The following is a 56,988-nucleotide window of genomic DNA, read 5'->3' as shown; positions in this document are numbered from 1 at the left end:
GACCAAGCCACGTCCGACTTACGTGAAACGCTTGAGCAGTTAGAAATTCAGAACGTTGAGCTGGATATCGCGAAGAAACGCGCGCAAGAAGCGGCCAGGGTTAAGTCAGAGTTCTTGGCGAACATGTCGCACGAGCTGCGTACTCCGCTCAATGGGGTGATTGGCTTTACTCGTCAAATGCTTAAAACGCAGCTTTCTAACAGCCAAATGGATTACCTACAGACGATTGAGAAATCGGCGAACAACTTGCTGAATATCATCAATGACATTCTCGACTTCTCGAAACTTGAAGCGGGTAAGCTGGCGCTGGAAAACATTCCTTTTGATTTCCGAGAAAGTTTAGAAGAGGTAATTAACCTACAAGCCACAAGTGCACATGAGAAAGGGTTAGAAATCACCCTAAAAGTGGACCCTAAAATTCCACCAGGTTTAGTTGGGGATCCACTACGTATCCAGCAAATTTTGACGAACTTAGTCGGTAACTCAATCAAGTTTACCGAGCGAGGCAACATTGATGTTAGCGTAGAAATGCGCTCTCAATCAGGAGACTCCGTCGAACTGCAATTCATGGTGCGTGATACCGGTATTGGTATCTCTGAGCGTCAGCAAGCGCAGTTGTTCCAAGCCTTTAGCCAAGCGGATGCCAGTATTTCACGTCGTTACGGTGGTACTGGCCTTGGTCTGGTTATCACTCAGAAACTGGTGAGCCAGATGGGCGGCGAAATCAGTTTAACCAGCCGTCTACACCAAGGTTCAACCTTCTGGTTTACGGTGCGCTTGCACTCAACCGAGATGCCAATGAGCGAACTGATTGAAGTGGAACTTCTGACTGGGAAGCAGTTACTGCTGATTGAACCAAACATGCAAGCCGCATCCGTAACCCAACAGATTCTAAGTCAGGAGGGTATTTTAGTAACCTACCGCTCTTCGCTACCAAACAACGAAGAACAATATGATTATGTACTGTTGAATTTAGCGGCCAACCAGACTCACGATGCGGAAGTTATTACACCTTGGATAGAACAAGCGAAACGCATGGCTCCGAGTGTTCTCCTAGGGACACCGAGTACCGAATTGGCGCTTGCGGACCAAATAATGACAGAGCATCACGTCCAGTGCCTGACGAAACCATTGTCTCGCCGTAAGTTGCTACAAAGCCTGATTAGCGAACATGTAGAATCACCACCGGTATTAAGCGCTCCAATTACGCCAAGCGAAGGGGACCGTTTACCTCTCACTGTACTAGCAGTGGATGACAACCCTGCAAACTTGAAGCTGATCTCTGCACTACTCCGCGAACGAGTAGAAACCGTCACCGCCTGTAGCAATGGCCAGCAAGCGGTGAACCTGGCGACAGAGAAAAAGTACGATTTAATCTTCATGGATATCCAAATGCCACAAATGGATGGTGTGACCGCTTGTAAGCACATTAAAGAGTTGGAGCTAAATAAAGACACGCCAGTGATTGCGGTAACGGCGCATGCCATGGCAGGGGAACGAGACCGCTTGCTCTCGGCAGGAATGGATGACTACTTGACCAAACCTATTGAAGAGCATGTGCTACAACAGGTTTTGGTTCACTGGAACCCAAATGCTTGTACAGAGAGCATTGGCAAAGTCGCCCCTTCATACGTTGATGAACCTGAAGGAAGCGCACCACAATCCGTCTCTTCACCTCAACAGGATGTGATTATTGATTGGCAAGCGGCCTTGAAACAGAGCGCGAATAAAGAGGATCTCGCCAAAGATATGCTGCGCATGTTGATTGAGTTCATCCCTGAAGTAGAAGCAGTCGTTGACCAAGCTCTGGAGCAAGAAGATATCTCTCGTGATGACCTAATTCATGTCATCCATAAGCTGCACGGCAGTAGTTCATATTGTGGCGTTCCAAGGCTGAAGTCACTCTGTGCGACGCTTGAGCAAGCACTGCGCTCAGGGATCAGTCTTGAGGAGGTTGAGCCTGAAATGTTCGAACTGCAAGATGAAATGATTAAAGTAACAACAACCGCAAAGTTATACCTTGAACAGTGATCTATTGAAGAGAAACAAAAGCCAGAGCAAATGCTCTGGCTTTTTAGTATTTTGTTTAAGACTTACAAGCTAGGATTCAAAAATGACCGTCGCCACAGCGTAATGACGCTCATCGGAAATGGACAGGTGAATGTGGTTAACACCCATCGCATCCGCTATTTGCTTGGCTGTGCCCGTCAATGCGAGTACTGGTTTTCCAAGCTCATCGTTCGAGATGGAAAAGTCGTGAAACGTGACCCCTTTTGCGATCCCTGTCCCCAATGCTTTTGAGGCAGCTTCTTTAACAGCAAAGCGCTTAGCAAGATAACGACCTTGCAGCTTAAGCTGTGAGAATTTGGCCATTTCTTCTTCTGAAAGAATCCGCTGAGCAAAAGGTTCACCACTACGAGCTAACGCTTTTTCAATACGCTCAATTTCTGCAATGTCGGTCCCTAACCCTATAATCGCCATCTAGATAGCCCTATGACTGGCGAGCCTCAATCATCAGTGCTTTCATGTCAGCAACCGCTTTATTTAAACCATCAAATACCGCGCGACCAATGATTGAGTGACCAATGTTGAGTTCGTAAATTTCTGGTAATGCAGCAATTGGTGCGACATTGTGATAAGTCAGGCCATGCCCGGCATTAACAATAATACCTAGATCATGTGCATAACTCGCACCAGCGGCAATCTTCTTCAGTTCAGCTTGTTGTTCGTCTTCTGTCGTCGCATCTGCATAGTGGCCAGTATGTAGCTCAATAAACGGAGCACCACACTTTTTCGCAGCTTCAATCTGTTGACGGTCAGCATCAATAAAGAGCGAAACTTTAATTCCCGCATCTGTCAGCTTTTTCGTCGCAGCTTTAATTTTTTCAAGCTGCCCTACTACATCTAAGCCACCTTCCGTCGTCAGTTCTTCACGCTTTTCAGGCACTAGACACACAAACTCTGGTTTAGTTTGCAGCGCAATCTCAATCATTTCGTCAGTCACTGCCATCTCTAGATTCATACGCGTTTGAATGGTTTCACGCAGAATACGTACATCACGATCCAAAATATGGCGACGGTCTTCACGTAAGTGGATAGTGATACCGTCCGCGCCTGCACGCTCTGCAATTTCAGCAGCGTGAACAGGATCCGGGTATTTTGTACCACGTGCATTACGTAGAGTGGCAATATGGTCGATATTGACGCCTAAATAAATTGAGCTCATTTTCCGTTACTCCGTGCTCTGGGGGTCTGAATGAAAAATTCACGACTTTTTAAAGGTTTGCCGCCAAGATACGGCTTTAAGGCTATACGTGTAAAGCGTTTTGCCGCTTTTAGCTGCTCTTTAGTGACGAACCGCCGCTCACTGATAGCAATCAGTTCATTCCCTAAAAACGTGAGGTTATCGCGCCTAACCGAAGCAATAAACCCTTTCTGTTCCCGGTAACGATAGGTCATTTCTGGATCGACGGGCTCGCCGGTACCTGCACAATGCAAAAAATCCACGCCATACCCCATCGCAGACAGCAAGGCTAACTCAAAACGACGCAGTGCAGGCTCAGGGTTCTCGTTGTGCGCCAACTCGGTTAACGCATGCAAATAATCATGAAATAGTGCTGGCATCGGCACTTCAGCCATCAAAATACGGCCAATCAGTTCATTGACGTACATGGCTGAGTAGAGATTAATGCCCGTTAACGGCAAACCTAGACTTATCGGCTCGGCTTGACGCAAAGTTTTCATTGAGCCTTTCCCCGACCATTTAAGTAATAGCGGGGTAAAAGGTTGCAATGCGCCTTTTAAGTTCGAACGCTTACTGCGCGCGCCTTTGGCCATTAAAGTCATTCGGCCATATTCCTCACTAAATACATCAAGGATTAAGCTCGATTCACTGTAAGGGCGTCGGTGCAATACAAAACAGCGCTGTAAACCTTCGGAAGACAGATTACTCATCTAAGTCATTGTGCCTAAAAAGTGTGAAATAAAAAATAAGGAGCCGAGCGGCTCCTTATTTTAATCGATACTGATTTTTCATCGATGTTGGAGCGAAGCACCTTCGCAGCCAAGATTATAAATCGTCTATATAACCCAACGAACGCAACGCTCGTTCGTCGTCTGCCCAGCCAGATTTCACTTTTACCCAGGTTTCTAGGTAAACTTTACGACCGAACAATTCTTCCATATCCAAACGCGCTTCGCGACCAATGGTTTTAATCTTCTCGCCGCCTTTGCCAATCACCATTTTCTTCTGACCATTACGCTCAACAAGAATCAAGGCATTGATGTGGAAACCGTCGGTTTCGGGGTTGTAATCAAAACGTTCAATTTCAACCGTTACTGAGTATGGCAGCTCTTCACCAGTAAAGCGCATCAGCTTTTCACGCACAATCTCAGACGCCATAAAACGCTGAGAACGGTCAGTCACGTATTCTTCTGGGAAGTGATGCGTTGCTTTAGGTAAGTGATTACGCACGTGCTTACGCAGTACGTCAATGTTCTTACCTTGCTTGGCAGAGATTGGCACAACATCCACGAAGTCCATCTTCTTCGACATCTCCGCCATGTGTAGCATCACGTCGTTACGATCTTGTACGTTGTCGACCTTGTTTACACAAAGCACAACTGGGAAGTTCGATTTTTGAAGTTTGGTCAGCACCATCTCATCGTCTTTAGTCCAATGCGTACCATCGACTAAGAAGAACACAAGGTTTACATCACTCAATGACGAGTTAGCTGCACGGTTCATCAAACGGTTGATCGCACGCTTTTCTTCAATGTGAAGTCCAGGCGTGTCGACGTAAATCGCTTGGTAATCGCCGTCCGTATCCACACCCATAATACGGTGGCGTGTCGTTTGCGGCTTACGAGAGGTGATCGAAATCTTCTGACCCAAAATCTTGTTCAAAAGTGTCGACTTACCTACGTTTGGACGACCAACAATAGCAATAAAGCCACAGTGTTGGTTTTCTGGCGAGCTTGGCTCACCCTGTGATGCGAAAAACGCATCGATATCGAATTCGTTATCAGCCATTTGTTAATTGCTCAAGTGCTGTTTCAGCAGCCGCTTGTTCTGCCTTGCGGCGGCTGGTGCCTTTACCGATTACAGGCTTATCCACACCTGCTACTTCGCACTCAACCGTGAACTCTTGGTTGTGCGCTTCACCTTTAATATTAGTCACTGTGTAGACAGGCAGCGGTTTTCTTCTGCCTTGTAGGAACTCTTGTAGGCGAGTTTTCGGATCTTTCTGTGAAACGCCTGGTTTAATGGCTTCAAGGCGTGACTGATACCAACTCAGTACAATGCCTCGCACAACTTCAAGATCACTGTCTAGGTAAATTGCGCCAATAATGGCTTCAACCGCATCGGCTAAAATAGAGTCTCGGCGAAAACCGCCACTCTTCAATTCACCTGGACCTAATTTTAAATAATCTCCTAGATCGAATTCACGACCCAGTTCCGCCAATGTATGTCCGCGAACCAAAGTAGCACGCATGCGGCTCATGTCACCTTCGTTCACTTTTGGGAAACGATGGTACAGATCATCAGCGATGACAAAACTTAAAATTGAATCGCCCAGAAACTCAAGACGTTCATTGTGCTTACTGTTGGCGCTGCGGTGCGTCAGCGCCAAATTGATAAGCCCGGCATCTTGAAACTGGTAGCCGAGCTTTCTCTCTAGTTTATCAATTGGAGAATTCATACTCTCTCGATATTTGAATGGTTAGTGAATGCCACCGATGCGGTTAAAACGCACACCAGTTGGAATCCATGAAGGTAGAACACTATCTGCGCCACGATCAAACTCGAAGCTGATCCAGATCGCGACAGCTTTACCGACTAAGTTTGCTTCTGGAACAAAGCCCCAGTAACGGCTGTCAGCACTGTTGTCACGGTTATCACCCATCACAAAATACTGACCTTGTGGTACAACCCACTCTGTCGTTCCGCTGCGTGGGAAATATTGCTCCACGCGGTTACGCACAAGAGGGTTAACCAAAATATTGTGCTCAACGTTACCCAATTTTTCATCCAGTTGGATCATTGGAATACCGTTCGAGCTAAACTGACTTTCTTCAACATTGCTCAGTTTAACTGGCTTACATGCCGATTCGCCTTGGCTTTGCACGCAAAGCTGCTTATCACTTGAATAACGCACGATATCACCAGGTAAACCAACTACACGCTTAATGTAGTCCACACTTGGTTGTGGTGGGTATTTGAATACCACGATATCACCACGCTCAGGCTTACCAGTTTCCACTAGCTGAGTACGCCATACTGGGTCTTTTAGACCGTACGCGTACTTCTCAACTAAAATGAAATCGCCAACCAGCAAGGTAGGCATCATTGAGCCTGATGGGATTTGAAATGGTTCGTAGATAAAAGAACGTAATACTAAAACGAACGCGATCACAGGGAAAATAGAGACGCTATTTTCAACCCACCAAGGCTGACGCTCAACTTTTTGCAAGGTCACTGCATCCAAACCATTAGACGTCTGAGCTTGAATCTCAGCCAGTTTTTCCTGACGCTTTTTCGCGAAAACCAGCTTTTCCAATAGCCAAACCACGCCAGTTACCAAAGTCGCAATAACCAACATCAGTGAGAATGTATTCGCCATTAAATTCCCTTATCTAAAAATACGAAAGTGAAAGAGCCGAAACCCTTTCACTTATTTTAATATCTAACGTCTTAAGACCGACAAGTGTGAGACAAAGTTCAACTTTAGTCTTTACCTACGTGAAGGATGGCTAGGAACGCTTCTTGAGGCAGCTCAACGTTACCGATCTGCTTCATGCGTTTCTTACCTTCTTTCTGTTTCTTCAGAAGTTTCTTCTTACGACTTACGTCACCGCCGTAACATTTCGCAATAACATTCTTACGCAACTGTTTTACCGTTGAACGAGCGATAATGTGGTTACCAATTGCCGCTTGGATTGCGATATCAAACATTTGGCGAGGGATGAATTCTTTCATCTTCTCTACCAACTGACGACCGCGAGTCTGAGACTGATCTTTGTGTGTGATCATCGCCAATGCATCAACAGTGTCACCGTTAAGAAGAACGTCTACACGTACCATGTTCGAAGCTTCAAAACGCTGGAAGTTGTAATCCAAAGATGCGTAACCGCGTGATGTTGATTTCAGACGATCGAAGAAATCCAGTACCACTTCAGCCATTGGAATATCGTAAGTCACAGCGACTTGGTTACCGTGGTAAACCATATCAACTTGACTGCCTCGCTTTTCAACACACAGTGTGATTACGTTACCTAGGTACTCTGAAGGCACAAGGATGTTACAACGCGCAATCGGTTCACGAATTTCTTCAATGTCATTGATCGCTGGTAGTTTTGCTGGGCTATCAACATACAGCAGATCGCCATCCGTCTTCTCAACTTCGTAAACTACCGTTGGTGCTGTGGTAATAAGATCCAAGTCGTATTCACGCTCTAGACGCTCTTGGATGATTTCCATGTGCAACATGCCAAGGAAACCACAACGGAAACCAAAGCCAAGTGCCGCAGAGTTTTCTGGCTCGTAGAATAGCGATGCGTCGTTAAGGCTTAGTTTGCCTAGTGCGTCACGGAAGTTTTCGTAATCGTCGGAAGATACAGGGAACAGACCTGCGTAAACCTGAGGTTTAACTTTCTTAAAGCCAGGTAGCGGTTTATCACAACCATTCTTCGCTAGAGTCAGCGTATCACCAACAGGGGCACCAAGAATGTCTTTGATACCACAAACAACCCAACCTACTTCACCAGTACGAAGGGTATCGGTATCTACTTGTTTTGGCGTAAAGATACCAAGGCGGTCTACACCCCAAACTTGGCCCGTACTCATCACTTTGATCTTATCGTTCTTCTTCAGTTCGCCGTTTTTAATACGCACTAGAGAAACAACGCCAAGGTAGTTATCAAACCATGAGTCAATGATCAGCGCTTGTAGTGGCGCATCTGGATCACCTTCCGGAGCAGGGATCGCTGACACAATGTTCTCTAGAACGTCATCAACACCGATGCCTGTCTTCGCAGAACAGCGGGTTGCTTCCATTGCATCGATACCAACGATTTCTTCAATTTCTTCCGCTACACGCTCAGGATCGGCTGCTGGTAGGTCAATCTTGTTCAAGATTGGCACAACCTCTAGATCCATTTCGATCGCGGTGTAACAGTTAGCCAGTGTTTGAGCTTCAACACCTTGACCCGCATCCACAACCAATAGCGCACCTTCACAAGCCGCTAGAGAACGTGATACTTCATATGCAAAGTCAACGTGCCCCGGAGTATCGATGAAGTTCAGCTGATACGTCTCACCGTCTTTAGCGGTGTAGTTTAGCGTCACACTCTGAGATTTGATGGTGATGCCACGCTCACGTTCAAGATCCATAGAATCCAGAACCTGTGCGGCCATTTCACGATCGGTTAACCCGCCACAAACTTGGATTAGACGGTCTGATAGGGTCGACTTACCATGGTCGATGTGGGCGATAATCGAAAAGTTACGAATGTGCTTCATAGATTTAGGGTGACTAACTCTTTACAAATAGGGACAGTAAGAAACGCCATCTACTGACGGCATTTCAATCAAGTTGGCAGATTCTACCGAATTTCGTTAACGGGCGCACGTAATTTAAAGTACATACCCAAATAACCTTTAGTGGAGGGGGACAGCACTTACTGGATTGGCTCTCCAAGTACCCGAACGAGGGTAACTTGGCGCTTGGATTCATCTTCTAACGGACGAGAAACACGTTTTGCGATCCACATTCCACCAGCGGCAAACAATACCGATGCCAATATGATGATGCCTTCCCCGCCGGCTGTCAGCGGCGCTAATAGGAAGTGACCAAACATCGCACCGATAATCAAACCAAACAATGGCAGTAAATAAACCGCCATTGCTGATTTTATTAGGCTTGACTCAGGAAAACCAATCTCGACGACTTGACCTATTTTCACCGATTTATCCGTGCGCAGGTGCCAAGATAAACTCTTGTTACCAATGGCTTTAGTAACAACGCCCGTTCCACAGCTTTTCTGTGAAGAGCAACTACTGCAACTGGTCTGCTGTTCGCAACTTAAATCAATTTCGAATTGCTTGCCGCGACGATGCACGTCTGTCACGGTAGCCAACGCGGTCATCATTGTTATTTACTCTTTGTTACATTAAATGTGACAGATTGGGCGATACGCTGTGCTGTGGTCGGTGGAATGTCTCCTACAACAGAGATTTCATGTTGACCGCTCACAAAACTGTGTAGCGTTCTTCTGCCTTGGCGAACCAACTGCCCTTTTAACGAATGCTCATCTTTGTTTGCTACGTAAACAGAGAAGCTAAACAGACCATCAGAATACAGCTGGCTCTCCACCATTTGGTTAGTAACGGCCATACGATAGCGGTTGAGCTCGTTCGGTTCGAAACCCTCAGGGATCCAACCAACCTGCCAATTACTGGTCCCAATATCGCCTTTTGGCATGGTGAGAACAGCAGGTAATTGAACATCTTGCAGGCCACTCATTAACTCTGCGATTTTTGGGTTTACCGTGTAAGAAATAGTGCGATATTGTTCAAGCATCTCACCATCGCGGTCCACAAGGTCGGCACGTAACGGCAATTTACTCTTCTCATCGATCCATAGTACGTATGAATAGCGCAGACCGTCTTTAGGAACAATACGCAGCACTTGTGTTGCCACACCAGCTTCACGAGCTCTACCCACTTTTACATAGTCGTAATACAAGTTTAGCTCATCGATATTGGTGTTGAGCATAGGCATAGTCGGAGCGACCATTTTACCTGACTCGATGGTGAACGGTTCTAAACCCGTTTCGATATAACTTACTTCAGTTCCGCGACGAATCACTTCACGCACAGGGCCACTTAAGTAGACAAGATGAGCATATTGATCGTCACCATGCGTGGCATGACGATACAGCAACGGCTCAATGCTGTTCTTTTTGATAAGGATATAAGAGAGTTCGTAACTTAAATTCTTACTCGCCTCGCTCATTTGATGCAATAAAGCCTCCGCTGGCTTATCACCAGCAAAGGCTTGAGAAGACATCATACTGAACAGAGCGCAAGCGCTGATCAGAAATTTTTTCATTCAATATCCGGATTCAGATTTGCATCTTGTTGAGATGCATCACTGTTAATTCGTAACTGCAATTCGTAGTCTCGCAGCATAGCATGAACACGCTTGCGCTGCTCTTGCATATTTGCCTCGCCTACAGAACGTTCTACAGACTCACGAGTCAAACTCACTGGTTCTGCGCTGCCAGCAAACGGAACCGTCTGCAATACAGGTAATTGATCTGTTTGCGGCGACATTGAATCGCTACCACCGTACTGCTGTACACCTAAAATAACAACAAGCGATACACATGCAGCAACAGCAACTTGACCAAACTGCGTCAACCAACCTGGCAACTGACGTTTTGCTTTTTGCGGTTCTGGTTGCGACTCTTTTGGCGTATCCGCAATTGAGATAACATTTGCACTGTGCGAATCAAACGCACGGTGTGCAGGTTCATCTTCTAACGCTAACGCCACGCTTTCAGCAATATTCCACTCAGGTTTTGCTGGCGCTTCGCCTCGCATCACATCACCAATCAGGTGATAGTTCTGCCAAGCATCACGGCTCTCTTGGTCTTGCTCTAACTCTTGAATTAAAGCCTTATCGACCAATTCTCCATCCATGAGAGCTGAAAGTTTTTCTTTGTCAGCCATTATTTTCACCATAGTTATTACTTGTACTAGCGTTGCAAAAGAGGTCTGATTTTCTTTTCCACCGCCTCACGAGCACGGAAGATACGCGATCGTACCGTTCCTACCGGGCAATCCATCACTTCTGCAATTTCTTCATAACTCAAGCCATCGAGCTCTCGTAATGTCATTGCGGTTTTTAAATCTTCAGGTAAAGCTTCGATTGCACTGAACACCACCCGTTGCAATTCTTTGGACAACGTTAAGTTCTCAGGGTTCGATATTTCTTTAAGTGCACTACCTGTTTCGTAAAATTCAGCATCTTCAGCATCGACATCTGTCGCTGGAGGTCTACGCCCTTGAGCAACAATGTGATTTTTCGCAGTATTCACTGCAATGCGATACAGCCACGTATAAAACGCACTTTCCCCACGAAAGCTAGGGATAGCTCGGTAAGCTTTAATAAACGCTTCTTGTGCTACATCTGGTACATCGCCAGGATTACTAACGTATCTGGAAATAAGATTACATACCTTATTCTGGTACTTTGTTACCAACAGGTTGAATGCTTGCTTATCGCCATTCTGAACTCGCTCAATCAATACTTGATCGGTCAGCTGCTCGTTCATTCGAGCGGATACTCCTATTTGTTATGCCCCTACTCTTCTCAGATATGGGTACTAATTATGCAAAACGTAGTATTGACACCACTGCTTACTTGAGCACTATTGTGACCCTAACGTGAATGAGAAAGTTCCATGGTTTCTCAAGTTTTTTGTCATTGTTTTTTCACAGTGTGATGTCTGTACCCAAATGACCACCGCTGCCTGACTTTAGTCTAAGTTTGACAAGCGAGCATCTTGGAGGGAAATGGGTATAATGAATGATCTCTGTCCCAGATTGTGCTGGGTCGAGCATGGAAAAGCAATGGCATTGACAAACTATTACTTTTCATTTGCATGGCTAATGGCTATCTGAACACCGCGTTACAAATTATTACTTAGGAAGCATGCTCATGCTCTGCATGAAAAAGAAGAGTGGCTCAGTCACCGCCGTAACACGGACGTCGATAGGTCTCCCAACTTAGCCCTTAGCGACAGATGTCGCGATAATGGAATGCACATGGTGTGCAAATAATACACAAGGTAACTTTGTTACCTTAGCTTGGGATTATAAAAGTTATATGAACACAAATCGTGAACATGAGTGTGATGTATTAGTGGTAGGGAGTGGCGCGGCAGGTTTGTCGTTGGCTTTGCGCGTTGCTAACCACTGTAAGGTGATGGTGCTGAGTAAAGGACCACGCAGCGAAGGGGCAACCTACTATGCTCAAGGCGGTATCGCTGCCGTATTTGATGAGTCAGACACCATTGATTCACACGTTGAAGACACGCAAATCGCCGGGGATGGTATTTGCGATGAGGAGACCGTAAGGTTCATTGCTGAGCATTCAAAAGAGTGTGTACAGTGGTTGATTGACGGTGGTGTCCCATTTGATCGTGAAGAAGATGACTCTGACGATGAACCTCGCTACCACTTAACTCGTGAAGGTGGTCATAGCCGTCGTCGTATTCTTCACGCGGCAGATGCGACAGGTATGGCGATGCAAACCTCCCTGCAAGATAACGCTCATAACCATCCAAACATTCATGTTCTCGAACGTCACAATGCTCTGGACTTAATCACCGAAGACAAAATTGGCGGTGATAAAAACAAAGTTATCGGTGCTTATATTTGGAACCGCAACGAAGAGCATGTCGAAACCGTGCGAGCCAAATTTGTGGTTCTCGCTACAGGTGGTGCTTCAAAGGTTTATCAATACACCTCTAACCCAGATGTGTCGTCTGGTGATGGTATTGCGATTGCTTGGCGTGCAGGGTGTCGTGTGGCGAATATGGAATTTAACCAGTTCCACCCTACGTGTTTATATCACCCAGAAGCACGTAACTTCTTGCTGACTGAAGCGTTGCGTGGCGAAGGTGCTTACCTGCGTCGTCCAGATGGCTCTCGCTTTATGCCGGATTTCGATGAACGTAAAGAGCTTGCTCCGCGTGACGTCGTGGCTCGTGCTATCGACTTCGAAATGAAGCGTTTAGGTGCCGACTGTATGTATCTCGACATCAGCCATAAGCCTGCTGACTTTATTACGAAACACTTCCCAACCATTTATTCACGTTTGATGGACTTGGGCATTGACATGACTAATGAGCCAATCCCAATCGTACCTGCTGCACACTACACTTGTGGCGGTGTCATGGTGGATAGAAATGGCTGCACCGATCTGAAAAATTTGTATGCGATTGGTGAAGTTAGCTACACCGGGCTGCATGGTGCTAACCGCATGGCATCAAACTCACTTCTCGAATGTGTGGTTTATGCTTGGTCTGCGGCAAAAGATATTCTAAAACATCACACTAACGTTGAGCTACCCTCACAGGTGCCATGTTGGGATGAAAGTAAAGTAACCAATAGTGATGAAGAAGTGATCATTCAGCACAACTGGCACGAGCTTCGTCTGTTTATGTGGGACTACATGGGCATTGTGCGAACTGACAAGCGTTTAGAGCGCGCCTTACGCCGTATCCAACTGTTGCAACAAGAAACACACGAGTACTACAGCAATTTCCGAGTGTCGAACAACTTATTAGAACTGCGTAACCTTTTACAAGTAGCAGAGTTGATGGTTCGTTGTGCGATGCAGCGTAAAGAGAGTCGAGGTTTGCACTACACGCTTGACTATCCGAACCAACTGGAAAACAGCGGACCAACGATTTTGGTTCCAGCTAAACAGCTTTAACTTTACCAATTAAACTATTACATCAGCAGGGAGCATTAGCTCCCTGTTTCATTTCCCATTGGCGTAATACCAAAGATAGTTGACGATACTGCTCATCGTCACAGCTATCACGCCAAATCGTAACACTACGGCCAGATTGCAATTGGAATGTTATCTTGAATGGTGATGCCGATGTATCGACTCGCTGTAAATGACCCTTTTCGGACTCAATATCTTCCGAGTATTCGCCATACTCAAGGGCATCAAACCTAACCGAGCCATCGCAGTGCACATACCAATGCCCATGACTTGTAGGTTGAACAAGGCCTTGGCTTGAGAGAGCCTTAACAATCAGTAATAACAAATAAGTCGATAATACGAGCGGAATGCTAGAGAAGATAACAGCCCAAGTCATCAATAAGAAAAGTACAACATTGAGGACTCGGGCAGTCAGAGAGGGAGAAGCAGTAAAATTAACGAACTTTGCTGAGGTTATGGGCGACAATTTTATCAACCATTGCTGCATGACCTAAATTTTCGCTACGGCCATGCCCCATTACCCAAGTAAACAGATCAGGATCATCGCATTCAAGTAAAGAAACAAAGTCACGCTGCTCTTGTTCACTCAGAGTATCAAAGCACTCTTCAAAAAACGGCATAATTACTACGTCAAGCTCAAGCATGCCTCGACGACAAGCCCATTTAATACGCGCTTTTTCTTCCGGAGTGTACATTCACTATTCCTTCATAGATGTCTTGTTGTTAGTGCGGAGTGTAACAAGGGATGTGCTACGTCACTAGTGTGCGGGTCACAATACGATAGTGAAAGCAGACAAATGTTGATTCGTAAATCGCTCCCCTAGTATCTCAAGGTTATTTGGGTATAACATAGCGGAAAAATATCTTCAAAAGGCATTGTAATTATGGAATGGCAAACTCGTTTTTCAGCATTACCTCTCTCAACTCAAGACGCACTTCCAGAGTTATCTATCTCACTGCTGGATAACTTCGGCATGATCACCATGATCGGTGATGATAAAAAATCATACTTACAAGGTCAGGTTACCTGCGATGTTGTTTCTTTAGAACAAGACCAATCAACACTGGGCGCACATTGTGATGCGAAAGGCAAAGTGTGGAGCGTGTTCCGCCTTTTCCATCATCATGATGGCTACGGCATGATCCAACCAAAATCGGCGATTGACGTAGAACTTAGTGAAATAAAGAAATACGCCATTTTCTCTAAAGTAACGATTGAAGCTTCTGATGACGTTATCTTAGGTGTTGCTGGCGTCAAAGCCGACGAATTCATTTCAACAATGAGCAAGACAACTGGCAGCGTTCGCCCAGTTGACGGTGGCACAGCCGTGCAAGTTGCACAAGAGCGCTGGTTACTGATATTAAGTGCGCCAGAAGCACAGCAAATCGTTGAAACTACCGACGCTGTCTTTACGACAAATGCGCTTTGGAATCGTTTCGATATTGAGGCAGGTTTACCATTTGTCTCTGCATCCGCGCAGAATGCTCACATTCCACAAGCACTTAACGTGCAAGCTTTAGGAGGCATAAGCTTCACAAAGGGCTGCTACACGGGACAAGAAACGGTAGCACGAGCGAAGTATCGCGGTACCAATAAACGTGCGATGTATATCGTAAAAGGTGCAACTTCTGCTCCATTCAGTGACGAACCAATTGAGCTCGAACGCAGCGTAGGTGAAAACTGGCGTTCAGTAGGTGCTTTATTAAATCACTACCAGTTCAGTGACAATCACGCGATTGGCCTGATCGTACTGCCTAATAATCTCGATGAAGACACTCGTCTTCGTTTAGTTGCGCAACCAGAATGTGAATGGACAATCGAATCACTGCCTTACAGTCTTGATGATGAGTAATACAATCAATACTCCTTTGATGCAATTTCTCACAGACCAACACGTTCCGTTTCGTCTGTTACCGCATCAAAGACCAGCAACCACCATTGAGGATGTCGCGCACCAACGCGGCATTCGCCCTTCTCAAATGGTGAAAGCAATCTTGCTACGAGACATGGGTAATCAATATGCACTCGCCTGTGCACCAGGTGATCGTAGCGTTGATCCCAAAAAAGTGCGCTCGTTACTGAAATGTCGCCGGATGACTTGTGTTGATCAAGCCGATGTTGAGTCCATCACTGGTTACAAAGTTGGTACTGTCACTCCTCTGTTACTCAAACGTCATATGCCAATCGTGTTCGACCCCAGCTTACTAGAAGAACAGGAAGTCACGATCAGCAGTGGCGATCGAATGGCTGGGCTGGCGCTTTCTATTCAAGATCTTATCCAATTGTGCCAGCCGACCGTAGCTGAGATCTGTCGTTAATCGTCTAAAAACAATGTAATGACACGTAGTGTTTCTATCACTGCGTGATCTCGCTCATATCTACAAAAATAGACATGAGAATTTTTAATCACATATAAAACATAAATAGTCACAAAGATAAAACTCGTATATGCTGAATTTGTTGGTTAAGTTTCAAACAAGCACTTAACCAATATAAAGTGAGTCAGCTAGCTGAGTGACAGCATTCATGCAGTTAGTTATCCACTTTTGTGTAATGCATCTGTGACTATTCGCCCGCTGAAGCGGGCTTTTTTTTACGTGGAACTTTTTCTCTTTCATTTCCTCTAATCGTTAGAACGTAAAGTGTGTTACGCGAAGCACGACCTTAATAGAAACAACTAGCAAACAACCGTTTTCGTTCTATTCTTAATTCTGTAACAAAACTATTGCTTAATGCGTCACGTAAAAAGGAGTGTATTGGGTAAGGGTTCCTTTAGAGAGGTTATTTTTGGGGTAATCCTCACGCTATTTAAGAGATGACACTGTCAAATTGTCTAAGACAACACAATTCTCTGACGCAACACCCTACATCTGTATTTAATACTATTGCTGTCACAATAATTTTCGCGTCCAGAACGTAGAATACCTAGGCTAGGTTAGATAAAAGGAAAGTAAATATGAGACTGTTTAAGCGCTATACACCAAGTATGATTGCTAAACATATAAGTCGTCTTTTTAAAGGAAGAATTTATATTTACGGGGTCGGTAGATTCGAGTTTGATAACGGTAAGTTAATACTGCCGGAGAAAGCAGAGCAACGCCATTTCCGAGCGGTCAAAGAGATCAATCAAGAAATAATGAAACTCCGATGCGCATATGCTTAGCAAAATGTTGATAAAACAAAGGCTGGATTAACCAGCCTTTTGTGTATTTGAAGTTCGCTTTGCACTTACTGACGCGCCAGATCCGGCAAGTGTCCCTTTAAACCAAGCGCGCGCTTCATGATCTCATCTTTCGCTCCCGGCAGTTGCCCCGCTAAACTCAAGCCAATGCCACGAACAAGCTTCTTAGCAGGGTTCTCGCCAGAGAACAAATCTCGAAACCCTTGCATAGTAGCGATCATCTTTGCCGCTTCCGCTTTTCGCCAACGCTCGTAGCTTCTTAGGTTGCGTTTACTACCGATATCTTGTCCCTGCTTCCAAAGTGCTAACACCTCTTGAGCAAGACTGGCCGCATCTAATAAACCCAAATTCACACCCTGCCCCGCTAATGGGTGAATGGTATGGGCCGCATCACCAACCAGCGCGACTCGCTCGACGACAAAATCTCGCGCATAGCGCATTTTCAAAGGAAACGCAGCACGCTCTCCCACTACTTCACATAGACCAAGTCGAGCATCAAACTCACTCGTCAACGCTTTATTGAAATCATGTTCACTCATCGCCACTAACTGCTCTGCTCGATTTGGCTCCGTGGACCAAACAATAGAGCACATATTTGGTTGCGACATTGGCAAAAATGCCAACGGTCCGTGAGGAGTAAATATCTGGCGCGCAATGCTGTTGTGTGGCATAGCAGTTTTGACATTCGCGACCAAAGCATGATGACCATAGTCCCAATGCGTTAATGGAATATCCATTTGATGGCGAAGCCACGAATTCGCCCCATCGGCTCCGACCACTAATTTAGCGGTCATGGCTTGGCCATTATCGAGCGTCAGCCAGCTTTCTTGCTCACCGACCGCGAGAGTCGCGCAACGTGCAGGCATAAACATAGTGACGTTATCGAGCTTTTGGACTTGTTCAAGCAGCGCAAGTTGAATCACACGATTCTCAACAATGTGCCCTAAATCAGGTTGTGCCATACTTTGTGCATTAAATTCAATACTGGCAAAGCTATCTTGTTCCCATACTTCCATGCCATGGTAAGGTGAAGCTCGGCGCTGTTCTATGCCCTGCCAAGCACCAAGTTTACGCAAAATCGTCTCACTAGAGCGGCTCAGCGCAGACACACGAACATCGGGCAATTCTTTCAACGAATCATCTGGCACTTTCCCTTCAATAACGGCGACACGCAGATCACTGTCTTTGAACGCGGCAGCAAGTGCCAACCCAACCATCCCTCCGCCGATGATGGCGATATCTACACTTTGCATCATTGCTTTTTATTACCTAATTCAGTGCGGCCGTTCATCGTTTTACCAAGCCAAGTGTATGGCGTAGTAGCGGCTGCTTAAAAATAGAAAGGTTATCCATCGCTGCTAAGGCAGTATTTCGGCCAATTCGCATCGCGGGTAAATCATTTGAAAAAACATGCACCAAGGCACTGGTTAGCCAAATAGTTTCGCTTCGATCTGCTTCTCTACGTTGACTAAAGCGCATCAGGCCTTGATAAAGACCCACATCCTCACTTTGGTGCACAATTTCTTCTGCTAGTGAGACTACATCGCGAATACCGAGATTAAAGCCTTGTCCAGCTATCGGGTGCAGCGTTTGCGCCGCATTTCCAACAATCGCAAAGCGATGTGAAATATTTTGCTTTCGATGGCGAAGAAGCAATGGGTAACTTGCACGACGCCCCACTTTTTTCATCGCGCCTAAACGCCAACCAAAATCGTTCTGTAAATGCTGGAGAAATGCTTGATCAGATAACTCAAGAACGGCTTGGGCTTCTTCAGGGTGCAAACACCAAACTAAGGACATTCGATTGTCACTCATTGGCAATAAAGCAACAGGGCCATTTTCAGTAAAACGTTCAAAGGCTCTACCTTGATGAGGTTCTTGAGTCACAATATTGGCAATGACAGCCACTTGTTCAAAATCTTGCTCAGAAAGTTCTAGACCAATTTTCTGACAACAGGTCGAAACAGCACCATCTGCAGCCACCAGCAGTTTTGCTTCAAGTTGCTCACCACTTTTCAACGTCACATGGGTACAGTTTTGCTCGCGCTCGATATCGGTAACGGAGTCAGGACAAAACAGCGTAATTGATTCGCTGCTGTCTAATAATTCTTGATATACACGCCCAACATCGGCTAATTCTACAACATACCCTAGAGCTTCAACCCCAACCTCTTGCTTGGTAATCTCCGTCATCCCAGCATGAGAACGGTCAGAAACGTGGATATGTTCAATGGGTGTGACAAACGGTTCTACTGACGTCCAGAGCTGTAGTTGACGCAACAGATTGACAGTACCGTAAGACAATGCGATTGAGCGAGAGTCAAAACCAGGGTGCATATCTGATTGTGCTTTAAAAGGCTCAACGACGGCAATGCGGAGCTTTCCCTGAGACAAATGGTCAATCGCCAATGCTAACGTTGCACCAGCCATGGCACCACCAGCAATGACTACATCATATTGCTTCATACTAACCTCTGGACGGTCTACGATTAGTGAATAGTAGGTTTTTTGTCGCTGCTTTCAGGACGAACACCAAATTCAGCATGAATCGTTAGTACGCAAGCTTTGATGTGCTCAATCACTTGCTCTAGCAATTGCGCTTGTTCACCAAGATCGTCATCTTCATCGATGCCTAATTTGGCAATCTCTTCTAGGTCAGCCAGTGCTTCTTTAGCGTCATCAGATGCTTTATTAAGCGCAACGCCTGCTAGACCTAACCCAGAAATAAAGTGGTTTACAAAGTCGGACACACTGTCAGCTAATGCGAATAAGCCTTCTTCGCCCGGCTCATCTGGCAATAGTAAAGACAGCTCCATTGACGTGCCAGTAAGCTCATTAACAGTAACGTTGAATATGCTCTGAGCAAAAGTGAGTGCTGTCGAGGGCCACCCCATCCCATCATTGGTGTAGTCAAAAAGAATCGGCTGCCAAGTTTGATCATTGATCGCCAATCCACCACTTAACATGCCAACAAATAAGCCATGTAACTCCGCCGGTGTCACTGCTAGGCTTGCCGATTGCAGTTCAGCAGCAATAGATTGGTATTCAGGAAGGGTGATTTCACTCATAACTTGGCTCATTCTTACGTAATAATGTATTGGTATATCCTACCATCAAGGTTAGTGGTCTGAAACGGCTATCAAATTCAATTTTGGACAGCATTTGTTCAATTTGCCCAATTCCTGTGTGATCTCGTCATCATTTCTCTTTCTGTGATGGGAAATGCTTGAATCTTAATAGCGGTTTTCCTATAGTTTGCTCCTCGGTAGTTGTATGAAGCAACACCTTAGATAGCGCGAATATAGAGTTTATTCATCATGAGCAATCAAGCGATCGACGTTGAAATATTAGGCAAACTTACACGAGTGAATTGTCCGACAGGACAAGAAGAGTCTCTTGTTGCAGCGGCAAAAGATCTGGATCGCCGATTGAAAGAAATGAGCGAACGTACTAAGGTAACCAATGAAATCCAACTGCTGACCTTTGCTGCATTGAATATTTGCTATGAGTTGCACACCAAGTCATACGAATCCAATGGTCAACAGCAAGAAATTACTGAGCGAATGGAAAAGCTCACCGCGTCTTTAGAGAACGCACTAAGCAAAGTTACGCAAGGACAGCAGTAAATACAAAATTTACCCTGGGGTGTGCGTCAGCAGGATTTAAGTCCCTGAGCCGATAAGCAATACCTAAGGGTTAGTATTTGGTAACTATTGAGCAAGCTCGGCATGCACCGAGAAGCCTACGGTTGTCATTGCTGATCCGCCTTGAACCAGCTGGTTCAAGGGCCACAATCCTCAACGGCACCCTGGGGTATTCTCTCTATGTCAGACCTCTCTCGACAAGACTTCCGCAAACTGATTCGTGAAAAGCGCAACGCTCTGTGCAGTGATACGCAATACCAAGCGGGAATCGACCTTATTACTCAATTTTCCCAACTTCCTGAAATCGATCAGGCGCAACATATTGCCATCTACCTTTCTGCAGACGGTGAGCTTGATACTAAACCGCTCATTGAATGGTTATGGCAACAGGGAAAATCGGTTTATCTGCCCGTCATCCATCCCTTTTCTAAAGGTCAGTTACTGTTTCTTCAGTATATAAGTGATGAACAGCTCGTCTACAACAAGTACGGCATCTTAGAGCCCAAGCTCGATATCAGACACCTCAAACCCGTTCGCCAGCTTGATTTAATCTGCACGCCTTTAGTTGGGTTCGACAGTATCGGACACCGCTTAGGCATGGGCGGAGGGTACTACGATCGTACTCTGTCACGTTGGTTTATAACTGGAGAGGGTGCTAAACCTGTCGGTATCGCTCATGACTGCCAACATGTAGAACGCTTACCAATTGAAAGCTGGGATATTCCATTACCTAAGATCGTGACCCCAAGCCAAATATGGCAATGGGAAAGTGACAAGTAAGCCGCTATAATCACGCCCGCAAACGTTAACGAACATCTATTCAGGAGATTGGCATGACTCAAGATGAAATGAAAAAAGCGGCTGGTTGGGCAGCACTAAAATATGTTGAGAAAGGCAGCATTGTCGGTGTTGGTACTGGCTCTACCGTGAATCACTTCATCGATGCACTAGGCACTATCAAAGATGATATTAAAGGTGCAGTGTCTAGCTCTGTCGCTTCAACTGAGCGCCTTAAAGAGCTTGGTATTGAAGTATACGAGTGTAACGATGTAATGAAGCTGGATGTGTATGTTGATGGCGCAGATGAGATCAACCCAGCACGTGAAATGATCAAAGGCGGCGGCGCGGCTCTGACTCGTGAGAAAATTGTCGCAGCAATCTCTGATAAGTTCGTATGTATCGTTGACGGCACTAAAGCAGTTGACGTACTTGGCCAGTTCCCATTGCCTGTTGAAGTAATCCCAATGGCACGCTCTTACGTGGCTCGTGAATTGGTAAAACTAGGTGGTGATCCAGCTTACCGTGAAGGCGTTGTGACTGACAACGGCAACGTGATTCTGGATGTGCACAATATGCAAATTACCAACCCGAAAGAAATGGAAGACAAAATAAACGGCATCGCTGGTGTGGTGACTGTGGGTCTTTTCGCTCATCGTGGTGCTGACGTAGTGATCACTGGCACACCAGAAGGTGCAAAAATTGAAGAATAAATAACAGCCCAAAATGAACCTATCTGGTTCACTTTTCTGTTATTTCATTACATACGGTGCTGCAAGGCACCGTTTTTTATTCCTTTCTATAAGAAAATTATCTCTTATTCCGTAATTTTCTTACCCAAAGCAATTTTTTTTTGTTACTTTATTGAACAGAAGACGCACAGGGAAACGTTTGTCTTCCTACAAAACTGTTAATTATCCCCTTTTTAATAGTTTTGCCCAATGTGCGCCACATTAGCCCACCTTTCCATTTTAAGGACGAGAAAAAATGGCCAAAGTTTCACTGGAAAAAGAAAAGATTAAGATCCTCTTGTTAGAGGGACTCCACCCTTCTTCAGTTGAAGTTCTTCAAGCAGCTGGTTATACCAACATTGAATACCATAAAGGTTCCCTTCCGGAAGAAGAACTAATTGAAGCGGTAAAAGACGTGCACTTCATTGGTATCCGCTCCCGTACGAACCTATCCGAAGAGGTAATCAATGCGGCGAACAAGCTGGTTGCAATTGGCTGTTTTTGTATTGGTACTAACCAAGTAAACCTAGATGCAGCAGCAAAACGCGGTATTCCTGTCTTTAATGCACCATTCTCTAACACTCGAAGCGTGGCAGAGCTTGTACTTGGGCAAATCCTTTTACTAGTGCGTGGTATTCCTGAAAAGAATGCACTTGCACATCGCGGTATTTGGAAGAAAAGTGCAGACAACTCTTACGAAGCTCGTGGTAAGTGCCTTGGCATTATCGGATACGGTCACATTGGTACGCAGCTTGGTATTATTGCCGAAAACTTAGGTATGCGCGTTTACTACTACGATATTGAGAACAAACTGTCCCTTGGTAATGCGACGCAAGTACATACCATGAGTGAACTATTGAACAAATGTGATGTGATTTCTTTGCACGTTCCCGAAACACCGGAAACGAAAAACATGATGGGTGAAGCTGAATTTGCTCGAATGAAACCAGGTTCCATCTTTATCAACGCGGCACGTGGCACCGTTGTGGATATTCCTGCACTTTGCCATAGCTTAGAAGCTGGTCACCTTGCCGGCGCTGCAATTGATGTATTCCCAACTGAACCAAAAACGAATGCTGACCCGTTCGAGTCTCCTTTACAAAAATTCGATAACGTCATCCTCACTCCACACGTTGGTGGTTCAACGCAAGAAGCGCAAGAGAATATCGGCTTAGAAGTGGCGGGTAAACTGGCTAAGTACTCTGATAATGGCTCGACACTTTCAAGCGTAAACTTCCCTGAAGTGTCATTACCAGAACACAGTGGTGAGTGTTCTCGTCTGCTTCATATCCACAAGAACCGTCCTGGTATCCTAACTCAGATCAACACCATCTTTGCTGAAGAAGGCATTAACATTGCCGCGCAGTACCTACAAACAGCCGCTGAAATAGGCTACGTAGTGATCGACGTTGAAACTGAACGCTCAGAAGAAGCTCTAACAAAGCTCAAAAACATTGAAGGCACAATCCGTGCTCGTATCCTGCACTAAACAGTGAAACAGAAACGACAAAGGCAGGGGTTATGACTCCCTGCCTTTTGCTTTTTACTGTTTGCTAAGCCTTACTTTAGCTTATAAATGACATCGACTTGATCGCGAATGATCATAGTTGAATCTTGGTAGCTATTCGCTCCTTCTTTACTATCCATCGCCATTGAACGCATTAACACAGGCTGAACGTGCATCTGTCTGTAATTGATCTGCCATACATCGCCCAACTTTTTCTCAAAACCAGTCGCTAATGACCCTGCTTTTTCTCTTGCGTCCTTAATCGCAGCCATTCGTGCCTTTTGCTGATACTCGGCTTGGTTGCTTACCTTAAGTTGAATATTATCAACCTGATTAATTCCCGCTTCTAACGCCATATCTAGGTATTGGTTAAGGTTTTTCAGATCCGTCACCGTGACATCAATACTGCGAGATGCTCGATACCCAACAAGTTCTGCTTTCCCTGATTTAGGGTAATGGTACTGAGGAGCAAGGTATAAATTCGAGCTAGTAATATTGTCTTTTGACAAGCCGGCATCCGATAAGCTTTTTAGAAACTCTTCAACGGTTTTATCTACGGACAATTTCGCTTGTTCGGCCGTCATTGTCGTATCGACTACTTTTACAGAAAACGTAGCCATATCAGGTGTGGCCGTCACTTCGCCATACCCCGTTGTCGTAACATGAGCAAACTCTGGCGTATTCGCCAAAACTGAAGCACTGGTAAGGCTGAGTGCTGAAGCCAGCAAAAATGAATACAATTTCATTCAATAAATCCATCCATACAAAATTAAGTACTTAATCTCAGATTCCAACATCACTATCATGGCTGAGAAAGCGTGTGGTTTCATAATAGAAACTTCCGCCGATTATCCAAGCACCCATAGTGACTTCTAACACAACTTTGACTATGTAACATTGGCGTAATTTTTAAACAAAACACACTTAAGTTAACGATATGCAGCTCTGACAAACTTATTGAGGTAGATGCTCCTGCGCATACCCGACTATCGCGTGTGAGATTTCTTGTAATACCCCAGTTTCTAACTGCCAGTGGTGCCAATAAATCCGATGGGACATTAAAAAACCTGGAGTCACATCAACCAACACACCTCTGTCTAATTCGTCGGTAATTTGCAAGCGGGGGATCAAGCAATAAGCAACACCAGCTAACGCCACTTTTAGAAACGCTTCAGAACTACTGATGTTGTGATGAATAACGCTGTCAGGATTGACGTTAAAATGCTCGGTAAGAAATGTTTTATGTAGATCATCATATTGGTCATATGAAACGGCCGGTGCTTTTGCCAATGTCTGATTATTTACGCCTTTAGAAAAATAACGCTGATAGAACTCTGGGCTCGCGACACAAACATAATCGATGCGACCTAAATAGTCTGCTCTGCATCCGGGGATTGGCTGGGACTCCAAGCTGATCGCTCCTGTCACTTCGCCACTTTTGAGTTTTTCAATAGAGCGGTATTCACCATAGATAGTCAGTTTTAGTTCAACTTGACGCTGCTTCATAACATTTTTCAGCGCTGGCAGTAGCCATGTTGCAAGGCTATCTGCATTAGTCGCTAAAGAGAGTTGCACAGGTCGCGTACTGGTATCATTTTTTAGTTCGGGGAGAATTTCATGCTCTAGCAAGCGTACTCGCCGATAAAGACCCAACAATTTTTTACCAATTGGCGTTGGCTTAGGTGGCTGGCTTCGAATTAAAACAGGCTGCGCGAGAAACTTCTCTAACTGCTTGATACGTTGAGAAATGGCGGATTGAGAAACAAATAAATGCTCGGCAGCACGCTCAAAGCTACCCTGATAAACTATAGCGTCTAATGCCTCAATCCATTTGTAATCTAACCCTCGCATACCTTTCCTCTCACTCTTGATCAAACGCCTCCCGTTAAATTAGTCTATCTAATGTAAGATTAAAATCATTAATTATACTTATTTAGATAAACGCTTTATCTTTCCCTTTTCTGTAAATGTATTTGTTATTTTGAAGTGAGGTGAAGTGTGAGCTTGTGGGTTCTATTGCAAGGTTTTGGTTTAGGAGCATCAATGATCATTCCGATCGGCGCGCAAAATGCGTATGTTTTGAATCAAGGCATAAAGCGTAACCACCACCTAACAACCGCCACTATTTGTAGCGTGCTAGATATGATTTTCATCTCTCTAGGTATTTTTGGTGGTGGTGCAATTCTGTCTAAAAATGAAATCTTACTGACGTCGGTGACACTTGGTGGTATTGCTTTCTTGAGCTTCTATGGACTGCTCTCACTAAAAAGTGCTTTTAAGCCAGAGAGTGAATCGGAATCAAAAGGGGAGATCGTAGCTCGAGGTCGTCGAACGGTTATTCTAGGTGCGTTAGCCGTTACTGTGCTTAATCCGCACTTATATTTAGATACAGTCGTTATTCTAGGTTCGATCGGTGGACAATTTGAAGGCCATGATCGCATTGCTTTTGCACTAGGTACGATTATGGCTTCCTTTGTTTGGTTCTACACTTTATCGATAGGAGCCGCCAAACTAGGTCCAACACTCTCTAAACCAAAAGTGAAAAAAACCATCGACATTGCAATCGCAATGATGATGTTCACAATAGCGTATATCTTAGCGAGTGAGCTTATTGATAAGTATTGGTAATCATAAGGTAGTAAGGCAGCAAAGACATGGAGTCACTAAAACGTATTTATAACAACAATAGAGAGCGATTCAACGCGCTCTCTATTCCTTTTCGGGAATGGCAGCACGAAGCCATCTTAGACTTTGAGACAGATATACGTATTGCGAGAGAGCTTGGTTGGACGGGTACGCATACCAAAAGCCTCTTTTTAACACTCAAAGGACAAGGTTACGCGGTTTATCTGACAGATAAGGACTCGCGCCTCGATGCCAAGCAGATTAAAGCGATTACAGGTAAACGTCCCTCTATTTGTAATGACGATGAAATGGTCGAAGTGTTAGGTTGCGTACCCGGCGCGGTTTGCCCAATAGGCTTACCGGAATACATCACTATCATTGTTGATACCAATCTCTATCAACATCAAGAATTGCTCTATACGCCTGGCTTACCTGAGTTCACATTTGGATTTGCAGGTAAACATCTAAAACGCCTCTTACTTGCTGGTCATCACACCCTTTACGAAATATAAAAAAGCGAGGCCTATTGGCCTCGCTTTTGAATATCGACTGCTTTTGATTAAGCGTCGACTTTGTTCAGGTGAACATCCATTTGTGGGAATGGAATCTCGATACCATTTTCATCCAATGCTTCTTTAATACCTTGCATTGCATCAAAGTATACGCCCCAGTAATCTGCAGTTTTCACCCATGGACGAACCACAAAGTTAACTGAAGAGTCTGCTAACGTAAGTACACCAATTGTGATATCTGGGTCTTTCAAGATACGTGGATCTTTCTCTAGCGTCTCACGAATCACTTTCTTGGTTAGTTTAAGGTCTGCTTTGTATGAAACACCAATCACTAGGTCGACACGTCGTGTCGCATGGCGAGAGTAGTTAGTAATGGCACCGCCGATAACTGAAGAGTTAGGCACAACAACCATTTTGTTGTCTGGTGTTTTTAGAACTGTTTGGAAGATTTGAATTGCTTCAACACTACCCGCTACACCACCGATTTCTACGTAGTCGCCTGATTTGAATGGACGGAACGCAACAATAAGTACGCCTGCTGCAAAGTTTGATAGTGAACCTTGTAGTGCAAGACCAACAGCAAGACCTGCCGCACCAATCACAGCAACAACAGAAGCGGTTTGAACTCCTAATCGACCAAGAGCCGCGATTAGCACGATTACAAATAGCAAGTAACGAACAAGACCGTGAATAAATTCAACGACGGCCTTATCCATGTTTTTCTTTTCTAGTACTTTAGAAACACTACCAGCGACTGCCTTAACGATAAGATTACCGATAAACAGAATAAGCAGCGCAGAGATAATGTTCACACCGTACTGAACCAGTAGATCTGAATTGTTTGTCAGCCAAGTTTCAGCCTGAGTTAGACCATCCGTTAAAGTGGTATCGATACCCACCGATTCACCTGCCATAATTCTTATCCTCAAAAATAAAGAGATATAAATCCAATTGCCGTTAATTTATGAACCTTGTTTTTTAAAGGCTCTTTTCTAAAACAACATCCCTATTGCTCCACTGAACAGTGTCAGATTTTTGGCACAATATCCCAACTCTGACTTTTTTCAAAGTCAGAGTTTCGCAAAGATATGCAAAACAAGACTTTATCAGAGCTTTCTGACACTGACTTGTTACAGGTTACGCAATGCACTCTGATTTCGCCACTCTTAAGACTGATATTCCCATGTTTTCTTTAAAAAAACGTTAAAGGTGAGATATCTCACTAGCAAATACAACCTAACGCATAAAAATATCGGGAGAAAGCAGCGGGGAAGAAAGTGATAGACATAAAAAAACCCGCTCAGAGAGCGGGTTTTTAAGTAACTTAATCAGTAACGATTATAGTACGTCAACTGCGTTAAGGTCAGCAAATGCTTGCTCTAGACGAGTAACCATTGAAGCTTGGCCTGCACGTAGCCATACGCGTGGATCGTAGTACTTCTTGTTTGGTGCATCTTCACCCGTTGGGTTACCGATCTGACCTTGTAGGTAATCGTGGTTTTCAGCTTCGAACTTACGGATACCATCCCAAGTAGCCCACTGTGTATCAGTATCGATGTTCATTTTGATTACACCGTAGCCGATAGATTCACGGATTTCTTCTAGAGAAGAACCTGAACCGCCGTGGAATACGAAGTTTAGAGAGTTCGCTGGAAGACCGAATTTCTCAGAAACGTGCGCTTGAGAATCACGTAGGATAGTTGGAGTTAGTACAACGTTACCTGGCTTGTATACGCCGTGTACGTTACCGAAAGATGCTGCGATAGTGAAACGGTGGCTGATTGCGCTTAGTTTCTCGTATGCGTATGCAACGTCTTCTGGAGAAGTGTATAGCTCAGACGCATCCATATCAGAGTTGTCAACGCCGTCTTCTTCACCACCAGTACAACCTAGTTCGATTTCTAGAGTCATGTTCATTTTAGCCATGCGCTCTAGGTACTTAGCAGAAATTTCGATGTTCTCTTCTAGAGACTCTTCAGAAAGGTCGATCATGTGAGAAGAGAATAGTGGCTTACCAGTTTGCGCGAAGTACTCTTCACCAGCGTCTAGTAGACCGTCGATCCAAGGAAGTAGTTTCTTAGCTGCGTGGTCAGTGTGTAGGATTACTGGAACACCGTAAGCTTCAGCTACAGCGTGAACGTATTTCGCACCAGCAACAGCACCTAGGATTTGAGCTTCTTGACCTTCAAGTTTTAGACCTTTACCAGCAAAGAAAGCAGCGCCACCGTTAGAGAACTGAACGATAACTGGAGCTTTAACTTTTGCAGCTGCTTCAAGTACTGCGTTTACAGAGTCAGTACCCACACAGTTTACTGCTGGAAGTGCAAAGCTGTTTTCTTTTGCAACTTCAAATACTTTCTGAACGTCATCGCCAGAGATAACACCTGGTTTTACGAAGTCGAAGATCTTAGACATGGATGTAATCCTATTTATCTGTCGTTTTTAAACAAAACTTGTTAAGTTGAAAATCTTGCAAACGTTTGCTCACAACTGAGGCTATTCTAGCAGAGTTCCTCACACGTTGCAGCAAACAAGAAAGCGGGAGAATCACTCCCCCGCTTTGCTTTAATTACTTAGCGCGTGCTTCTAGCATTTCTACTGCTGGAAGAACTTTACCTTCTACGAACTCAAGGAAAGCGCCGCCGCCAGTAGAGATGTAAGATACATCCGCTTTGATACCGAACTTGTCGATAGCCGCTAGCGTGTCACCACCACCAGCAACAGAGAAGCCTTCAGAAGCTGCGATAGCTTCAGAGATACCTTTAGTACCTGCTTCGAAGTTCTTGAATTCGAATACGCCTACTGGACCATTCCATAGGATAGTCTTAGCGTTTTTAAGGATTTCAGCTAGTTCAGCAGTTGAATCTGGACCAAGGTCGAAGATCATGTCGTCGTCTTGTACTTCAGAAACGTGCTTGATTTCAGCTTCTGCGTTCTCGTCAAATGCTTTCGCACATGCAACGTCAGTTGCTACTGGAATTGCACACTCGTCCATTAGCTTCTTAGCTGTTTCAACTAGGTCTGCTTCGTATAGAGACTTACCAACGTTGTGGCCAGCAGCTGCGATGAATGTGTTAGCAATACCACCACCAACAACGAGTTGGTCAGCGATTTTAGATAGAGACTCAAGAACCGTTAGCTTAGTAGATACTTTTGAACCACCAACGATAGCAACCATTGGGCGAGCTGGCTTGTCCATTGCTTTGCCTAGCGCTTCTAGTTCGTTCGCTAGTAGAGGACCAGCACATGCTACGTCTGCGTGCATACCAACGCCGTGAGTAGATGCTTGAGCACGGTGAGCCGTACCGAATGCGTCCATTACGAATACGTCACATAGTGCTGCGTATTTCTTAGATAGCTCTTCGTCGTTTTTCTTTTCGCCTTTGTTGAAGCGAACGTTTTCAAGAACAACAAGTTCACCCGCATTTAGCTCTAGGCCATCTAGGTAGTCTTTTGCTAGCTTCACTTCGCAATCTAGTGCGTCGTTTAGGTAATTAACAACTGGTTGTAGAGAGAACTCTTCAGCGTATTCACCTTCAGTTGGGCGACCTAGGTGAGACGTAACCATTACTTTAGCGCCTGCTTCTAGGCAGTGCTTAATAGTTGGAAGAGATGCGATGATACGTGCATCCGAAGTTACTTTACCGTCTTTTACTGGCACGTTTAGGTCAGCACGGATAAATACACGTTTACCTGCAAGATCCAGGTCAGTCATCTTGATTACAGACATGATGTGTCCTCTCAAATATTTAATAATTAAAGTTTTTGAAAACTCGGCAACCCTGCCAAGCCTGTTAATTCTTCAAACTGGTTATAGATATGGAGATATTATGGATTTATTTCAAGGCTAGAAATAAAAATTCTCCATCACTTCTTCGTCATTACTGTTCCACTTGCGAAGAAGCTTGCATTGCTAAGGCAGTATCCAGCATCCGGTTAGCAAAGCCCCATTCGTTGTCGCACCAAACGAGCATTTTTACGAGTTGCCCGTTACTCACTCTAGTCTGGCTTCCATCCACAATCGCACTATGGGGGTCGTGGTTAAAGTCGATGGAAACGAGTGGCGATTCAGTATAGTCAACAATGTTACGTAATGTACACTGAGATGCGTTAACAATGGTTTGATTTACGTCATTAACTTTCACATTTGTACTAATTGTGACACTTAAATCCATTGCAGTGACGTTAACCGTTGGAACACGAACAGAAATTGCTTCGAATTTGTTGGAAAATTTCGGGAAGATTCTTTCAATCCCCTTATGCAACTTAGTGTCCACCGGAATAATAGATTGGCTTGCAGCGCGGGTACGGCGTAAGTCGTTATGATACGCATCAATTACTTGTTGATCGTTCATGGACGAATGAATTGTGGTAATGGTGCCAGACTCTATGCCGAAGGCTTCGTCTAATACTTTAATGATGGGAACGATACAGTTGGTGGTGCAAGAGCCATTGGAGACAACACGGTGCTCGTCTTTCAGAGTTTCGTGGTTCACGCCATAGATAATCGTATTATCTAGGTCGTTTGCGCCCGGGTGCGAAAACAGTACTTTCTTCGCGCCAGCTTCTATATGCGCTTGCCCATCCGCTTGCGAACCAAATACGCCAGTGCAATCCAAGACGATATCAACTTCTAAATCACGCCAAGGAAGTAATTCGATTTCGGAGAGGTGGAGAATGCGAATGGAATCATATTCACCGCTGTCATGATGAACATGCAAATGTTCTTGGTCATGGGAAATTTTTTTACCAAAGCGACCATGACTGGTGTCATATTGCAGTAGGTGTGCCATCGCCTCTGGCTGTGCTAGTTCGTTAACCGCCACAACCTTGATCTGCTGGTGTTTTCCGCTTTCATACACCGCTCGCAGAACATTACGACCTATACGTCCAAATCCATTGATCGCAACCTTTAGCATTTATCCTTCGCCCTACCAAAAATTTCGTGTTACAGATACTACCTGATCAGGCTGACAAACGCACCTGTTGAATCACAGTAAAGCAGGATTAAAAAAGGTCGAGACTATGCTCGACCTTATTACAACGATAGATAATTAAAATGCGACGTCTAAACCTAACCAGTAGCGACGACCATCTTCAATATATCCGTATTCTTCGTAACTGATTTCCTCGTCCAGCAAGTTATAGATAGCGCCTTTAATACGAGTATTGTCGGTTAACTGGTATGTCACACCGGCGTCCACAAAGGTATAAGCTGGCTCTACGATACTGTTTCTTGATGGGCCAGTAACCGGATCCATTTCTTTACCTCGGTACGTGACTTTCGCCCAGCTCTCTAGATCTGTTGTCGTTTGCCAAGTCACATCCACATTAAACAGATGCTTTGGTAACTGCTGCAGCGGCATGCCTTTGTATTCACCTGTTTTTTGCTCTGAGTCGGTAAATGTGTAGCTCGAGCTAAGGTAAATGGTTTCCGTTAACGGCGATGCTAAGGTCGCTTCAATACCTTGTGTGACGGCTTCATCCACGTTAATACGGTACGTTGGATCTGCGCCCCATTGGTTTGGACCATCAGTACAGATAGTGTCTGGACAAACAACACGTGTGATCTTGTCTTTGAATTCGTTATGGAACGCTGTCAAAGAAACATCTAAGCCAGAATCACCTTGATACAAGACGCTGATTTCTTTGTTTAGCGACGTTTCAGGGTCAAGATCTGGGTTACCGTAGATATTACCGCCACCACTGACTTGCGCCCAGCCAGGAGTAATTTCACGTAATTGTGGAGAACGGAAACCTGTTGCCACACCGCCTTTCACCGTCCAAGACGGATCAACTCGCCATACACCGTAAACACGCGGACTAAAGTGCGCGCCATAGTTTTCGTCATGATCTAGACGACCACCAAGCGTAACGCTAAACGGATCAGCGATTCTCCATTCATCTTCAATGAAAACAGCCCACTGCGTATTCGATGTTTCAGTCTTCGATGACGCTTTGTTGGAGGTGAAATCCTCAAGCTCTGCATGAGTGGCGTCCACACCCGTCGTCAACGTATGGTTTCCGATACCAGTCACCAAGCTCGATTTGAACGTGGTGTTGGTGATCGTCATCTCACGAGATTTGTTCTCGCTCTCTTCTCGCTGTAAGTAAGTATCTGAAATGCCAATCGAATCCCAATCACCGTTGTGGCTTACCGTTACGTAATTACGACGATATTCATTCAGTGAGTCTTCACACCCACCACGACACCCAGTGGTCGGCACTGAAAGGCCTACATTACCACGACGACTTTGTGCCGACGTGCCGCCTTCTAATTGCACCGAGTGGCGATCATTAATCTGGTAAGTCAGTTTTGAAGAGATACTCTGCATATCTTTATCTTCATAACCGTATTCGATGTCATCTTCTTCTCTGGTTGTGTACTGACCATATACTTGGAGAGATAAATTTTCAGCCAACGGACCATTAACGAAAAAGTTCGCGCTCTGCTCTCCCCCTGAGCGACTATTCTCTTGTAGTACCGTGCCCAGTTGAACATTACCCGTCCACTCTAGCGCATCTTTTCGTGTGATGACGTTAATCACACCACCAATCGCATCAGAACCGTAAAGCGTCGACATTGGGCCGCGAATAACTTCGATTCGCTCAATCGCTTGAAGAGGAGGTAACCAACCTTGTTCGATACCTGGGCCGTCACTATTTGGACGAGTTTCACGCGTGCTTTGACGTTTACCATCGACCAGTATCAAAGTGTATTTAGAACCCATACCACGGATACTAATGTCGGTAGTATCACCACCACCTGTCACGACAACACCTGGCACACTTTTTAGTGCATCAGTCACATCGCGGTAATAACGGGAGTCCAACTCCTCACGTGAAATCACACTAATACTTGCAGGCGCGTCCGCTTGAGATTGCTCGTAGCTTGATGCAGTTACAACCACTGTTTCCATTTTAGAAACTGCATCATTGGCAAAAACATGAGGGACACTGACGAAGGCTAAAATACCAGTTGCGGTAATAACTGGCAGTCTAAGAGTAGACATCTACATCTCCATAATTGATAATGATTATTATTTTCGAAAGTGAATTATTCACAAATAGAATGAGATGCATAGTGAGAGTTATGGAACGGTTCTTTCCATTTATGGAACTCGTACATAACGCAGTAAGGAGTAAAAGAAATATGCACGACTTAGCATCAATTAGAGCCTTTGATGCGCTCAATCAGCATAAAAGTTTGACAGCCGCTGCTAAAGCCCTTAATCAGCCAAAATCAACGCTAAGTCGTCGCTTGGCACAATTAGAAGAAGACTTCGGTCAGGCTCTAACCGCCAGACAAGGTAATCGATTAGTTCTGACAAGAGCTGGAGAAATCTTTGCCCACTACAGCCGCCAGATTCTTGAGTTAAGTGAAGAGAGTTATGATGCACTTCAAGGTTTAACGAACCAAGTTTCAGGGCCACTGCATATTGTTTGTCACACTGCCTTAGTTAGAAGCTGGCTCGGCGGCGTACTCAATCGTTTTCTTGCTGATAATCCCGATGTTAGAGTTCAACTTACCAGTGACTTTTCTGAGGCGCATCACGACCCAGATTTGTTCATCTGGCTCGGTGAACGTAAAGAGCTAGACTGGCGAAAAGAAGTGCTGGGGGTATTTCACTATACGCCTTTTGCCTCTCCAAATTATCTAAAACAACATGGGCCTATACCGCACCCCAAAGAACTTGAAGCACATCCATGGATCGATTTTGGTTCAGTGCAAGAAAATGGATTGATGCTAGCACACCCTCAACACGGTGAGTTCTTTTTAGAGCCCTTTGTTAGTCGCTTATACAGCGACAACATAGCAATGCAAATAGACAGTATCGCGAATGGTCATGGTATTGGACTGCTGCCGACTTGGACAGCATGCGGCTATGAGAAACATCACCCAGGGCGAATCACACCTTGCTTAGAAGGTTGGCTTTCTGAGCCTATTTCCATTAACTGCTATACACCAGCAGGACGACCACCACTGCGCTTATCCGTACTTTTAGACTGCATTCACCAAAGCATTCCACAAGGTTGGAAAACCTGACAAAAATAAAAAGGCCATCATAATGATGGCCTTTCTAACTTTAGCATCTAACAGTTGTCGTTTACGTTCGACTGTTTAGATGGTCCTGCAATTACGCTAGCAATTCTTTAGCTGTGTTCACTACGTTTTCAGTCGTGAAGCCAAACATCTCGAATAGCTGACCAGCAGGTGCTGATTCACCGAATGTTGTCATACCGATGATGCGACCGTCGAAGCCTACGTACTTGTACCAGAAATCCGCAATGCCCGCTTCAATAGCGATACGTGCCGTTACGTCTGATGGCAGTACAGATTCACGGTAAGCAGCGTCTTGTTTGTCGAATGCGTCTGTTGATGGCATTGAAACAACGCGTACTTTCTTGCCTTCTGAAGTTAGTTGCTCAGCGGCTTTCACTGCAAGCTCAACCTCAGAACCTGTTGCGATAAGGATTAGCTCAGGCTTACCTTCGCTATCTTTCAGGATGTAAGCACCTTTCGCGATGTCTGCGACTTGTTCAGCAGTACGCTCTTGTTGCGCTAGGTTTTGACGAGAGAAGATAAGTGCAGTTGGTGCATCTTTACGTTCAATCGCTAGTTTCCATGCAACTGCAGACTCAACTTGGTCACATGGGCGCCATGTGCTCATGTTTGGAGTTACACGTAGAGACGCCATTTGCTCAACAGGTTGGTGAGTTGGGCCATCTTCGCCAAGACCGATCGAATCATGCGTGTAAACTTGGATGTTCTGAATTTTCATCAGCGCAGCCATACGCATTGCGTTACGAGCATATTCCATGAACATTAGGAATGTTGCGCCGTAAGGAACGAAACCACCGTGCAATGCGATACCGTTGATGATAGCGGTCATACCGAATTCACGCACACCGTAGTGGATGTAGTTGCCAGAGAAGTCCTCCATTTCTAGAGACTTAGAACCAGACCACATGGTCAGGTTAGAAGGCGCTAGGTCAGCAGAACCACCCATAAACTCAGGAAGCATTTGACCAAACGCTTCTAGTGCATTTTGCGACGCTTTACGTGATGCAATGTTCGCTGGATTTGCTTGAAGATCGGCAATGATTTGGTTCGCTTTTTCTTCCCACTGTGCAGGAAGTTCGCCGTTTAGACGACGTTTAAGCTCTGCCGCTTCTGCAGGGTAAGCTGCAGCGTATGCTTCGAATTTTTCATTCCAAGCTGCTTCTTTCGCGGCGCCCGCTTCTTTTGCATCCCACTCAGCGTAAACATCTGCCGGGATCTCAAATGGGCCGTACTCCCAACCTAGGTATTCGCGAGCCGCTTGGATTTCATCGTGACCTAGTGGTGCACCGTGACAGTCGTGCGAACCAGACTTGTTAGGAGAACCGAAACCGATAATTGTTTTGGTACAGATAAGCGTAGGACGTGGGTCCGCTTTTGCTGCTTCAATTGCTGCGTTGATCGCGTCTGAGTCGTGACCATCGACTGCTGGGATTACATGCCAGCCGTACGCTTCAAAACGCTTAGGTGTATCGTCAGAGAACCAGCCTTCAACGTGACCGTCGATAGAAATGCCGTTGTCATCCCAAAACGCGATCAGTTTGCCTAGACCTAACGTCCCAGCAAGAGAGCATGCTTCATGCGAGATGCCTTCCATTAGACAGCCGTCACCCATGAACACATACGTAAAGTGGTCAACGATATCGTGACCTTCTTTGTTGAACTGTGCCGCTAGTGCTTTCTCTGCGATCGCCATACCAACAGCGTTAGTGATGCCTTGACCTAGAGGACCCGTTGTTGTCTCGATACCAGGCGCGTAGCCGTACTCTGGGTGACCTGGGGTTTTTGAGTGCAATTGACGGAAGTTTTTCAGATCGTCAATAGATAGCTCGTAACCGCTTAAGTGCAGTAGAGAGTAAATAAGCATTGACCCATGACCGTTTGACAGCACAAAGCGATCGCGGTCGGCCCACTCTGGGTTTGAAGGGTTATGGTTTAGGTGAGAGCGCCAAAGAACTTCAGCGATATCAGCCATACCCATTGGTGCGCCTGGGTGGCCTGAGTTAGCTTGTTGAACACCATCCATGCTTAGAGCACGAATTGCATTGGCAAGATGTTTACGAGACGACATGTCTGCTCCTGAGTACATTAAGCGAAACGAAAAGTAGGTCATAATTCTCTCAAAGCCCTGTTGGGTGTGCAAACGTTTTCCAGTCCAAAACCTCACAAATATTGCACCTTTCGCGCCAAATCGTTCGAAGTTCTTAAAATTATCAATAAATCAGGCAAACGTTTGGTTATAACAAAAACCAAAAAAGAGCTTGTAATTCGAGCAATCAAATTTAGAATAGACGTCTAGATGTAGATACACCTACAAAAATTAGTATTAATTTGCGCTGGAGAGTTTATCATTCCCCAGTTTTAAACCAGATATAGTGGAGCTAACATGGCTAAGCACCTGTTTACTTCTGAGTCAGTATCAGAAGGTCATCCAGATAAAATTGCAGACCAGATTTCTGATGCGGTTCTTGACGCGATTCTAGAGCAAGATCCAAAGGCTCGTGTTGCATGTGAGACTTACGTTAAAACCGGTATGGTAATGGTGGGTGGTGAAATCACGACTTCAGCATGGGTAGACATCGAAGAGTTAACTCGTGAAACCGTTCGTGAAATCGGCTACGTACATTCAGATATGGGCTTTGACGCAGATTCTTGTGCGGTACTAAACACAATCGGTAAACAGTCGCCAGATATCAACCAAGGTGTTGATAAAGCTGACCCTAAAGAACAAGGTGCAGGCGACCAAGGCATCATGTTTGGTTACGCTTGTAACGAAACTGAAGTACTAATGCCAGCGCCAATTACTTACTCTCACCGTCTTGTTCAAAAGCAAGCAGAAGTTCGTAAAAACGGCACACTACCTTGGTTGCGTCCTGATGCAAAATCTCAGGTAACATTCCAATACGATCAAGGTAACATCGTTGGTATCGACGCGGTTGTTCTTTCAACTCAACACTGTGACTCAATCTCAACTTCAGACCTGCGTGAAGCGGTAATGGAAGAGATCATTAAGCCAGTGCTACCTTCTGAGTGGATCAACAAAGAAACAAACTTCTTCATTAACCCAACCGGTCGCTTCGTAATCGGTGGTCCTATGGGTGACTGTGGTCTAACTGGTCGTAAGATCATCGTAGATACCTACGGCGGCGCAGCTCGTCACGGTGGCGGTGCGTTTTCTGGTAAAGATCCATCAAAAGTTGACCGTAGTGCAGCATACGCAGCACGCTACGTAGCGAAAAACATCGTAGCGGCAGGCATGGCTGACCGTTGTGAGATCCAACTTTCTTACGCAATCGGTGTTGCTGATCCAACGTCTATCATGGTGGAAACGTTCGGTACTGAGAAAGTATCTCACGACATCATCATTGAAGCGGTTCGTCAATTCTTCGACCTACGTCCATACGGTCTACAAGAAATGCTTAACCTTCTTCAACCTATCTACAAGAAGACAGCGGCTTACGGTCACTTCGGTCGTGAAGAATTCCCGTGGGAAGCGACAGACAAAGCTGCACTTCTACGCGATTTCGCTGGCATCAAATAATCAAGCCAAGCAAGAATCAATCAAGCCCTCGCCTATGGCGGGGGCTTTTTATTTTCAGCAACTTTTATCCAGCCATTTCGGCTCATACCGCCCTGCCCCACAAAGCAGTCCTGTTTCTCCCTCATTTTTATACCGAATAAATTTTAAGCAATTATTTGTAAATTATCCCATCTCCGCCAATAGTTAAAATATTGTTAACTCCAATTTAAATAGAGACGTCGGATGCTGGCGACTGTGGAAGCAACACTTAAGTAAAGACATGAGTCAGGCATCTTTATGGCCGATACCAAACTAAGCCAATGCTCAGATGTAAACTTGAAAAAGTCGCTTCAAGTTTGACTGAACAAAAACCGCTGTCAGTTGGTATAAGCGGATAATGTGGGAATAAATCAAGGAGGAGTTATGCCTCGAACTGTTAATCCATCGGACTTCCACAACAAACGAAAGGAAGTGCCAGACAACGAATACGCCAGAACCATACCGTGCAATACGGTCAATCTTTCTGCACCTTTTCATTGGCTCGCATTAGGTCTGCATGATTTCGTGCGAATGCCGCTTATTAGTGCTTTCTATGGCATCTGTTTTATGGCTGCTGCGATAGGCATTGTTTTGCTCGTACAGTGGCAAGGCACACACTTAGTCGTCATGCCCAGTTTGATTATTTACATGTTAATTGGTCCGTTTCTCGCGCTGGGCTTGTATGATGCCAGTTGGGAGAGAGAGCGCGGACACAAAGCAAGTTTGTTCCATTCAATGAAAGCGATCGGTCGTAACTCAACATCTCAATGGGCGTTCGCCGTGTTACTCGCAGTGTGTATGATATTTTGGATGCGCATTGCCGCTCTACTTCATGCGCTCTACCCTTCTGTTCAAGGGGCACCTTTAAGTGAGTTCCTACCCTTCCTTGTCATCGGCTCTTTAGTTGGCTTTGTTTTGGCTTGTGTGGTGTTTAGCATTTCAGCCTTTTCTATTCCGCTCATGATGGAGCGTCGCGTAGACATGATGACCGCTGTATTTACCAGCTTTAATGCCGTGAAATCCAACATTCCAGCAATGATTGTTTGGGCAGCGATCATCTGTGGCGGTATTCTTATCGGCTTTGCGACCTACGGGATCGGAATGTTGTTTACCATGCCAATTCTAGGCTACGGTACATGGCACGCTTACCATGCCACCATCAAGAAAAAACACACACCATAATTAACTGATGCTATGATCTGGCCCTCGCAAATGCGGGGGCTTTTTTATTTGATTTATCGAGGTGAATTGTGGATATAGAACTCAGCTATAAAGCCAAGCAAGTGATGGCGGGCTGTATCGCGATGGCGGAACAAGCTTTCAAACGTTCTTTCCCGATTCCAACAATCACCTTCGACGTCCGTGGGAAAGCGGCAGGAAAAGCCTACCTTCAATTAAATCAAGTACGCCTAAACCCTGTTTTATTTCGCGAAAACACCCAAGCATTCTTAGATGAAGTCATTCCTCATGAAGTAGCACACCTGATTACTTATCAGGTTTACGGGCGAGTTAGGCCTCACGGTAAAGAATGGAAAGGCGTCATGGAAGCCGTATTTAACGTACCAGCCAAAACCACTCACAGCTTTGAAGTAAAATCCGTTCAAGGTAAAACCTTTGAGTATCGTTGTGGTTGTATGACCTACCCTCTATCGATTCGCCGTCATAATAAAGTGCTGCGCAAAGAGGCGACGTACTCTTGTCAAAAATGTCGCCAATCACTTAACTTCACCGGCATTCAATTATCGTAGCCCTTACCTCATAGTGTTACTTGCGTTCCCAAAATAAAGATCGAGTTGATCAAAACCTTCCCTTCGCCACTTATTGTTAACTTACTCATCACTAAAGCTATTTTATGCGTGTTATCATGAATAAAGTCATACTTTATAAAGACTTTTATCATGAAATACTTATTCTCTCTGTTGCTTATCGCGCTTTCTAGCACTGCGATTGCCGCGCCACCGAGCTCATTCTCTGCTGCCAAACGTGAGGCGGTCAAAATTTATCAAGACCATCCAACAAGCTTCTACTGTGGCTGTAACATTCAATGGCAAGGCAAGAAAGGCTTACCCGATTTAGCCTCTTGCGGCTACCAAGTCCGTAAACAAGAAAAACGGGCTGCACGAATCGAATGGGAGCACGTTGTTCCTGCGTGGCAATTTGGCCACCAGCGTCAATGCTGGCAAGATGGCGGACGTAAAAACTGTAAGAAAAAAGACAAAACTTTTCGTTTGATGGAAGCAGACTTACACAACCTAACTCCTGCTATTGGTGAAGTAAACGGTGACCGTTCGAACTACAACTTCAGCCAATGGAACGGTATGGATGGTGTGAGTTATGGTCGCTGTGAGATGCAAGTGAACTTTAAGCAGCGTAAAGTCATGCCACCAGACCGTGCGCGTGGCTCAATTGCTCGTACCTATCTATACATGAGCAAAGAGTACGGTTTCAAACTGTCGAAGCAGCAAACGCAATTAATGAGTGCTTGGAACAAAACCTATCCTGTCGATAAATGGGAATGTGAGCGTGACGAGCGCATTGCAAAAGTACAGGGCAATCACAACCCATTTGTTCAAGAAGCCTGCCGCGCACTGTAACCTCCGACCTCGAAGCGTTTCAATTACTGATATTGAAACGCTTCTTGCCCCTTGTTTTTTCGGTGCAAAGCATCCATGTTAGGGTTTAAGTTTATTCTCTTGCTGGAAATCTCATGCGTACCCCTCGAATTTATCATCCAGAAACCATTCATCAACTTGGCTCACTTGCTTTAAGTGACGACGCAGCAGGCCATATCGGTCGTGTTTTGCGCATGAAAGAAGGCCAAGACGTTCTCCTTTTTGACGGCAGTGGCGCAGAGTTCCCAGCGGTTATCAGTGAAGTCAGCAAGAAATCAGTTTTGGTTAACATCACCGAGCGCGTAGAAAACAGTATTGAATCCCCTTTAGATCTGCACCTTGGTCAAGTCATTTCACGTGGCGATAAGATGGAGTTCACCATCCAAAAGTCTGTTGAACTTGGCGTCAATACCATCACTCCTCTGATTTCTGAACGTTGTGGTGTCAAGCTTGACCAAAAGCGTTTTGAGAAAAAACTCGCGCAATGGCAGAAAATCGCCATCAGTGCCTGTGAGCAATGTGGGCGTAATGTCGTGCCCGAAATTCGTCCAATTATGAGCTTGGAAGAGTGGTGTAAAGAAGAGTACGATGGTTTAAAGCTTAACCTTCACCCTCGTGCTAAATACTCAATCAACACTTTGCCAACCCCGGTTGAAAAAGTGCGCCTACTGATCGGTCCTGAAGGCGGTTTATCGTCTGAAGAAATCGAGATGACTCGAGAATACCAATTTGAAGAAACGCTACTCGGCCCTCGCGTTCTGCGTACCGAAACAGCGGCTCTGACAGCAATTACAGCCTTACAAGTTCGTTTCGGCGATCTTGGTTAAACGGAGAAAAATAATGATCAAACTCGGTATCGTAATGGACCCAATCTCGTCCATTAACATCAAAAAAGACTCTAGCTTTGCCATGATGCTTGAAGCGCAACGACGCGGCTATGAAATCCACTACATGGAAATGAATGATCTACATCTCGATCAAGGCGTTGCCATTGCAGATACTAAAGTGGTGGAACTAAAAGAAGATCCAAACGGTTGGTACGAGTTCAAATCAGAGCAAACTATCGAACTGTCTGAGCTAGACGCGGTGCTAATGCGTAAAGACCCTCCGTTTGATACTGAATACATCTACGCGACTTACATCCTTGAGCGTGCAGAAGAACAAGGTGCACTGATCGTTAACAAGCCTCAAAGCTTACGTGATTGTAACGAAAAGCTGTTTACAGCATGGTTCCCAGAGCTGACACCTACAACGATCGTGACGCGAAAAGCAGAAAAAATTAAAGAATTTCGTGAAAAACATGGTGATGTCATCCTGAAACCGCTTGATGGTATGGGTGGCGCGTCCATCTTCCGTGTGAAGGAAAACGATCCAAACGTCTCTGTGATCATCGAGACATTGACTAACCACGGTCAAAACTACGCAATGGCACAAACCTTCGTGCCAGACATCAGCAACGGTGACAAACGTATCCTAGTAGTAGATGGCGAACCTATGCCTTACTGTCTAGCACGCATTCCTGCTAAAGGCGAAACGCGCGGCAACCTAGCCGCTGGTGGTACTGGTGAAGCTCGTCCGCTAAGCGAAACCGACCTCAAAATTGCGCAAACCGTTGCTCCGACACTGAAAGAAAAAGGCCTTATCTTTGTTGGCCTTGACGTAATTGGCGACAAGCTAACAGAAATCAACGTCACCAGCCCAACCTGTATTCGCGAAATTGAAGCAGCTTTTGATATCTCAATCACAGGCAAGCTGATGGATGCGATTGAGCGTCGAGTAAAAGGCGAATAACTCAAACTGTATTACAGTTAATAGAGAGCGTAGTACATTAACTCAAGCAAACTCATGCACATACCTAGATGATAAACTGTATGATGTTTGCTTAAGGGCATTTACGAGAGTTAAGGGTCAGTATGAGTATGAATCTCACAAATCACTTTTTGGTTGCCATGCCTGGGATGAAAGATCCGTACTTTCAAAACAGCGTGATCTACGTTTGTGAGCACAACGAAGACGGCGCTATGGGGCTGATGATCAATGCTCCTGTTGATATCACCGTCGGCAACATGCTCAAGCAGGTGGAAGTTCAGCCAGTACACCCGCGCCTATTTGAAGCCAGTCTAGATAGACCAGTTTACAATGGCGGCCCAATCTCGGAAGATCGTGGTTTTATTTTGCATAAACCCAAAGATTACTACGAGTCCAGCGTCCAAATGACCGATGACCTCGCGGTAACCACTTCGCGTGATATTCTGTCGGTGTTAGGAACAGAAGCAGAACCAAGTGATTACTTAGTGGCACTTGGCTACTCCGGTTGGAGTGCAGGCCAATTAGAAAGTGAGCTGGTCGAAAACTCTTGGCTCACCATTGAAGCGACGCCTGAAATTATCTTTAATACACCAATCAACGAGCGTTGGAAGAAAGCGGTCGAAAAGCTGGGTATCGACCCAAGTCACCTTTCAGCAGACTCTGGACATGCTTAGTCCAAATATACAGTTACATTAGATAGAGACACCTTATGTCACGCACAATTATGGCTTTTGACTTTGGAACCAAAAGCATTGGTAGCGCTATTGGCCAAGAAATTACTGGTACAGCTTCCCCATTAAAAGCCTTTAAAGCCAATGACGGTATTCCAAACTGGGACGATATCGAAAAGCAAATCAAAGAGTGGCAACCAGATTTGCTAGTGGTCGGTTTACCGACCGATCTGCATGGTAAAGACCTTGAGACCATAACCCCTCGTGCACGAAAATTTGCTAAGCGTCTGCAAGGCCGATACGGATTGCCTGTTGAGCTGCATGATGAGCGTTTATCTACTGCAGAAGCTCGTGCGGAGTTGTTCAGCATGGGCGGCTACAAAGCCCTATCGAAAGGTAATGTTGACTGCCAGTCAGCGGTGGTGATTCTAGAAAGCTGGTTTGAAGCCCTTTGGGGTGAGTAAACACTTCAAGCACAATGAAAAAAGGTTGGCTTCTGCCAACCTTTTTTGTTTCTGGATTGGATTAATCCATATCGATCTTAACGTTTGCCAAACTGCCCGTAGAGAATGCTTCACCACGCTGCGTTTTCAACATCAGGCGCAGATCATTTGCCGAGTCGGCACTATGTAGTGCATCCTCTTCGCTGATCTTACCTTGCATCACTAACTTATAAAGAGATTGATCGAACGTCAGCATACCAAACTCATTTGAGCGAGCCATGGTTGACTTCAACTCATGTAAATCTCCGCGACGAATCAAATCCGACACACGTGGGCTATTTAGCAAGATCTCAAATACACCATGACGTCCCTGCCCATTTTTATCTCGGATCAACTGCTGACCAACCACGCCTTTTAGGTTCATCGACAAATCGAACAAGAATTGTTCTTTTTGATCTTTCGGTACCAAGTGAAGAATGCGCTCTAAAGCTTGGTTTGCATTGTTGGCGTGCAACGTTGCCATACACAGGTGACCCGTTTCGGCGAAGGTCATCGCGTATTCCATTGTTTCACGGCTACGGATCTCACCAATCAAAATCATATCTGGTGCTTGGCGCAGCGAGTTTTTAAGCGCAACTTCATAGCTTTCCGTATCTAACCCAACTTCACGTTGAGTCACGATACAGCGCTTGTGTTCATGCACGAACTCGATCGGATCTTCGACCGTCAAAATGTGCCCGGTTTTATTGCTGTTTCGATAGCCTGTCATCGCCGCCATGGTGGTCGATTTACCCGATCCAGTAGCACCGACCACCAGCACCAAACCACGCTTAGCTATCGCCAAATCTTGCAACACTAACGGTAACTTTAACTGCTCAAAAGTAGGAATATTGGTTTCAATACGACGAATCACTGCGCCTGGTAACTCGCGTTGAAAAAAGGCACTCACACGGAAGCGACCACAATCTCTCACAATGGCAAAATTCGACTCGCGACTTTTACGAAATTCCTGACGCCGATCTGGTTCCATAGCGCTATCGAGTAATGCAGCCACATCACTCTCGGTAAGTTTTTCCCCTTGCGGACGCAATTCGCCATCCACACGAAATAGAATTGGCGCTCCAACCGTGATGTAAAGATCCGACGCTTTCAGCGCCAGCATGCCTTCGAGAAATTTATCTAGATCCATCTTCCGTATTCACCATTATCTGTATGAACGTTACGAGAATTGCTGCACTTCTACTCCGATCTTACTATCGACCTCTTCACGAGCAACCATGCCTTGCGCCATTAACTGACGAGCATTTTGCTCCATGGTTTGCATGCCGTGAGCCGCACCTGTTTGAATGATCGAATACATCTGCGCGACTTTGTCTTCGCGGATCAAATTACGAATCGCAGGCGTTGCCATCATAATTTCATGGCATGCAATACGGCCACCACCATTACGCTTCAGAAGCTTTTGCGCGATAACCGAACGAAGAGACTCAGATAGCATCGAGCGGACCATATCTTTATCACTACCAGGAAAAACATCGATAATACGGTCAATAGTTTTTGCCGCCGAGCTGGTATGCAACGTCCCGAAAACTAAGTGACCCGTTTCTGCCGCCGTTAAGGCAAGGCTGATGGTTTCTTTATCACGCATCTCACCGACTAGAATCACATCCGGGTCTTCGCGCAATGCACTACGCAAAGCATTTTGGAAACTATGGGTGTCACGGTGAACTTCACGCTGGTTGATCAAACATTTATTGTTGTTGTGAACAAATTCAATCGGATCTTCAATTGTGAGTACGTGCTTGTTGTGATTACGGTTAATGTAGTCAACAATGGCTGCTAAGGTCGTCGATTTACCTGAACCTGTTGGGCCAGTGACCAGAACTAAGCCTTTTTCAGCGTTCGCAATTTTTTTGAAGATCTCTGGCGCTTCTAGCTCTTCCAGAGTTGGAATGCTACTTGGAATGGTACGGAATACTGCCGCACAACCGCGAGATTGGTTGAAGGCGTTGACACGGAAACGGCCAACGTTATGCAACTCAAAAGAGAAATCGACTTCGAGTTTTTCTTCGAACTCACTGCGTTGGGCATCGTTCATGATTTCGAAAACCAAACGATGCACTTCTTGGTGTGTAAACGCTGGAATACCTAGTTTTCTCACATCCCCATCAATACGAACCATTGGTGGGACACCTGCAGAAAGATGTAGATCCGAGGCATTATGTTTTACACTAAAATCCAGTAACTCAGTGATATCCATTTAAAATCCTTAAGTCTAAAGTACAGCTATGAGTAGTATTCAACAAAATATTGAACATATCACCTCTCAAATTCGATATGACGAGCAAAAATGTGGTCGAACTCCAGAGTCAGTGCAACTTCTAGCGGTAAGCAAAACTAAACCTGTCGAGGCAATTCTCGAAGCCTACCAAGCGGGACAAACCGCCTTTGGTGAAAACTACGTCCAAGAGGGCGTCAGTAAAGTTCAGCACTTTGCCGAGCATTATCCAGATAATCGAATCGAATGGCACTTCATTGGCCCGATTCAGTCGAATAAATCGCGACTTGTTGCTGAACATTTCGATTGGGTTCACACCATCGATCGAACCAAGATTGCGCAACGCCTGAATGATCAGCGGCCAAGCGAACTTAAACCGCTACAAGTTCTGATTCAGGTTAACACCAGTGGTGAAGCATCTAAGTCTGGTGTCACTGAAACGGAAGTATTCGAGCTGGCGGAGTTGATTTCTCGCCTACCCAACCTCACTTTAAGAGGGTTGATGTCGATTCCTGCCAACGTGTCTGACTACGAATCACAACTCCGTGAATTTCAGAAGTTGGCTACGTTGAAGCAAACACTCGAAGCACAGTTCCCAGAAATCGATACATTATCAATGGGAATGAGTGGTGATATGACCGCTGCAATCGAAGCTGGTAGTACAATGGTTCGTATTGGAACCGCTATTTTCGGCGCACGAGACTACAGCTAAATCAACAAAACGCTCACTCGCGACATAAGTTATGTCGTCAATCGTTAGAGCGTAAATGCGCAATCATCTTACTCGCCAATAGGAGCAGTAAGTAACAGCGGCGCCATTATACACCTGAGCGCACAACAAATTCTGAATATCATGATGGAAATCAGACAAATGGAACATAAAAAAATCGCCTTCATTGGTGCTGGCAACATGGTGAGAGCCATTGTTTCAGGCTTGGTTGCTAACGGATACCCAGCGCAAAACATTACCGCGACGGCTCCTTCAGAGGCTCGCCGCCTTCTGCTAGAACAAGATTTTGGCATCCGTACCACCAGCGATAACATCCAAGCTGCGACCGAGGCGGATGTGGTGGTATTGTCTGTGAAACCGCAAATGATGGCGGATGTCTGTAAACCACTGCAATCGATCGATTTCACTAATAAACTGGTGATTTCTATTGCCGCAGGCATCAACTGTTCTCGATTGGATGATATGCTAGCCACCAAATTGAACTTGGTTCGTGTTATGCCAAATACGCCATCACAACTTGGGTTGGGTATGAGTGGGTTATTCGCACCAACTCATGTAACCGAGCACGACAAAGCTTTTGCCGCAGAGTTAATGGAAGCGGTCGGTAAAGTATGTTGGGTTGAGCAAGAGTCAGGTATCAATAATGTGATTGCCGCAGCGGGCAGTGCTCCAGCATACTTCTTCCTGTTTATGGAAGCGATGCAAGCAGAAGCGATTGCGCAAGGCTTTGATAAAGAGACTGCTCGACTATTGGTTCAACAAGCTGCATTGGGCGCGGCCAGTATGGTGGTTAGCAACCCAGAAACTGAGCTATCGACCCTGCGTGAGAACGTGACATCGAAAGGTGGGACAACGGCAGAAGCACTACGTACATTCAACGAACATCAACTTTCAGATATTGTCGCTAAAGCCATGCAAGCTGCTGTGGCTCGCGCGGAAGAAATGGAAAAACTGTTTTAATTATTTGGATGAACTCCGTTTAGTATCATCCATCACTTGTTAAGGGTACCTTATGAATTCAATGAGTTTTCTCATCTCAACCCTATTTGACCTGTACATCATGGTCGTAATTTTGCGAATTTGGTTGCAAGCTGCGCGCGCAGACTTCTACAACCCATTCTCGCAATTCATAGTAAAAGCGACTCAGCCGGTCATTGGTCCATTGCGCCGCGTTATCCCTTCCGTGGGGAATATTGACCTAGCAACCGTGTTGTTTGCCTACGTGTTGTGTGTGCTTAAATTTGTCGTGCTTATCCTAATAGCTTCGAACGGTTCCGTCTCTTTCAGCGCTGACTTCTTATTCTTGGGCTTATTATCATTAATCAAAGCCGCAGGTGGCCTATTGTTCTGGGTACTATTGATCCGTGCAATTTTGAGCTGGGTAAGCCAAGGCCGCAGCCCTATCGAGTACGTATTCCATCAACTGACCGAGCCAATGTGCGCTCCAATCCGTCGTATTCTTCCGGCTATTGGTGGTCTTGATTTAAGCGTACTGGTGTTATTTATCGGCTTGCAGTTCGCGAACTTCTTAATGGGCGATATCATTGGTCCAATTTGGTTCCAGCTATAATGTCAGCTGCAGTTTGGCAAGATGGTGAGGACATCATCCTGAAGCTCTATATTCAACCTAAAGCTAGCCGCGATAAAATCGTTGGCTTGCATGGTGAAGAGCTAAAAATCGCCATTACTGCTCCACCTGTCGATGGCAAAGCTAATGCACACCTAACTAAGTTCTTAGCCAAGCAGTTTAAAATCGCTAAGGGCTTGGTTCACATAGAAAAAGGTGAATTAGGACGGCACAAACAAATTCGGATAGAATCGCCTACCCAGATACCGACAGAAATTAAAGCCATCATATGATGGCTTTTTATTTACGATTTTGTACCACACTTACTAATACCAACGACTGAGTACGCATTTTTTACCCCCTGACCAAGGTAAAATTGCAGCTATGGTTGTTTTATAACAAGTGCTTTGAGGAAGTAACAATGAGCAAATGGATTACCGCATTACTGATTAGCCTGTTGTCGTTACCAAGCTTCGCCGATCAGTTTAAAAATATGAAAGATATCGAAGTACACTATGTCGCGTTTAACTCAACATTCCTAACACCCAAAGTCGCACGTAGCTACGATATCAAACGTAATGGATACCTCGCTGTGGTTAATATTAGCGTGTTAGATAGAGCTTCATTGGGTAAGCCAGCATTAGAAGCAAAAATTGCTGGACGCGCGAAGAACCTTATCGGCCAAACTCAGACCTTGACCTTTCGTGAAGTCAAAGAAGGCAATGCGATATACTATTTAGCCGAACTGCCAATTACCCACGAAGAAACTTTTACTTTCGATATTGACGTAAAAGCTGGAAACAAAGGCTCAGGTAAGCTTAAATTCACCCAGAAGTTTTATGTTGAAGAGTAATTGGGTTGTGATGTTCCAAAAGCTTTTGGATCTAAGCAGGCTAAAAACCACTTATTAGTTAAAGAATATCTAGAGGAGAACGATTTGTTCTCCTCTATCACTATTAAAAGAGATTCCCATGAAAAAAATTGTGCTAGCAACTGGTAACCAAGGCAAAGTTCGTGAAATGGCAGATTTGTTGTCTGACTTCGGCTTTGAAGTATTAGCGCAAAGTGAATTCAATGTATCGGAAGTAGCTGAAACGGGTACAACTTTCATTGAAAACGCAATCATTAAAGCTCGCCATGCCGCACAAGAAACAGGGCTTCCTGCCATTGCAGACGACTCTGGATTAGAAGTCGATTTCTTAAAAGGCGCTCCGGGCATTTACTCTGCACGTTACGCAGGCGAGAGCGCATCTGATCAAGAGAATCTAGTAAAATTGCTAGCGGCAATGGAAGGCGTACCAGAAGCAGAGCGTACAGCACGTTTCCACTGCGTATTAGTCCTCATGCGTCACGAGAACGACCCAACGCCTATCGTCTGTCACGGTAAATGGGAAGGCCGAATTCTAACTGAAGCACACGGTAAAAATGGCTTTGGCTACGACCCAATCTTCTTTGTTCCTGAAGACAACTGTGCGTCAGCCGAACTTGAACCTGCACGTAAGAAACAACTGTCTCACCGCGGTAAAGCGCTCAAGTCGTTGTTTGCTCAACTGTCTGAGCAAGTGTCTCAGTAATCACGAGCGAATTAGACCATGTTAACGCCCCCAGCACTCAGCTTGTATGTACACATCCCGTGGTGTGTGCAAAAGTGCCCGTATTGCGACTTTAACTCTCACGCGCTCAAAACCGAGATTCCAGAAGAAGAGTACATCAGTGCCCTTTTAGAAGATTTGGATACCGACATTGAGAAATACCGACTTAACGAAGCGCCACGTCCACTGCATTCAATCTTCATTGGTGGTGGTACGCCGAGTTTGATTTCGGCAGAAGGCATCGAGCGTCTACTTAAGGGCATTGAAGCGCGTATTCCGTTCAAGCCTGAAATCGAAATCACCATGGAAGCGAATCCAGGCACCATCGAAGCAGAGCGTTTTGTTGGCTACCGCAAAGCTGGTGTAACGCGTATCTCTATCGGCGTGCAAAGCTTTGAGCAACAAAAGCTTGAGCGTTTGGGGCGTATTCACGGCCAAGACGAAGCCGTCAACGCTGCTCAGCTGGCGCACCAAATCGGTTTGAACAGCTTTAACCTCGATCTCATGCACGGCTTACCTGATCAAAGCATCGAACAAGCCTTGGCAGATTTGGACAAAGCGATTGAGTTGGCACCGCCGCACTTGTCTTGGTATCAGCTGACCATCGAACCAAACACCATGTTTTACTACAAGCCACCAACGCTACCTGACGATGATGACTTGTGGGATATTTTCGAGCTCGGACACCAAAAACTTGCAGCTGCGGGTTATGTGCAATATGAAATCTCCGGTTACAGCAAGCCGGGCTATCAGTGTCAGCACAACCTCAACTACTGGCGCTTTGGTGATTACCTTGGTATCGGTTGTGGCTCTCATGGCAAACTCAGTTTTACCGACGGACGTATTATTCGAACGACAAAGGTAAAACACCCGCGAGGCTATTTAGCGGCTTATCAAAATATGGTCAAACCTTATCTGCATACAGAACATGTCGTCGCGGATGAAGATCGTCCATTCGAGTTTTTTATGAACCGATTCCGCTTAATCGAAGCCTGTCCGAAGCAAGATTATGTGGACACCACGGGCTTACCGCTCAGTACGATTCAAGAAACCATCGACTGGGCGATAGAAATGGGCTACCTGAGTGAAACGGCTACCCATTGGCAAATTACTGAAAAAGGGAAGCTCTTCCTTAATGATTTGCTCGAAGCCTTTATGGCCGAAGAAAGCGAAGACTAACGCAACCCCAAAACAAAAAAAGCCTCTCAATTGAGAGGCTTTTTATTTAGAAACAGTACCATCCTAAATAAGGTTGACACATTTCCAACATTAGAAAATTGAACGGCCAATTCGCTCTGAGAGCAGCTCAAGCGCCTTAGTACCAGCAAGCGAGTTACCTGAAGGATCAAGCTCTGGAGACCATACTGAAATGGTCATTTCACCAGGTACTACCGCAATAATGCCACCACCAACACCAGACTTACCAGGCATACCAACGCGATAAGCAAACTCGCCCGCGCCATCATACAAGCCACACGTTGCTAACAGTGCATTAAGTTGTTTGGTTTGCACAGGAGAAACTACAGGCTTACCCGTTTGTACCGATGTGCCCTTGTTTGCTAAATAGCTAAACGTTTTAGCCAAATCGACGCAACTCATCTTCAGCGCACAAGCGTGGAAGTAGTTTTGTAGTACTGGAATCACTTCATTTTCGAAGTTGCCAAACGAACGCATGAGATATGCAATCGCCGCATTACGATCACCATGCATCATTTCGGATGCCGCAACGACTTTGTCATACACAATATGGGTATCACCAGAAAGCTGACGCACAAATTCCAACAGGCGCTGACGAGGTGCAGATAAGCGAGTTTGTAACAAATCTGCCACTACTATCGCTCCAGCATTTATAAATGGATTACGAGGAATACCTTGCTCCATTTCTAGCTGGATTAGCGAATTAAATGCCTGCCCCGAAGGCTCTTTTCCCACTCGAGACCAAATTTCTTCTTGCTTGTACAAGCACATCGCTAACGTCAAGCTCAATGCTTTTGAAATAGATTGGATAGAGAAAGGTTCATCGGCATCACCCGCCTTAATAACCTCACCTTCGTTGGTGTATACCGCAATACCTAACTTGTTGCTGGGTACTTTTGCCAGAGCAGGAATGTAATCAGCCACTTTACCTTGGCCGATTAAAGGGCGTACTTCCGCCAAAATATCTGTCAAAATTTCCACTGTCGGTTTCATTCTCTACCTTCTATTTACAAGAGAACTCGTTGAGCTCAGAGGTAAAAAAAGCCAACGTGTCGTTGGCTTTTCCATAGGGTTCGTTCGACTCAAGTCGATTATGGTTTTACTGCCACAATAATATTGCGGTTGATAGATTGATCAACACGGTGAAGATAACCGATGTAAGGCTCTTCTGAAAGTACCTTCCAACCTTGCTCTTCAAATAATGCCGCGACATCTTTCCATTTCAATGTGAATTCATTGAAAGACAACACCACTGAACCTTGCTTTTTCAATACCACTTTCCATGCAGGCAGAGCCTCTTTTAAAAGCTCTAGTGGACTACGGTTCAGTTTGCTGTCCTTGGCATTTTTGCTGCCGTGCTGCACGCCGTAAGGCAAGTCAGACACCATCACATCAACTGAGTTCTTTTTCACGACTTGATCAGCGATACGAGTATCAGCCGAATACAGCTTCATAAACTGAAGATTGCCTTGGTTGTAATCTTCTTTATTTGCTGCAGTTTCAACCACGAAACCATCCGCCACTTTCTTGCCACCCGCAGTGCGCTTTTCTTTGCTCACTTTGTGCTTAAAGCGGCCATTCTTCATGAACTTAACAATAAAGGTCTGGATCTCTTGCACCCACTTGGCGTTGATCTCAACCCCTACCACGTTCAAACCGTGGATCAAGCCTTCAAATAAGGTTGTACCTTTACCACACATTGGATCCATTAAGGTCAGTTGTTCACTTCCCGTATTGGACGCACTAATGCCGATATTCACCATCAAACGGGTAAACTGCTCGTTTGTTTTCCCGGTGTAGCGCAAAATCTGGCTCATACTTTCCGGGAAAGTGTTAAATACGGGCGCTTGAACTGGTCGAAGTAAACCATCTTCGCGCACTTCAAATAGCGCATAGTAAATCGAAGAGGCTGCGATTCTTCGCGCCTGCTCATCGGTTAGCGCTTCCTGACAAGAAAACACCAACGCAGCAGGTAAGCCAACGTCTTTACTACCAATTTCTGTCACATCCACGCCTTGTGAAGCTAAAATTGCTTTTAGCTCAGAACAGGCAATGGTCATTGCGCTATCAAAGTAAATTCGGTTATGACCCGGATTCGCTAATATCGCGTAATGGTACATCCCATGAACTCCTCTGGTTACGCAATACGCTTATATTTGATATCCCAAACACCGTGACCAAGACGGTGACCACGAGCTTCAAACTTCGTTAGCGGGCGATCGTCTGGACGAGGAACGAAATCACCATCTTTAGCAATGTTTTCGAAACCTGGCGCTTGGTTCATCACTTCAATCATGTGCTCTGCGTAGTTTTCCCAGTCGGTCGCCATGTGGAAAATACCTTCATTAGGGATAAGCTTCTCACGCACCATTTCCGCAAAACCTAATTGAACAATACGACGCTTGTGGTGACGCTTCTTATGCCAAGGGTCTGGGAAGAACAATTGCAGTGTCGATAAGCTGCCATTTGGGATCATGTGTTCGAATACTTCTACCGCATCGTGACACATTACACGCAGGTTAGTAATTCCCGCTTCGCGAGCATCGGCAAGACAAGCACCAACGCCTGGGCTATGAACTTCGATACCGATGAAGTTTTTCTCTGGCGCGTTCTTTGCCATTTCAACCAATGAAGCACCCATACCAAAACCGATCTCAAGCACTACTGGGTTATCGTTGCCAAACACTTCTTTCCAATCGAGAAGTTCAGCTTTGAAGTCAATACCCATCGTAGGCCAGCATTCATTCATCGCGCTCTCTTGACCTTTAGTCAAACGCCCTTCACGGCGTACAAAGCTGCGGATTTTGCGGATCAGCTTTCCGTCTTCGTTGTATTCGTTAGTGGTTACTTCACTCATTGATTTTGCCTGCACATTGATTAATCAAAGCGGGGATTATCCAAAGAATTTACTTAGGTGCAAGTATTTGTTGAGCTCTTGGTCTATGGCAACCCAAAAGCAACGAGACACCTCTTTATATCCCTACTGTTTATCCGTTGTACTTCTTGTCCATTATGTGGTGCAATTTTGCACCTAACCAATAATAGAATACAGAGCAAGTCGTGACACCTTTCGCCAGTGCCATCCTAGAATGGTATGACGCATATGGAAGAAAAGATCTTCCGTGGCAACAAAATAAGACCGCATACAGTGTCTGGTTGTCTGAAATTATGCTTCAGCAAACTCAGGTCACTACGGTTATTCCGTATTACCAACGTTTCTTGGAGCGCTTTCCAACCGTGATCGATCTTGCCAATGCTGAGCAAGATGAAGTCCTACACCTTTGGACTGGCTTAGGGTATTACGCCCGAGCCCGTAACCTTCACAAAGCAGCACAAGAGGTCGCCTCTACATACAATGGTGAGTTTCCTCTTGATATAGAGAAAATGAACGCCCTACCGGGGATTGGTCGCTCTACTGCTGCCGCCATTTTATCGTCTGTGTATAAACAACCACACGCGATTCTTGATGGTAACGTGAAGCGCACCCTATCCCGCTGTTTCGCAGTCGAAGGATGGCCAGGACAAAAAAAGGTTGAAAACCAGCTGTGGGAAATTGCCGAAACGCATACCCCACAAACGGATGTAGATAAGTATAACCAGGCAATGATGGACATGGGCGCAATGGTCTGCACTCGCAGCAAACCCAAATGTAGCCTCTGCCCTGTTGCTGACCTGTGTGTGGCAAAACAACAAGGTAATGTGCTCGACTACCCGGGCAAAAAACCGAAGAAAGATAAACCAATCAAGCAAACTCGTTTCGTGATGCTTCACCACAACACCGAAAATGGTCATGAGGTGTGGTTGGAGCAAAGACCACAAACAGGCATTTGGGGTGGCTTATTCTGCTTCCCACAAACCGAACATGTGGATGCAGAAAGCGACATTGAATTGCTACTGGATCAACGCGGCATTCAAGCCAGCAATATCAAACAGAAGCAAACACTGATTACCTTTCGTCATACATTCAGCCATTACCACCTAGATATCACGCCAATTTTGATTGATTTATCAAAGCAACCGGACGTGATAATGGAAGGCAACAAAGGTCTTTGGTATAACTTATCTAAACCTGAAGAAGTCGGTTTAGCCGCGCCAGTAAAACTATTGCTGGAAACGCTACCCCACGAACTTCGTTAATTGAATACAAGGAGTCATTATGAGCCGCACTGTATTTTGTGCTCGACTAAAGAAAGAAGGCGAAGGTCTAGACTTTCAACTTTACCCTGGTGAACTAGGTAAACGCATTTTCGACAACATCTCGAAAGAAGCGTGGGCTCAGTGGCAACACAAACAAACCATGTTGATCAACGAGAAGAAACTCAACATGATGGATCCAGAACACCGCAAACTGATCGAAACAGAAATGGTAAATTTCCTCTTTGAAGGAAAAGACGTTCATATCGAAGGTTACACACCGCCGAGCGAATAAAGTCGCTTGAGTTAAACAATGACATCACAACCATTTGTGGTGTCATTTTTCTATTACCTTCAATAACTCTGATACTTATGAAAAAAATTGTCTTTATCGCTGCCGCACTTTTAATGGCAGGCTGTAGCCGTGAATTCGTCGAAAAGATTTATGACGTCAACTACGAGCCAACAAACCGTTTTGCCAATAACTTAGCTGAGCTACCAGGACAATTTGAAAAAGATACTGCGGCGCTAGATGCCTTAATCAATAGCTTTTCAGGCAATATTCAAAAGCGCTGGGGTAAAAAAGAAATCAAGTACGCTGGCAAGAGTAATTACGTTAAGTACATCGATAACTACCTTAGCCGCGCCGAGGTCGACTTTCGCAAAGGCGTGATCACGATAGAGACCGTATCACCGACCGAGCCCCAAAAACACCTAAAAGACGCGATTGTCACCACCTTATTAACACCAGACGATCCCGCGCACGTCGACTTATTCTCCTCTAAAGGTATCACGTTAGAGGGGCAACCATTCCTGTATAAACAAGTTGTCGACCAAGACAATAAGCCAATTCAATGGTCTTGGCGGGCAAACCGATTTGCGGAATACCTCATCGCAAATAAAATAAAAACCAAAAATGTAGATTTCAAGAAAGCGTATTACGTCGAAATTCCCATGGTTGAAGACCACTTTTCAACTCGCAGCTACCAATACGCCGATATCGTGCGTCGAGCTTCCAAGAAATACGACATTCCAGAAGACTTGATATACGCCATTATTAAAACCGAGAGCAGTTTCAACCCATACGCGGTAAGTTGGGCAAATGCGTATGGCCTAATGCAAGTTGTACCTAAAACAGCGGGACGAGATGTGTTCAAACTCGTGAAAAAGCGCTCGGGCCAACCAAGCCCTGAATATTTGTTTAATCCAGAAAACAACATAGATACCGGTACTGCGTATTTCTATATCTTAAAAAATCGTTATTTAAGAGAAGTCCGCCACCCTACCTCTCTCGAGTACAGCATGATTTCAGCTTACAATGGCGGTACTGGAGGAGTTTTAAACACATTTCATCGCAGTGATCGCAAACGCGCAATGCAAGATCTTAATTCATTGCAACCCAACCAAGTTTATTGGGCGTTAACCAAGAAACACCCGAACGCAGAAGCGCGTCGCTACCTAGAAAAAGTTACAAATTTCAAAAAGGAATTTAACTCGAAGCAAACTTTGTAGTGACAGTTGAATAAAAAGCGTTCGAACAACCACTTTTTTGAAATTATTTAAAAAAAGTGGTTGACGCAACGCGGGAAAATCCGTTTAATAGCGCTCCGTTGCCCGGATAGCTCAGTCGGTAGAGCAGAGGATTGAAAATCCTCGTGTCGGTGGTTCGATTCCGCCTCCGGGCACCACAATTTGATTTGTTGGTGTCTTAACGAAATGTTATAACACGGACAAAAGCACAAAGAATAAAGTGTGCCGACTTAGCTCAGTAGGTAGAGCAACTGACTTGTAATCAGTAGGTCACCAGTTCGATTCCGGTAGTCGGCACCA

The 56,988-nt window shown here is 45.2% G+C and carries 59 protein-coding genes, 2 tRNA genes and 1 other RNA gene (1 of these 62 only partly in view); 33 read left to right on the top strand and 29 right to left on the bottom strand.

The annotated features are described in order from the left end of the window. Nucleotides 1-2,031, top strand: the 3' portion of a protein-coding gene (barA, locus tag R7P72_RS10740; protein ID WP_005380919.1) for a two-component sensor histidine kinase BarA. The gene continues 768 nt to the left of window position 1, outside the view; only the last 2,031 of its 2,799 coding nucleotides appear in the window; its start codon lies beyond the left edge, outside the window; it ends in the stop codon at nt 2,029-2,031. 69 nt (nt 2,032-2,100) lie between these two features. On the opposite strand, the gene acpS is transcribed toward barA, so the two are convergent. The 11 genes from acpS to rpoE all read right to left on the bottom strand — a co-directional run bounded on the left by acpS (nt 2,101) and on the right by rpoE (nt 11,340). Then, a complete protein-coding gene (gene acpS / locus R7P72_RS10735) occupies nt 2,101-2,481 on the bottom strand; it encodes a holo-ACP synthase (protein WP_005380927.1) in 381 nt (126 codons plus the stop codon). Between the two features lie 10 nt (nt 2,482-2,491). Next, nucleotides 2,492-3,226, bottom strand: a complete 735-nt coding sequence (pdxJ, locus tag R7P72_RS10730; protein ID WP_005380929.1) for a pyridoxine 5'-phosphate synthase — start codon at nt 3,224-3,226, stop codon at nt 2,492-2,494. Continuing rightward, nucleotides 3,223-3,954, bottom strand: coding sequence for a DNA repair protein RecO (gene recO, locus R7P72_RS10725; protein WP_005384578.1), 732 nt, complete (start codon nt 3,952-3,954; stop codon nt 3,223-3,225). The genes pdxJ and recO overlap by 4 nt, the downstream gene beginning before the upstream one ends. 115 nt (nt 3,955-4,069) lie before the next feature. Beyond that, nucleotides 4,070-5,032, bottom strand: a complete 963-nt coding sequence (gene era / locus R7P72_RS10720) for a GTPase Era (protein WP_005380931.1) — start codon at nt 5,030-5,032, stop codon at nt 4,070-4,072. Further along, nucleotides 5,025-5,702, bottom strand: coding sequence for a ribonuclease III (gene rnc, locus R7P72_RS10715; RefSeq protein ID WP_005380932.1), 678 nt, complete (start codon nt 5,700-5,702; stop codon nt 5,025-5,027). Before rnc ends, era begins: the two co-directional genes overlap by 8 nt. Nucleotides 5,703-5,723: 21 nt before the next feature. Continuing rightward, nucleotides 5,724-6,623 carry a signal peptidase I gene (gene lepB / locus R7P72_RS10710; protein WP_005380933.1) on the bottom strand — a complete coding sequence of 300 codons (900 nt, stop codon included), beginning with the start codon at nt 6,621-6,623 and terminating at the stop codon, nt 5,724-5,726. A gap of 104 nt (nt 6,624-6,727) precedes the next feature. Continuing rightward, nucleotides 6,728-8,521, bottom strand: a complete 1,794-nt coding sequence (gene lepA / locus R7P72_RS10705) for a translation elongation factor 4 (RefSeq protein WP_005380934.1) — start codon at nt 8,519-8,521, stop codon at nt 6,728-6,730. Nucleotides 8,522-8,679: 158 nt separating this feature from the next. Then, nucleotides 8,680-9,150 (bottom strand): SoxR reducing system RseC family protein, encoded by a 471-nt coding sequence (locus R7P72_RS10700; protein ID WP_005380936.1) that lies wholly within the window; start codon nt 9,148-9,150, stop codon nt 8,680-8,682. Between the two features lie 2 nt (nt 9,151-9,152). Beyond that, nucleotides 9,153-10,112 carry a sigma-E factor regulatory protein RseB gene (gene rseB, locus R7P72_RS10695; protein ID WP_005380941.1) on the bottom strand — a complete coding sequence of 320 codons (960 nt, stop codon included), beginning with the start codon at nt 10,110-10,112 and terminating at the stop codon, nt 9,153-9,155. After that, on the bottom strand, nt 10,109-10,735 hold the full coding sequence (locus R7P72_RS10690) for a sigma-E factor negative regulatory protein (RefSeq protein ID WP_005380944.1): 627 nt from the start codon (nt 10,733-10,735) through the stop codon (nt 10,109-10,111). Before R7P72_RS10690 ends, rseB begins: the two co-directional genes overlap by 4 nt. Nucleotides 10,736-10,761: 26 nt before the next feature. Then, a complete protein-coding gene (gene rpoE / locus R7P72_RS10685; protein WP_005380946.1) occupies nt 10,762-11,340 on the bottom strand; it encodes an RNA polymerase sigma factor RpoE in 579 nt (192 codons plus the stop codon). 554 nt (nt 11,341-11,894) lie between these two features. Between rpoE and nadB the strand changes: the two genes are divergently transcribed. Beyond that, on the top strand, nt 11,895-13,508 hold the full coding sequence (gene nadB / locus R7P72_RS10680; RefSeq protein WP_025998529.1) for an L-aspartate oxidase: 1,614 nt from the start codon (nt 11,895-11,897) through the stop codon (nt 13,506-13,508). Between the two features lie 22 nt (nt 13,509-13,530). On the opposite strand, the gene R7P72_RS10675 is transcribed toward nadB, so the two are convergent. Continuing rightward, nucleotides 13,531-13,992: a protein YgfX gene (locus tag R7P72_RS10675; RefSeq protein WP_230623489.1), complete on the bottom strand. Its 462-nt coding sequence runs from the start codon at nt 13,990-13,992 to the stop codon at nt 13,531-13,533. Beyond that, nucleotides 13,961-14,221, bottom strand: a complete 261-nt coding sequence (locus tag R7P72_RS10670; protein ID WP_005380951.1) for a succinate dehydrogenase assembly factor 2 — start codon at nt 14,219-14,221, stop codon at nt 13,961-13,963. Before R7P72_RS10670 ends, R7P72_RS10675 begins: the two co-directional genes overlap by 32 nt. A gap of 189 nt (nt 14,222-14,410) precedes the next feature. Between R7P72_RS10670 and ygfZ the strand changes: the two genes are divergently transcribed. The 3 genes from ygfZ (at nt 14,411) to R7P72_RS10655 (ending at nt 16,690) form a co-directional block, all read left to right on the top strand. Further along, on the top strand, nt 14,411-15,379 hold the full coding sequence (gene ygfZ, locus R7P72_RS10665) for a tRNA-modifying protein YgfZ (RefSeq protein ID WP_213907432.1): 969 nt from the start codon (nt 14,411-14,413) through the stop codon (nt 15,377-15,379). Continuing rightward, the gene (locus tag R7P72_RS10660) at nt 15,372-15,845 is read left to right on the top strand and encodes an aminoacyl-tRNA deacylase (protein WP_213874890.1); all 474 of its coding nucleotides are present in this window, start codon (nt 15,372-15,374) and stop codon (nt 15,843-15,845) included. The genes ygfZ and R7P72_RS10660 overlap by 8 nt, the downstream gene beginning before the upstream one ends. A gap of 638 nt (nt 15,846-16,483) precedes the next feature. Beyond that, nucleotides 16,484-16,690, top strand: a complete 207-nt coding sequence (locus R7P72_RS10655; protein WP_005380970.1) for a DUF1107 domain-containing protein — start codon at nt 16,484-16,486, stop codon at nt 16,688-16,690. A gap of 65 nt (nt 16,691-16,755) precedes the next feature. Here the strand turns inward: R7P72_RS10655 and R7P72_RS10650 are convergent, their stop codons facing one another. From R7P72_RS10650 to R7P72_RS10640, 3 genes are read right to left on the bottom strand one after another with little or no spacing between them, the layout of a single operon-like run. Continuing rightward, nucleotides 16,756-17,964 carry an FAD-dependent 2-octaprenylphenol hydroxylase gene (locus tag R7P72_RS10650; RefSeq protein ID WP_017633554.1) on the bottom strand — a complete coding sequence of 403 codons (1,209 nt, stop codon included), beginning with the start codon at nt 17,962-17,964 and terminating at the stop codon, nt 16,756-16,758. A gap of 31 nt (nt 17,965-17,995) precedes the next feature. Next, nucleotides 17,996-19,174 (bottom strand): 2-octaprenyl-6-methoxyphenyl hydroxylase, encoded by a 1,179-nt coding sequence (ubiH, locus tag R7P72_RS10645; protein WP_017633555.1) that lies wholly within the window; start codon nt 19,172-19,174, stop codon nt 17,996-17,998. 23 nt (nt 19,175-19,197) lie between these two features. Next, entirely contained in the window at nt 19,198-19,776 is a 579-nt protein-coding gene (locus R7P72_RS10640) for a YecA family protein (RefSeq protein WP_005380976.1), read from the bottom strand. Between the two features lie 249 nt (nt 19,777-20,025). Between R7P72_RS10640 and R7P72_RS10635 the strand changes: the two genes are divergently transcribed. From R7P72_RS10635 to serA, 5 genes are all read left to right on the top strand, one after another. Beyond that, nucleotides 20,026-20,334: a cell division protein ZapA gene (locus R7P72_RS10635; protein WP_005384553.1), complete on the top strand. Its 309-nt coding sequence runs from the start codon at nt 20,026-20,028 to the stop codon at nt 20,332-20,334. A gap of 8 nt (nt 20,335-20,342) precedes the next feature. Further along, nucleotides 20,343-20,527, top strand: a non-coding RNA gene (ssrS, locus tag R7P72_RS10630) — 6S RNA. Between the two features lie 5 nt (nt 20,528-20,532). After that, complete coding sequence (locus R7P72_RS10625) at nt 20,533-21,132, top strand: 5-formyltetrahydrofolate cyclo-ligase (RefSeq protein WP_005384552.1); 600 nt, start codon at nt 20,533-20,535, stop codon at nt 21,130-21,132. Between the two features lie 53 nt (nt 21,133-21,185). Further along, the gene (gene rpiA / locus R7P72_RS10620) at nt 21,186-21,842 is read left to right on the top strand and encodes a ribose-5-phosphate isomerase RpiA (RefSeq protein ID WP_005380982.1); all 657 of its coding nucleotides are present in this window, start codon (nt 21,186-21,188) and stop codon (nt 21,840-21,842) included. 274 nt (nt 21,843-22,116) lie between these two features. Further along, nucleotides 22,117-23,349 carry a phosphoglycerate dehydrogenase gene (gene serA, locus R7P72_RS10615; RefSeq protein ID WP_005384551.1) on the top strand — a complete coding sequence of 411 codons (1,233 nt, stop codon included), beginning with the start codon at nt 22,117-22,119 and terminating at the stop codon, nt 23,347-23,349. A 71-nt stretch (nt 23,350-23,420) separates the two neighbouring features. Here serA and R7P72_RS10610 read toward each other — a convergent pair whose 3' ends face one another. Beyond that, nucleotides 23,421-24,113 (bottom strand): oxidative stress defense protein, encoded by a 693-nt coding sequence (locus R7P72_RS10610; protein WP_005384550.1) that lies wholly within the window; start codon nt 24,111-24,113, stop codon nt 23,421-23,423. A gap of 208 nt (nt 24,114-24,321) precedes the next feature. Continuing rightward, a complete protein-coding gene (locus tag R7P72_RS10605; protein ID WP_132936935.1) occupies nt 24,322-25,218 on the bottom strand; it encodes a LysR family transcriptional regulator ArgP in 897 nt (298 codons plus the stop codon). A 147-nt stretch (nt 25,219-25,365) separates the two neighbouring features. Between R7P72_RS10605 and R7P72_RS10600 the strand changes: the two genes are divergently transcribed. Continuing rightward, the gene (locus tag R7P72_RS10600) at nt 25,366-25,995 is read left to right on the top strand and encodes a LysE/ArgO family amino acid transporter (RefSeq protein ID WP_213907433.1); all 630 of its coding nucleotides are present in this window, start codon (nt 25,366-25,368) and stop codon (nt 25,993-25,995) included. Between the two features lie 26 nt (nt 25,996-26,021). After that, nucleotides 26,022-26,504 carry a YbaK/EbsC family protein gene (locus R7P72_RS10595; protein WP_005380994.1) on the top strand — a complete coding sequence of 161 codons (483 nt, stop codon included), beginning with the start codon at nt 26,022-26,024 and terminating at the stop codon, nt 26,502-26,504. Nucleotides 26,505-26,551: 47 nt separating this feature from the next. Here R7P72_RS10595 and mscS read toward each other — a convergent pair whose 3' ends face one another. The 5 genes from mscS to R7P72_RS10570 all read right to left on the bottom strand — a co-directional run bounded on the left by mscS (nt 26,552) and on the right by R7P72_RS10570 (nt 33,517). Further along, a complete protein-coding gene (mscS, locus tag R7P72_RS10590) occupies nt 26,552-27,418 on the bottom strand; it encodes a small-conductance mechanosensitive channel MscS (protein WP_005380995.1) in 867 nt (288 codons plus the stop codon). Between the two features lie 424 nt (nt 27,419-27,842). Further along, nucleotides 27,843-28,919 (bottom strand): class II fructose-bisphosphate aldolase, encoded by a 1,077-nt coding sequence (gene fbaA / locus R7P72_RS10585; protein ID WP_005380996.1) that lies wholly within the window; start codon nt 28,917-28,919, stop codon nt 27,843-27,845. A gap of 154 nt (nt 28,920-29,073) precedes the next feature. Beyond that, nucleotides 29,074-30,234 carry a phosphoglycerate kinase gene (locus R7P72_RS10580; protein ID WP_005384547.1) on the bottom strand — a complete coding sequence of 387 codons (1,161 nt, stop codon included), beginning with the start codon at nt 30,232-30,234 and terminating at the stop codon, nt 29,074-29,076. A gap of 151 nt (nt 30,235-30,385) precedes the next feature. Continuing rightward, the gene (gene epd / locus R7P72_RS10575; protein WP_005384545.1) at nt 30,386-31,423 is read right to left on the bottom strand and encodes an erythrose-4-phosphate dehydrogenase; all 1,038 of its coding nucleotides are present in this window, start codon (nt 31,421-31,423) and stop codon (nt 30,386-30,388) included. A gap of 135 nt (nt 31,424-31,558) precedes the next feature. Beyond that, on the bottom strand, nt 31,559-33,517 hold the full coding sequence (locus R7P72_RS10570; RefSeq protein WP_054575406.1) for a ligand-gated channel protein: 1,959 nt from the start codon (nt 33,515-33,517) through the stop codon (nt 31,559-31,561). A gap of 140 nt (nt 33,518-33,657) precedes the next feature. Between R7P72_RS10570 and R7P72_RS10565 the strand changes: the two genes are divergently transcribed. Then, the gene (locus R7P72_RS10565) at nt 33,658-34,551 is read left to right on the top strand and encodes a LysR family transcriptional regulator (RefSeq protein ID WP_318110490.1); all 894 of its coding nucleotides are present in this window, start codon (nt 33,658-33,660) and stop codon (nt 34,549-34,551) included. A 91-nt stretch (nt 34,552-34,642) separates the two neighbouring features. On the opposite strand, the gene tkt is transcribed toward R7P72_RS10565, so the two are convergent. Continuing rightward, the gene (gene tkt, locus R7P72_RS10560) at nt 34,643-36,637 is read right to left on the bottom strand and encodes a transketolase (protein ID WP_054577167.1); all 1,995 of its coding nucleotides are present in this window, start codon (nt 36,635-36,637) and stop codon (nt 34,643-34,645) included. 315 nt (nt 36,638-36,952) lie between these two features. Between tkt and metK the strand changes: the two genes are divergently transcribed. From metK to ruvX, 8 genes are all read left to right on the top strand, one after another. Next, on the top strand, nt 36,953-38,107 hold the full coding sequence (gene metK / locus R7P72_RS10555) for a methionine adenosyltransferase (protein ID WP_005381027.1): 1,155 nt from the start codon (nt 36,953-36,955) through the stop codon (nt 38,105-38,107). 402 nt (nt 38,108-38,509) lie between these two features. Continuing rightward, nucleotides 38,510-39,307, top strand: coding sequence for a DUF2189 domain-containing protein (locus R7P72_RS10550; protein WP_169628505.1), 798 nt, complete (start codon nt 38,510-38,512; stop codon nt 39,305-39,307). A 68-nt stretch (nt 39,308-39,375) separates the two neighbouring features. Next, the gene (locus R7P72_RS10545) at nt 39,376-39,873 is read left to right on the top strand and encodes a SprT family zinc-dependent metalloprotease (RefSeq protein ID WP_054730277.1); all 498 of its coding nucleotides are present in this window, start codon (nt 39,376-39,378) and stop codon (nt 39,871-39,873) included. A 150-nt stretch (nt 39,874-40,023) separates the two neighbouring features. Then, the gene (gene endA, locus R7P72_RS10540; RefSeq protein WP_025768831.1) at nt 40,024-40,719 is read left to right on the top strand and encodes a deoxyribonuclease I; all 696 of its coding nucleotides are present in this window, start codon (nt 40,024-40,026) and stop codon (nt 40,717-40,719) included. Nucleotides 40,720-40,832: 113 nt separating this feature from the next. Further along, nucleotides 40,833-41,564 carry a 16S rRNA (uracil(1498)-N(3))-methyltransferase gene (gene rsmE / locus R7P72_RS10535; RefSeq protein WP_025768830.1) on the top strand — a complete coding sequence of 244 codons (732 nt, stop codon included), beginning with the start codon at nt 40,833-40,835 and terminating at the stop codon, nt 41,562-41,564. A gap of 13 nt (nt 41,565-41,577) precedes the next feature. Then, entirely contained in the window at nt 41,578-42,528 is a 951-nt protein-coding gene (gshB, locus tag R7P72_RS10530; RefSeq protein ID WP_005381021.1) for a glutathione synthase, read from the top strand. Between the two features lie 128 nt (nt 42,529-42,656). Next, nucleotides 42,657-43,220, top strand: coding sequence for a YqgE/AlgH family protein (locus tag R7P72_RS10525; protein WP_005381020.1), 564 nt, complete (start codon nt 42,657-42,659; stop codon nt 43,218-43,220). A gap of 35 nt (nt 43,221-43,255) precedes the next feature. Continuing rightward, entirely contained in the window at nt 43,256-43,681 is a 426-nt protein-coding gene (gene ruvX, locus R7P72_RS10520) for a Holliday junction resolvase RuvX (RefSeq protein ID WP_005381017.1), read from the top strand. A gap of 61 nt (nt 43,682-43,742) precedes the next feature. Here the strand turns inward: ruvX and R7P72_RS10515 are convergent, their stop codons facing one another. Then, nucleotides 43,743-44,849 (bottom strand): PilT/PilU family type 4a pilus ATPase, encoded by a 1,107-nt coding sequence (locus R7P72_RS10515; protein WP_005381016.1) that lies wholly within the window; start codon nt 44,847-44,849, stop codon nt 43,743-43,745. 30 nt (nt 44,850-44,879) lie between these two features. After that, nucleotides 44,880-45,920, bottom strand: a complete 1,041-nt coding sequence (locus R7P72_RS10510; protein ID WP_054730276.1) for a type IV pilus twitching motility protein PilT — start codon at nt 45,918-45,920, stop codon at nt 44,880-44,882. Nucleotides 45,921-45,948: 28 nt separating this feature from the next. Between R7P72_RS10510 and R7P72_RS10505 the strand changes: the two genes are divergently transcribed. From R7P72_RS10505 to hemW, 7 genes are all read left to right on the top strand, one after another. Then, nucleotides 45,949-46,650, top strand: a complete 702-nt coding sequence (locus R7P72_RS10505; protein ID WP_054730274.1) for a YggS family pyridoxal phosphate-dependent enzyme — start codon at nt 45,949-45,951, stop codon at nt 46,648-46,650. Nucleotides 46,651-46,809: 159 nt separating this feature from the next. Further along, nucleotides 46,810-47,628: a pyrroline-5-carboxylate reductase gene (gene proC, locus R7P72_RS10500; RefSeq protein WP_005381013.1), complete on the top strand. Its 819-nt coding sequence runs from the start codon at nt 46,810-46,812 to the stop codon at nt 47,626-47,628. Nucleotides 47,629-47,680: 52 nt separating this feature from the next. Beyond that, nucleotides 47,681-48,238, top strand: coding sequence for a YggT family protein (locus R7P72_RS10495; protein WP_005381012.1), 558 nt, complete (start codon nt 47,681-47,683; stop codon nt 48,236-48,238). Continuing rightward, complete coding sequence (gene yggU, locus R7P72_RS10490) at nt 48,238-48,528, top strand: DUF167 family protein YggU (protein WP_005381011.1); 291 nt, start codon at nt 48,238-48,240, stop codon at nt 48,526-48,528. The genes R7P72_RS10495 and yggU overlap by 1 nt, the downstream gene beginning before the upstream one ends. Before the next feature lie 128 nt (nt 48,529-48,656). Continuing rightward, nucleotides 48,657-49,088 (top strand): DUF4426 domain-containing protein, encoded by a 432-nt coding sequence (locus R7P72_RS10485; RefSeq protein WP_005381010.1) that lies wholly within the window; start codon nt 48,657-48,659, stop codon nt 49,086-49,088. A 118-nt stretch (nt 49,089-49,206) separates the two neighbouring features. After that, a complete protein-coding gene (locus R7P72_RS10480) occupies nt 49,207-49,809 on the top strand; it encodes an XTP/dITP diphosphatase (RefSeq protein ID WP_137282374.1) in 603 nt (200 codons plus the stop codon). Between the two features lie 18 nt (nt 49,810-49,827). Then, nucleotides 49,828-51,006, top strand: a complete 1,179-nt coding sequence (gene hemW / locus R7P72_RS10475) for a radical SAM family heme chaperone HemW (protein WP_005381008.1) — start codon at nt 49,828-49,830, stop codon at nt 51,004-51,006. Nucleotides 51,007-51,096: 90 nt separating this feature from the next. Here the strand turns inward: hemW and glsB are convergent, their stop codons facing one another. The 3 genes from glsB to trmB all read right to left on the bottom strand — a co-directional run bounded on the left by glsB (nt 51,097) and on the right by trmB (nt 53,881). Next, nucleotides 51,097-52,017, bottom strand: coding sequence for a glutaminase B (gene glsB / locus R7P72_RS10470; protein WP_005381007.1), 921 nt, complete (start codon nt 52,015-52,017; stop codon nt 51,097-51,099). Between the two features lie 98 nt (nt 52,018-52,115). Further along, entirely contained in the window at nt 52,116-53,144 is a 1,029-nt protein-coding gene (locus tag R7P72_RS10465; RefSeq protein WP_025768826.1) for a TRM11 family SAM-dependent methyltransferase, read from the bottom strand. Between the two features lie 17 nt (nt 53,145-53,161). Then, nucleotides 53,162-53,881, bottom strand: a complete 720-nt coding sequence (gene trmB, locus R7P72_RS10460; protein ID WP_005384506.1) for a tRNA (guanosine(46)-N7)-methyltransferase TrmB — start codon at nt 53,879-53,881, stop codon at nt 53,162-53,164. Nucleotides 53,882-54,084: 203 nt separating this feature from the next. On the opposite strand from trmB, the gene mutY reads away from it, so the two are divergent. From mutY to R7P72_RS10435, 5 genes are all read left to right on the top strand, one after another. Continuing rightward, nucleotides 54,085-55,161, top strand: coding sequence for an A/G-specific adenine glycosylase (gene mutY, locus R7P72_RS10455; RefSeq protein ID WP_005381004.1), 1,077 nt, complete (start codon nt 54,085-54,087; stop codon nt 55,159-55,161). A gap of 19 nt (nt 55,162-55,180) precedes the next feature. Next, nucleotides 55,181-55,453: an oxidative damage protection protein gene (locus R7P72_RS10450; RefSeq protein WP_005381002.1), complete on the top strand. Its 273-nt coding sequence runs from the start codon at nt 55,181-55,183 to the stop codon at nt 55,451-55,453. Between the two features lie 77 nt (nt 55,454-55,530). Beyond that, complete coding sequence (gene mltC, locus R7P72_RS10445) at nt 55,531-56,670, top strand: membrane-bound lytic murein transglycosylase MltC (protein WP_005381001.1); 1,140 nt, start codon at nt 55,531-55,533, stop codon at nt 56,668-56,670. A gap of 100 nt (nt 56,671-56,770) precedes the next feature. Beyond that, nucleotides 56,771-56,846 (top strand) — tRNA-Phe (locus R7P72_RS10440). A 66-nt stretch (nt 56,847-56,912) separates the two neighbouring features. Next, nucleotides 56,913-56,988: transfer RNA gene (locus tag R7P72_RS10435), tRNA-Thr, on the top strand.

This window comes from Vibrio sp. Vb0888, from assembly GCF_033338835.1.
In the GTDB taxonomy this organism is placed as follows: domain Bacteria; phylum Pseudomonadota; class Gammaproteobacteria; order Enterobacterales; family Vibrionaceae; genus Vibrio; species Vibrio alginolyticus.
The sequence above is the reverse complement of the archived record's forward strand: the minus strand, read 5'-3'. Positions and strand labels throughout refer to the sequence as shown.

Excerpts from the sequence above, each read along its gene's own strand:
- R7P72_RS10650 (WP_017633554.1), bottom strand. The coding sequence starts at position 17,964 with ATGATGCAAAGTGTAGATATCGCCATCATCGGCGGAGGGATGGTTGGG.
- R7P72_RS10485 (WP_005381010.1), top strand. The coding sequence starts at position 48,657 with ATGAGCAAATGGATTACCGCATTACTGATTAGCCTGTTGTCGTTACCA.
- R7P72_RS10640 (WP_005380976.1), bottom strand. The coding sequence starts at position 19,776 with ATGAGTGAAATCACCCTTCCTGAATACCAATCTATTGCTGCTGAACTG.
- trmB (WP_005384506.1), bottom strand. The coding sequence starts at position 53,881 with ATGAGTGAAGTAACCACTAACGAATACAACGAAGACGGAAAGCTGATC.
- ygfZ (WP_213907432.1), top strand. The coding sequence starts at position 14,411 with ATGGAATGGCAAACTCGTTTTTCAGCATTACCTCTCTCAACTCAAGAC.
- lepB (WP_005380933.1), bottom strand. The coding sequence starts at position 6,623 with ATGGCGAATACATTCTCACTGATGTTGGTTATTGCGACTTTGGTAACT.
- proC (WP_005381013.1), top strand. The coding sequence starts at position 46,810 with ATGGAACATAAAAAAATCGCCTTCATTGGTGCTGGCAACATGGTGAGA.
- hemW (WP_005381008.1), top strand. The coding sequence starts at position 49,828 with ATGTTAACGCCCCCAGCACTCAGCTTGTATGTACACATCCCGTGGTGT.
- acpS (WP_005380927.1), bottom strand. The coding sequence starts at position 2,481 with ATGGCGATTATAGGGTTAGGGACCGACATTGCAGAAATTGAGCGTATT.
- R7P72_RS10605 (WP_132936935.1), bottom strand. The coding sequence starts at position 25,218 with ATGCGAGGGTTAGATTACAAATGGATTGAGGCATTAGACGCTATAGTT.
- R7P72_RS10510 (WP_054730276.1), bottom strand. The coding sequence starts at position 45,920 with ATGGATATCACTGAGTTACTGGATTTTAGTGTAAAACATAATGCCTCG.
- tkt (WP_054577167.1), bottom strand. The coding sequence starts at position 36,637 with ATGTCGTCTCGTAAACATCTTGCCAATGCAATTCGTGCTCTAAGCATG.
- serA (WP_005384551.1), top strand. The coding sequence starts at position 22,117 with ATGGCCAAAGTTTCACTGGAAAAAGAAAAGATTAAGATCCTCTTGTTA.
- R7P72_RS10655 (WP_005380970.1), top strand. The coding sequence starts at position 16,484 with ATGAGACTGTTTAAGCGCTATACACCAAGTATGATTGCTAAACATATA.
- metK (WP_005381027.1), top strand. The coding sequence starts at position 36,953 with ATGGCTAAGCACCTGTTTACTTCTGAGTCAGTATCAGAAGGTCATCCA.
- rpoE (WP_005380946.1), bottom strand. The coding sequence starts at position 11,340 with ATGAACGAGCAGCTGACCGATCAAGTATTGATTGAGCGAGTTCAGAAT.
- gshB (WP_005381021.1), top strand. The coding sequence starts at position 41,578 with ATGATCAAACTCGGTATCGTAATGGACCCAATCTCGTCCATTAACATC.
- R7P72_RS10580 (WP_005384547.1), bottom strand. The coding sequence starts at position 30,234 with ATGTCTGTAATCAAGATGACTGACCTGGATCTTGCAGGTAAACGTGTA.
- pdxJ (WP_005380929.1), bottom strand. The coding sequence starts at position 3,226 with ATGAGCTCAATTTATTTAGGCGTCAATATCGACCATATTGCCACTCTA.
- R7P72_RS10505 (WP_054730274.1), top strand. The coding sequence starts at position 45,949 with ATGAGTAGTATTCAACAAAATATTGAACATATCACCTCTCAAATTCGA.
- recO (WP_005384578.1), bottom strand. The coding sequence starts at position 3,954 with ATGAGTAATCTGTCTTCCGAAGGTTTACAGCGCTGTTTTGTATTGCAC.
- R7P72_RS10700 (WP_005380936.1), bottom strand. The coding sequence starts at position 9,150 with ATGATGACCGCGTTGGCTACCGTGACAGACGTGCATCGTCGCGGCAAG.
- R7P72_RS10690 (WP_005380944.1), bottom strand. The coding sequence starts at position 10,735 with ATGGCTGACAAAGAAAAACTTTCAGCTCTCATGGATGGAGAATTGGTC.
- mscS (WP_005380995.1), bottom strand. The coding sequence starts at position 27,418 with ATGGCAGGTGAATCGGTGGGTATCGATACCACTTTAACGGATGGTCTA.
- era (WP_005380931.1), bottom strand. The coding sequence starts at position 5,032 with ATGGCTGATAACGAATTCGATATCGATGCGTTTTTCGCATCACAGGGT.
- R7P72_RS10670 (WP_005380951.1), bottom strand. The coding sequence starts at position 14,221 with ATGTACACTCCGGAAGAAAAAGCGCGTATTAAATGGGCTTGTCGTCGA.
- lepA (WP_005380934.1), bottom strand. The coding sequence starts at position 8,521 with ATGAAGCACATTCGTAACTTTTCGATTATCGCCCACATCGACCATGGT.
- ubiH (WP_017633555.1), bottom strand. The coding sequence starts at position 19,174 with ATGAAGCAATATGATGTAGTCATTGCTGGTGGTGCCATGGCTGGTGCA.
- R7P72_RS10550 (WP_169628505.1), top strand. The coding sequence starts at position 38,510 with ATGCCTCGAACTGTTAATCCATCGGACTTCCACAACAAACGAAAGGAA.
- glsB (WP_005381007.1), bottom strand. The coding sequence starts at position 52,017 with ATGAAACCGACAGTGGAAATTTTGACAGATATTTTGGCGGAAGTACGC.
- rseB (WP_005380941.1), bottom strand. The coding sequence starts at position 10,112 with ATGAAAAAATTTCTGATCAGCGCTTGCGCTCTGTTCAGTATGATGTCT.
- rsmE (WP_025768830.1), top strand. The coding sequence starts at position 40,833 with ATGCGTACCCCTCGAATTTATCATCCAGAAACCATTCATCAACTTGGC.
- rnc (WP_005380932.1), bottom strand. The coding sequence starts at position 5,702 with ATGAATTCTCCAATTGATAAACTAGAGAGAAAGCTCGGCTACCAGTTT.
- nadB (WP_025998529.1), top strand. The coding sequence starts at position 11,895 with ATGAACACAAATCGTGAACATGAGTGTGATGTATTAGTGGTAGGGAGT.
- R7P72_RS10450 (WP_005381002.1), top strand. The coding sequence starts at position 55,181 with ATGAGCCGCACTGTATTTTGTGCTCGACTAAAGAAAGAAGGCGAAGGT.
- yggU (WP_005381011.1), top strand. The coding sequence starts at position 48,238 with ATGTCAGCTGCAGTTTGGCAAGATGGTGAGGACATCATCCTGAAGCTC.
- R7P72_RS10565 (WP_318110490.1), top strand. The coding sequence starts at position 33,658 with ATGCACGACTTAGCATCAATTAGAGCCTTTGATGCGCTCAATCAGCAT.
- fbaA (WP_005380996.1), bottom strand. The coding sequence starts at position 28,919 with ATGTCTAAGATCTTCGACTTCGTAAAACCAGGTGTTATCTCTGGCGAT.
- epd (WP_005384545.1), bottom strand. The coding sequence starts at position 31,423 with ATGCTAAAGGTTGCGATCAATGGATTTGGACGTATAGGTCGTAATGTT.
- R7P72_RS10635 (WP_005384553.1), top strand. The coding sequence starts at position 20,026 with ATGAGCAATCAAGCGATCGACGTTGAAATATTAGGCAAACTTACACGA.
- R7P72_RS10525 (WP_005381020.1), top strand. The coding sequence starts at position 42,657 with ATGAATCTCACAAATCACTTTTTGGTTGCCATGCCTGGGATGAAAGAT.
- R7P72_RS10480 (WP_137282374.1), top strand. The coding sequence starts at position 49,207 with ATGAAAAAAATTGTGCTAGCAACTGGTAACCAAGGCAAAGTTCGTGAA.
- rpiA (WP_005380982.1), top strand. The coding sequence starts at position 21,186 with ATGACTCAAGATGAAATGAAAAAAGCGGCTGGTTGGGCAGCACTAAAA.
- R7P72_RS10660 (WP_213874890.1), top strand. The coding sequence starts at position 15,372 with ATGAGTAATACAATCAATACTCCTTTGATGCAATTTCTCACAGACCAA.
- R7P72_RS10570 (WP_054575406.1), bottom strand. The coding sequence starts at position 33,517 with ATGTCTACTCTTAGACTGCCAGTTATTACCGCAACTGGTATTTTAGCC.
- R7P72_RS10495 (WP_005381012.1), top strand. The coding sequence starts at position 47,681 with ATGAATTCAATGAGTTTTCTCATCTCAACCCTATTTGACCTGTACATC.
- mltC (WP_005381001.1), top strand. The coding sequence starts at position 55,531 with ATGAAAAAAATTGTCTTTATCGCTGCCGCACTTTTAATGGCAGGCTGT.
- R7P72_RS10595 (WP_005380994.1), top strand. The coding sequence starts at position 26,022 with ATGGAGTCACTAAAACGTATTTATAACAACAATAGAGAGCGATTCAAC.
- R7P72_RS10625 (WP_005384552.1), top strand. The coding sequence starts at position 20,533 with ATGTCAGACCTCTCTCGACAAGACTTCCGCAAACTGATTCGTGAAAAG.
- R7P72_RS10465 (WP_025768826.1), bottom strand. The coding sequence starts at position 53,144 with ATGTACCATTACGCGATATTAGCGAATCCGGGTCATAACCGAATTTAC.
- R7P72_RS10610 (WP_005384550.1), bottom strand. The coding sequence starts at position 24,113 with ATGAAATTGTATTCATTTTTGCTGGCTTCAGCACTCAGCCTTACCAGT.
- ruvX (WP_005381017.1), top strand. The coding sequence starts at position 43,256 with ATGTCACGCACAATTATGGCTTTTGACTTTGGAACCAAAAGCATTGGT.
- R7P72_RS10515 (WP_005381016.1), bottom strand. The coding sequence starts at position 44,849 with ATGGATCTAGATAAATTTCTCGAAGGCATGCTGGCGCTGAAAGCGTCG.
- endA (WP_025768831.1), top strand. The coding sequence starts at position 40,024 with ATGAAATACTTATTCTCTCTGTTGCTTATCGCGCTTTCTAGCACTGCG.